This is a genomic window from Brevibacterium sp. BDJS002 (assembly GCF_028201555.1).
In the GTDB taxonomy this organism is placed as follows: Bacteria; Actinomycetota; Actinomycetes; order Actinomycetales; family Brevibacteriaceae; genus Brevibacterium; species Brevibacterium aurantiacum.
On the sequence record NZ_CP116392.1, the window covers coordinates 1,201,681 to 1,259,351 of the forward strand.

Below are 57,671 nucleotides of genomic sequence, written 5' to 3' on the forward strand. Positions count from 1 at the left end.
TGGGCTTCGACACCGATCAGTTCACACCGATCTTCGTCATGGCCCGCATCACCGGCTGGACCGCTCACATCATGGAACAGCAGGCCAACAACGCTCTGATCCGTCCGCTGAGCGCCTACGACGGTCACGAGCAGCGCGAAGTTCCCGCAGACCGGGGCTGAGAAGCTCACGCTGAAAGGCTGTGCACATGACCGTTGACGGCACATACCGTCCGGTCGATCTCGAGGGTTTCGACTTCACCGTCACCGGTGGAGTCGGAACCCTCGTCATCGATCGGCCCGAAAAACGCAATGCCATCTCCCGCCCGATGTGGCGGGCACTGCCGGACATCATCGCCGGTGTCGACGCCGATGACTCGATCGGTGCACTCGTGATCACGGGTGCCGCCGGGCACTTCTCCGCCGGCTCCGACATCGCCGATCTCAATGTTCCCCTCGATGATTTCTGGGAGCTCAATTCCACCGCCGAGGCGGCTGTGGCCAACTCGCGCACCACGACGATCGCGGCCATCACCGGCAACTGCGTCGGTGGAGGGACCGAGATCGCGGCGGCCTGCGACATCCGCATCGCCGCCCCCGGTTCGATCTTCGGGGTCACGGCTGCGAAGCTCGGGCTCGTCTACCCTCCCGGTCCGACTCGGCGTCTGGCGAGCGTTCTCGGTGACGCCTGGGCCAGGTATCTGCTGGTCACCGCATCGATCGTGAAGTTCGACCAGATGCGCGAACTCGGCTTCTTCCACGAAGTCTCCGAGGCTCCGCTGGCGTCGGCACAGACGATGGGGGAGAAGATCGTCGGTCTCTCACGACTGTCCCAGCTGGGATCCAAAGCAGTCCTGTGCGGGGAGCTGACGGAGAGCGCCACGGCCGATTCCGCCTTCAACCCACCGCAGTGGCTCGATGAGGCCTACCAGGCAGAGATCGCCCGCGGACAGGAGGCGTTCTTCGCCAAGCGCCCGCCCGAGTTCGGCTTCCGGGGCACGGACTGGGTCGAGGAATGAATTCTGAGGTTAAACTGATCGAATGCGCCTAGCAGTCCTCGATATCGGGTCCAACAGCGTCCACCTCCTCGTGGTCGACGCTCATGTCGGAGCCCCTCCCTTGCCCGCGACCTCCCACAAAGAGGTCCTGCGCCTCGCCGAGTACCTCGGCGACGACGGCATGATCGACGCGGCCGGTCAGGAGCGACTGCACAACTTCATCGCCGAGGCGGTGGAGATCGCCGAGGACCAAGGATCGGAGCAGATCCTGGCGTTCGCCACCTCGGCGGTCAGGGATGCACCGAATGGTGCCGAGCTCATCGACTCCATCAACGCTCAGCTCGGGGTCACCCTCAACGTGATGTCGGGCAAGGACGAAGCACGGGTGACGTTCCTGGCCGTCAGGCGCTGGTTCGGCTGGTCGGCGGGGAAGATCCTGCTGCTCGACATCGGCGGCGGCTCCCTCGAGATCGCGGCTGGGCAGGACGAATACCCGGAAGCCGCCGTGTCGGTGCCGTTGGGGGCCGGTCGGACCTATTCCGACTTCATCCCGGATCCGCTGCCCAGTGCCGAGGACATCCACAGCCTCCAGAAGTACGCCCGGTCTCAGATCGGCCGTATCGCCGGCAAGATCAACCGCGTGGGCACAGCCGACCAGGTGGTGGGCTCGTCGAAGACATTCCGCTCCCTGGCCCGGATCGCCGGTGCGGCACCCAGCGGTGACGGCATCTACGCCCCACGCAAACTCTTCCGCCGAGACCTCGCCGGGATCATCGAAACCCTGTCTTCGCGGACCCCCGAAGAACGCGCGACGCTGCCCGGAGTCTCCCAGGCTCGTGCCGGCCAGGTCCTCGCCGGAGCCATCGTCGCCGACGCCGCCTTCGCCATCTTCGACGTCAATGTGATGAGTATCTCCCCGTGGGCGCTGCGTGAAGGCATCATCATGCGCAAACTCGACCTTCTGGACTCGGCAGAGACCTCCTCGGCGATGCGGGTCGAGCTGGTCTGAGGCCTTTCGCAATCGGTCTGAGCCCTTTCGCAATTGTGCGGTGTGTTTCGCTTCTGCGCATTGCCTGTTAGATTTTTCCTAACTGCCGCGCACGGACCACCAGTTGGGACTGGGGCGCAATAATGGTGGGAACGCACACGCTCTGAGAAGGAAAAGAACTGTCAATGCGAAATGGCGAGCTGTCCCCATCGTTCCGCGATGAAGCCCTGCACACCCTGGAGAACACCAGCCCGGACGATCCGCTCGACGTCTTCGTCGTCGGCGGAGGCGTCACCGGAGCAGGTTCCGCCTTCGATGCGGCCACCCGCGGGCTGAAGGTCGGTGTCGTCGATGCCAAGGACTGGGCTTCCGGCACCTCGTCACGGTCCTCGAAGCTCATGCACGGCGGACTGCGCTACCTGGAGATGCTCGACTTCAAGCTTGTGGCCGAGGCGCTGAAGGAACGCGACCTGCTGCTCCAGCACACAGCGCCCCACCTCGTCGAACCTGTTGCCTTCGTCTTCCCCTTCGAACACCGGCTCATCGACAGGGCATTCATCGGTTCCGGCGTTCTGCTCTATGACACGATGGCCACCCGTCCCGGACGCAAACGTGCCGTGCCGATGCACCGCCACCTGGGAAAGAAGGCACTCACCGCCCATTTCCCCGGCCTGGCCGACGATGCAGCGGTCGGTGCACTCGAATACTATGATGCGAAGGTCGACGACGCCCGTTTCGTCATGACGCTCATCCGCTCTGCTGTGGGCTACGGCGCCGCCGCGGCCAATCACGTCTCCGTCATCGACTACCTCCACGACGGGGACCGGGTCTCCGGAGTCCGTGCCCGTGATGAGATGACCGGCCGAGAATTCGACATCCACGCCCGCCGCACCATCCTTGCCGGGGGAGTCTGGACCGAGGAGCAGCAGGACCTGGCCAAGGCCGACGCCGGCCTCCAGGTGCTCGCCTCCAAAGGTGTGCACATCACGGTCGAGCAGGACAAGATCAAGGCAGACCCGAACACGGGCATCATCTCGAAGACGGAGAAGTCCGTGCTCTTCGTGATCCCGTGGGAGGGCTACTGGGTCATCGGCACCACGGACACCCCGTGGGACCAGGATGTCGACGCACCGGTGGCGAACTCTGATGACATCGACTACCTGCTCAAGCATGCGAACGCGATCCTGACCGAGAAGCTGAGCCGCAACGACGTCATCGGCGTCTACTCCGGTCTCCGACCTCTGCTCCAGCCCGTGGTCAAGGAAGGTCAGGCCTCGACGAAGGTCTCCCGTGAACACACGGTGATGGAGATCGAGCCCGCTCTGGCAGCGATTGCCGGCGGCAAGTTCACCACGTATCGCGTCATGGCAGAAGACGCCGTCGATTTCGTCCTCGGCGATGACGCGAAGGACCGCCGCTCCCTGACCGAATCGATCCCGCTGCTGGGTGCTCAGGGCGTCGGCGCCGTGCGTCGCGGCCAGTCCGGCATTGCCGAGAAGTACGGGTGGGACGAAGACCGGGTCAAGCGACTCATCCGCCGCTACGGCACCCTGCTCGAGGACATCCTCGAGCTCATCGACGAAGACCCCGAACTCGGTCGCCCGCTGCCAGGTGCCGAACGCTATCTGCGCGCCGAGGCACACTATGCGGCGACCTCGGAAGGTGCCGTCCACCTCGGCGACATCCTCGAACGACGGATGCGGCTGAACTATGAGGTCAGGGACCGAGGCAAGTACGCCGCCGAGGCGGTTGCGGCGATCGTCGCCCCGATCCTGGGGTGGGACGACGAACGGGAAGCGAAGGAGATCGCTGACTTCAACGCTCACGTCGACGCACAGATCGCCGCTGAATCCACCCACGACGATGCCGCGGCTGCGGCACTCGTCGAGGAAACACTCAAACCGTAAATCCGCTAAGCAGGACAAACATAGGAGTTTGTGAGATATGGGTACTATTTTCCTTTATGAGATCGGCGGAACGGCGATGCTCATACTGCTTGGCGTCGGCGTCGTCGCCAACGTGGTGCTGGGCAAGACCAAGGGCAACGGGGGAGGCTGGCTCCTCATCTCGTTCGGCTGGGGCCTCGCGGTCTTCGCCGGTGTCTTCGTCGCCTTCAAGACAGGTGCGCACCTCAACCCGGCCGTGACCATCGGCATCTTGTCCAGTGGAGCCGAGGAATACGCTCCCGGCATCGCCGTGAACTTCGGCAACACCATCGCCTACCTCGCGGCCGAGATGATCGGTGCCATGATCGGTGCCTTCCTCGCCTGGGCCGTGTACAAGAAGCACTACGACGAGGAGAAGGAAGCCGGCAACATCCTCGGCACCTTCTCCACCGGTCCTGAGATCCGCAGCTACAGCTGGAACTTCGTCACCGAGGTCATCGCCACCTTCGTCCTCGTGTTCGTCATCCTCCTCTTCGGCGGAACCCCACACGAGCTCGGACCCCTGGCAGTCGGCCTCCTCGTCGTCGCCATCGGTGCCTCACTGGGCGGACCCACAGGCTATGCGATCAACCCGGCCCGTGACCTCGGGCCCCGCATCGTCCACGCCCTGCTGCCGATCCCGAACAAGGGCAGCTCGGACTGGTCGTACTCGTGGGTCCCGATCGCCGGACCTCTGGTCGGCGCCATCATCGCCGGACTGCTCTCCCGGGCCTTCATCTGAGCAGGTGGGGCGAGCCCATCAGACCCTCGTCTGAGTCACCAGCAATCCACAGCACCACCTCGACATAGGAGTCAGTATGAGTCAGGAAAAGTTCATCCTCGCCGTCGACCAGGGCACCACCTCGTCGCGGGCCATCGTCTTCAATCACTCAGGGCAGATCGTGTCCTCGGGTCAGCTCGAGCACGAGCAGATCTTCCCTCGGGCAGGCTGGGTCGAACACGACCCGATGGAGATCATCAGGAACACGAACGAGGCGATCGGTCAGGCCCTGACCCGCGCCGACATCAACCGCCACCAGCTCGAGGGCGTCGGCATCACGAATCAGCGTGAGACCACGGTGATCTGGAACAAGAACACCGGCAAGCCGGTCTACAACGCGATCGTCTGGCAGGACACCAGAACACAGAAGATCTGCGACGAACTCGCCGGAGACGAAGGTCCCGACAAGTACAAGGACCGGGTCGGTCTGCCCCTGGCCACCTACTTCGCCGGGCCGAAGGCCAAGTGGGTCTTCGACAACGTCGAGGGCGTCAAAGAGTCCGCTGAAGCCGGAGACCTGCTCTTCGGCACCATGGACACCTGGGTGCTCTGGAACCTCACCGGCGGCGTCAACGGCGGAGTCCACGTCACCGACGTCACGAATGCGTCCAGGACGATGCTGATGAACGTTAAGACCCTGGACTGGAACGAGGAGATCGCCGGTGAGATGGGCATCCCCGTCTCGATGCTCCCGGAGATCAAATCCTGCTCCGAGGTCTATGGGTACGGTGCGAAGAACGGCCTCATCATCGACACCCCGATCTGCGGCATCCTCGGTGACCAGCAGGCGGCGACCTTCGGTCAGGCATGCTTCGAGAAGGGCCAGGCCAAGAACACCTACGGCACCGGCAACTTCATGCTCATCAACACCGGCAACGAGCCTGTGGCCAGCAAGAACGGTCTGTTGACGACGGTGGCCTACAAGATCGGCGACGCCGAGGCTGTCTACGCCCTCGAAGGTTCCATCGCCGTCACGGGGTCCCTCGTGCAGTGGCTGCGTGACAACCTCGGAATCATTGCCGATGCTCCCGAGGTTGAGACGCTGGCGAAACAGGTCGAGGACAACGGCGGCTGCTACATCGTGCCGGCCTTCTCCGGCCTCTTCGCCCCACACTGGGAGTCCGATGCCCGCGGCGTGATCGTGGGTCTGACCCGCTACGTCAACAAGAACCACATCGCCCGTGCGGCTCTCGAATCGGTTGCATTCCAATCCCGCGAGGTCCTCGACGCCATGGACCTCGACTCGGGTGTCGCACTCACCGAGCTCAAGGTCGACGGCGGCATGGTCGCCAACGAAACGCTCATGCAGTTCCAGGCCGACCTCCTCGGCGTGCCCGTCATCCGCCCCGAGGTCGTCGAGACCACGGCCCTGGGCGCGGCCTATGCGGCGGGCATCGCCGTGAAGTTCTGGAACGGCGAGGACGACGTGAAGGCCAACTGGCGCGAGGGCAAGCGCTGGGAGCCGTCCATGGACAAGGACAAGGTCGATCGCGTCTACCGACTGTGGAACAAGGCTGTCGACAAGTCGAAGACCTGGGTCGACGAGGACGTCGAAGAACTCTACGGCTGACCTTCGGTCGAGGTCGATACTCGCCGAGGTGGCCCTCAGCCGAGTTCGACCGTGAACATGCGCTCTGGCACCGCTGGAGACACCCCGTCGAAGACGTGGGTGATCTCCGTGCGGTGCCAGCCGTGTTTGGCATAGAAGCGCATCGCCCGCTCATTGCCTTCGGCGACCATGAGATAGGCACGGGTGAAGCCCTGCCCACGCAGCTCGTCTTCCAACGCGTGGAGGAGGACGGCGCCGACGCCGGTGCCGAAGGCGTCGGGATGCAGATTGATCGACGCCAGCTGCCCGAGACCCGAGACATCGGGAAGTGAAGCGAGCACCTCGGCGCTATCCCTGGGCGGGCACACCCCGCCGAACCCGAGGACGCGCTCCGTCGCGGCCGAGTCTTCGACTGGCTCCAGCGCCACCAGCGTCGACATCGGATTCGACTCCTCGCCGAGGTTTCTCGCCCAGCCGGCGGTCTGGCGGTCGATGTTCAGGGAGTCGAGAATCTCATCAGCCATGATGCCGCGATAGGCGGCCGTCCACGCAGCGATGTGGACGTCGGCGATCTGGGCGGCATCAGCGACGCGGGCCCGGCGAACTCGAAAATCAGCCATTGATCCAGCTTAACGATTTCACGGCTTATGCTTTCTGAGGGAATATGGAATCTTCGGGGACTAAACTGGATGGAATGAGCAGTGTGAATCGGTCGAAGTCATCACGGAAGGTCTATACCGCGAAGAATTCAGCGCGGTCCAATTTCCGACGCCACCGTGAGTACTTCGACAAGCACGAGGTCTACGACCACGACACTCAGCACAGTTCCGAACACACGATCCGGATCGGTCTCTCCAGCTCCTCGGTCTCGCCGATGACCGTGGCCGAGACCTTCGCTCAGGCCGCCAAGCACGGCTATGACGGCGTCGAGATCATGGTCACCCACAATGCCGAGACCCGCGACGTCGACCTCATCAACGGTCTGGCCGCAGAGACGGGCCTCGAGGTCATGTCCCTGCACGCACCGACGCTGCTGTTCCTGCCCCGCGTCCTGCACAAGGACCACTGGGAGAAGCTGCGCATCACCGCGAACCTGGCCAAGGCGGTCGGTGCGAAGACCGTGGTCCTGCACCCGCCTTTCCGCTGGCAGGGGGAGTACGCACTGGGCTTCGTCGAGGGTGTTCGCCAGGTGTCGGAGGAGACCGGAGTCGTCCTCGCCGTCGAGAACATGTACCCCTGGCGCGCAGGCGTGCGCGAGATCCTCGTCTACTATCCCGACTGGAACCCTCTCGACGAGGACTATGACGCTCTCACCTTCGACTTCTCCCACGCCTCGACGGCCGGAATGAACGCGCTCGAGACCGTCTCAGAGATCTTCGACAAGCTCCGTCACGTCCACCTCACCGACGGCTCCGGATCCCTCAAGGACGAGCACCTGATCCCAGGCGCAGGCACCATGCCTGTGGCCGAGACGCTGCAGTACCTGGCCAAACACGACTGGTCCGGCGACATCGTCGTCGAAGTCAACACTCGCTTCGTGGCGAAGAAGTCCACACGAGAGCAGATGCTCGCAGACTCGCTCGCCTTCGCGCGCGAGCATCTCGGGCTCGCATCTGAGGCCAGCCACCGCAATGCCTCCAGTCATGTCCGCACGAGCGAGGTCCGCACAAATGGAAACGCCGCGCGCGAGAACCCCGCGAGCGAGATTCGTGCGAACGACGGCCAGCCGAACTCCTGAACGCACCACACGCACCACAAAAACGTGAACAACAGAAAGGCAGGTCTGATTTGACCTCCATCGCCTCCATCGGCACCGGAAACATGGGTACGGCACTGCTCAAGGGAATCCTCAGCGCCGACGAGAAGCTCGACGTTCGAGCGACGACGAATTCGGCCGCCTCGGCGAAACGACTTGCCGCGGAACTCCCCAATGCCACGGTCACCTCCGTCGAGGACGATGCCGAGGCCAACCGGAAGGCGGCCGAAGGCGCTGACTTCGTCTTTCTCGGCGTCAAGCCGTGGATGATGGCCGAGACCGTCCGCGACCTGGCCCCGAGCCTGAACGCCGACTCGGTCCTCGTCTCGATGGCCGCCGGTGTCGCCATGGCCGATCTGGCCACCCTGGCACCGCAGAACCCGATCGTGCGGATCATGCCCAACACCCCTAGTTCCATCGGGCACGGCGTCATCGCACTTGCTCCCTCCGCCGAGGTGGACGACACCATCGTGGACACACTGCGGACGCTGCTGTCGGGAGCCGGACTCGTCGTGGCCTTGGACGAATCCGAGATCCCCGCGATGACAGGGATCTCAGGCTCCGGTGTGGCCTACTTCTTCCTCCTGGCCGAGACCATGATCGCCGCTGGTGTGAAGATGGGGCTGAGCGAGGAGACCGCCAAACAGATGGTCGTGGCCACCGCGGACGGAGCAGGACGCCTCCTGACCGAGAAGCCGGACCCGAGCGCGCAGCGTCAGGCTGTCTCCAGTAAGGGCGGCACCACACTCGCAGGCCTGCAGACCTTCATCGATGCGGGACTCTTCGACACCACCGAGGCGGCAGTACAGGCTGCCGGCAACCGTTCCCTAGAGATGGAGAAGGAGAACTCCGAGGTCATCAACGGCTGAGTGTTCGAGCCAACCCGGCGGCCCAGACCATCGCCGCCGGGATCAGGGGAGCGCCCCAGCTGACCTGGCAATGGACACCGCCTCGTGCCGGGTGCCGGCAGAGAGCTTGACCATGGCCGTGTTCAGGTAGGACTTCACAGTCGACTCCCGCAGCCCCAGCCCCTCGGCGATCCTGGCATTCGACCATCCCAGCGCCACATGCGAGAGGATGTCGGTCTCCCTGGGGGAGAGGCTGATGGTCGGTGTCGGGTTCGGAAACAGCTCCGAATTGTGGCCTGAGAGGATATCGGCCAGTCGGTTCTCCACCGCAGTCAGACGCTGCCGCATTTCGTTCTCGTCGACACCCGAGCGAATCGAACGCAGCTCCGCATAGGTCCGGCGCAGCGCTTCACGGCTCGAGGACTCGAGATCGGAGTACAGGCGCTCTGGTTCGACCGGTACCTCGGCCGGTCGGGCCTGGCCGAGCCGCCCCAGGTCCACTGACAGCTGCCTGACTCGTTTGACGAGGTCACTCGTCTGCGGGGCTGCCGCATCGTAGTTCTTGCGGTGACCGCAGTAGATCATCCCCGTGACGTCACCGCCGCGCAGCGTCGGCACAGCGATGAGAACCTGGATCCCCTCGCCGAGGACCTCCTCGTCATAGTGATGAGTGATGAAGGGATCGATCCCGTAATCCTTGGTCAGCTGGGGTGTACCCTCGGTGAGCGCACGTCCACCGAGCCCCCGTCCTGTGCTGACGATGAGTGAGGACAGGCGATCTTTGCTGCCCCCGGCAACTGCTTCGACGGCGACTTCATCATCCTCGACCGCTCCGCCGAAGACCACATCACCGGTCCCGCTGCGGTGCAGAGAGTTGATGGCTTCAACGAAGAGTCGGCGAGTCTCGGCCTTCAGCGCCCGAGATTCTTTTGCTTTGACATTCATGTGAACAAGCTACCAACTTTCGGTGGTATTCCACAGTGCAGGCTGACCGCTAGTTTTGACTTGTGTGATTTAGACCACTGATGCTCGACGCACAATTCGAATGGAGAAGTAATGACCGATCCCGTCAGTACTCGGGTCGATTTCCTCGTCGAAGAGGAAAATCCCGAATTCAAAGCGCTCAAGCGCAAAAGGTTCTCGGTGGTGATACCACTGTCGATCGGATTCATGGCGTGGTACTTCCTCTACGTCATCCTGAGCACCTACGCGCACGATTTCATGTCCACGAAGGTCATCGGTGAGATCAACCTCGGGTTGATCCTCGGCCTCCTGCAGTTCGTGACCACCTTCGCGATCACGATGTTCTATGTTTCGTTCGCGAACAAGAAGCTCGATCCGCCGGCTTCGGCGATCCGTGAACGCCTCCAGCACCAGTCGGAAGGAACCACCCCATGAGCACACTTGCCATAGGAGACCTGTTCGCCTCCGGACTCGACAAAGTGTCTCAGGGCGTGACCGAGGTCGAGAACAATCCGGTTCTCAACATCACGATCTTCGCCGCCTTCGTCGCGGTGACCATGTTCATCGTTCTGCGGGCCAGCAAGAACAACAAATCAGCGTCCGACTACTACGCGGGCGGCAGGTCCTTCACCGGACCACAGAACGGCTTCGCAATCGCCGGTGACTACCTGTCCGCGGCCTCGTTCCTGGGCATCTGCGGCGCCATCGCGGTCAACGGCTACGACGGCTTTCTGTACTCGATCGGCTTCCTCGTCGCCTGGCTCGTCGCCCTGCTCATCGTGGCAGAGCTGATGCGCAACACAGGTAAGTTCACGATGGCCGACGTGCTTTCGTTCCGCCTCAAGCAGCGTCCTGTGCGCATGGCAGCAGCCCTGTCGACCCTGGCCGTGTGCTTCTTCTACCTCCTGGCGCAGATGGCCGGAGCCGGTGGCCTCGTGTCGCTGCTGATGGGCATCGACGGCAAGGTCGGCCAATCTCTGGTCGTCGCCGTGGTGGGTGCTCTTATGATCATCTACGTGCTGGTCGGCGGTATGAAGGGAACCACTTGGGTCCAGATCGTCAAGGCGGTCCTGCTCATCCTCGGTGCCTTCGCCATGACCATCTGGGTGCTCGCCCTCAACGGGTTCAACTTCTCGAGCCTGCTGGCCTCAGCAGTCAACAACTCCGGCGTCGGCGAGGCCATCCTGGAACCAGGTCAGAAATACGGTGAGAACCCGCTCGACTTCATTTCCCTGGCTCTGGCCCTGGTGCTCGGCACCGCTGGTCTGCCTCACGTCCTGATGCGCTTCTACACCGTGCCCTCGGCGAAGGAGGCTCGTCGTTCGGTCGTCTGGGCGATCTGGCTCATCGGTGGGTTCTACCTGTTCACCCTCGTCCTGGGATACGGTGCGGCAGCACTTGTGGGTGCTGACGCGATCGAGAACGCACCCGGCGGAGTGAACTCGGCGGCACCGCTGCTGGCCCTTCACCTCGGCGGGCCCATTCTCATGGGCTTCATCTCGGCCGTGGCCTTTGCCACGATCCTGGCCGTGGTTGCTGGCCTCGCGATCACCGCAGCCGCGTCCTTCGCTCACGATATCTATGCGAGCGTCATCAAGAAGGGCAAGGTCGAAGACCCCGATGCCGAGGTCAAGATCGCGCGTCGCACCGTCATCGTCATCGGTGCTGTCGCGATCATCGGCGGCATCGGAGTGCAGGGACAGAACATTGCGTTCCTCGTGGCACTCGCCTTCGCCGTTGCGGCCAGTGCGAACCTGCCGACGATCGTCTACTCGCTGTTCTGGAAGCGCTTCACCACTCGCGGCGCCGTGTGGTCGATCTACGGCGGTCTGGGATCCGCGATTCTGCTGATCGCCTTCTCCCCGGTCGTCTCCGGTTCCGAAACCGCGATGATCCCGGGAGCAGACTTCGTGCTCTTCCCACTGTCGAACCCCGGAATCATCTCGATTCCCCTCGGCTTCATCCTCGGCTGGATCGCGTCGATCACCGATAAGACCGTTGAGAGCCCCGAGCTGGCAGCGGAGATGGACGTTCGTGCCCACACCGGATTCGGCGCCGAGGAGGCTGTCGAACACTGAGTGTGAGAAATGTTGCTCGTACGACGTGATGTTCGTGCGACATGATGCTGAGGGGGTGGCTGCGGCCGCCCCCTCAGTCGTGCGCGAGGGTTGGGCAAGTCTGTGGGGAATCACAGCCGAGCATATACACTGGGGGAGTTGTCGCGATCACCGCATCACCGTGGTTTTCAGTTCGCCGTACGACGGTGCTCGGTTTCCCTCAGCAGGGCATCTGCGCTGGTGATAACGGGTGATGTGAGGATATGCGGGCGTAGCTTAATGGTAGAGCCTCGGCTTCCCAAGCCGATGACGCGGGTTCGATTCCCGTCGCCCGCTCACATTGTGTCGTGGCTTTCGTCGTCGCTCTAGTCGTGGCTTTCGTCGTGGCTCTACGGATGTCTGGCGAAGCGACCGAGAAACTTCTGACCACGCTGTCCTATGCTGTCCTGTGGCCATGTCAGTGCTGCCACATACTCTGTCATCAACGTCGTCGCCGGCCTCGCACAGATGCGATCGGACGCAGCCGCGACGAGTCGACGGAGAGAGTCTCAGTGAACAACAACGAACAGTTCTTTCGCGTGGCACGGCTGCATGCCGACCTCATGGCGGTCGATCGGGAGCTGCAGAAGATCGGGCGTGTTTCCAACGAGCAGGCAGCGATACGTGCGATCGCCCTCCACCTGCCGATTGACGACGCTGATGCGAAGGCCCTTGACGCTGCGGACGAGAAACTGGCCGAAGACAGAGCGGAACTGCTCAGGCGTCGCAGGGGACTGGTTGATCGATTGTGGCCGGACTTCCTCGATTTGGCCGACAGCGAGGTGGAACGGTTGGATGCGGAATGTGGGGCAGGCGGCTGGAACGACCTGCCCGCACGCTGCTTCGACACGCTGGAGACCGTGACGTTGTCCTTTGCTCAGCGGTTGGAGGACATGGTTGCTACCTGGAATCACGTGGGTTCGGTCCTGACCGAGTTTTCGCAGGGCCTGCCGGTCAACGACAGCACGCAGACGACTCCGCTCGGTGACTCACCAATCACACGGCTGGGACCGCGCGAGCAGGGCAGCTACGCCGGGGTCGTTATCAGAGGACGATCGATCGCGTTGGTCAGCAGACATGAGACTCTCGAATGGTTTCTGTCCGAACTGGAGTCCGAACTGTCTGTGATGATGCAGAAAGCTCGTACTCGACTGCTTGCGGGTGATGACGATCCGACAGAAGTCGAAATGGAGGCTGCATGGTAGAAGCCGATCACGACACGCTGCAGTGACCCTCTACGTTGCAGAGTCCCCCTACGGGCAGTGTCCCTCTACGGTCGACCGGCGAAGCGTCCCAGCAGCTCCACATGGCCGGCGACGATGAGCAGATCCTGCTTGCCCACTCGAGTGGTGGGCTCGGCGTAGGTGAAGTCACGGCCGGGGCTCTTGATGCCCACGATCGTGACACCGTACTTGTCGCGCACGCCCGATTCGCTGAGCGTGAAGCCCTGGATCTCCCGCGGAGGCCGCATCTTCACCACGGCGAAGTGGCCTTCATCGAACTCGATGTACTCCATCATCCGTGAGCTCACCAGGTGCGCCACCCGTCGGCCTGCATCGGATTCGGGGTAGAGGACGTGGTGGGCGCCGATGCGGTGGAGGATCTTGCCGTGGGCGGGTGAGATGGCCTTCGCCCACACCTGACCCACGCCCAGATCCACGAGGTTGGCCGTCGTCAGCACGCTGTCCTCGATCGAGGTTCCGATCCCGACGACGGCGGTGGAGAAGTCACCGGCACCCACCTGGCGCAGGGCATCGATGTTCGTGGCATCGGCCTCGACGACGTGAGTGAGCTTTCCGCTCCAGTCCTTGACCAGTTCGGCGCTGTGTTCGATCGCCATGACCTCACGACCCAGCTTGGCCAGCGTGGCAGCGGTCGATGACCCGAAGCGTCCGAGTCCGATGACCAGGATTGAGGTGTGTTCGTTAGCCAACGACCGGCCTTTCTTCGGGATAGCGGTACAGGCGCACCGAGTCCTGCATGGACAGGGCTGCCGCCAGTGTAATCGTACCGAGACGGCCGATGAGCATGATCACGGACAGGCAGTACAGGCCTGCCTCATTGACGGTGGCCGAGACCCCGGAGCTCAGGCCCACGGTGCCGAACGCGGAGATCACCTCGAACAGCACCTTGTCCAAGGGTTCGGCGGAGATCTGAAGCATCGTCAGCGTGCCGATGAAGACGATGATGGCGCCCGTGAGCAGAACCGAGATCGCGAGTTTGATCGTCGAGGAAGTCAGGCGCCGTCCGAAGACATGCACGTCCTGCAGACCGCGAGCTTCGGTGTAGGCGGCCAGCACGAGCACGGCCACGGTCGTGACCTTGATGCCGCCGGCCGTCGATGAGGACCCGCCGCCGATGAACATCATGAGGTCCATGAGCAGGTGCGAGGACTGGCTCATGTCCGCGATCTCCATCGTCGAGAACCCTCCCGAACGCGGCATCACCGCCATGAACAGGACCTCGACGAAGGTGTGTCCGGCGTTCTTGTCACCCAGCGTGTCCGGGTTAGCCGACTCGAAGATGAGGAGGAACAGGAGACCGACGGCCAGAACCACGGTCGTCGTCGTCAGGGTCAGCTTCGTGTGCAGGTCCCACTTCTTAGGATGATTCCACTGCATCGCGATCATGAGCACGACAGGGAAGCCCAGAGCGCCGACGAAGACGCCGAGCATGAGCAACGAGAGGATCCACGGATCAGAGGCGAAATAGGCTCCACCGCCCGGGTGGATCGTGAAGCCCGCATTGTTGAACGCCGAGATCGAGTAGAACACCGAGTACCAGAGGGCATCGCCGATGCTCTCACCGCGGATGAGGAACCGGGGGAACATCAGCACCGCGAGAATCGCCTCGGCGGTGACGATGGTGATGACGACGGTCTTGAGCAAGGTGCCGACCTGACCCAGATTGAGCGCCGAGGTGGCCTGCTGGGCGATGAGGCGCTGCCGGACTCCCAGCCGGCGGGAGACCGCCATGCCCAGCACCGAGGCGAGGGTGAGGATCCCCAAGCCACCGACCTGGATGCCGGCGGTGATGACCGAGATCCCGAAATCTGACCAATAGTTCTCCGTGACCACCGGGGTCAGCCCCGTCACGCAGACTGAGGACACGGCCACGAAGATCGCATTGGCGATGTGCTGGGCCTCGGAGACTGAACCGGGGTCGCGCATGCTCGCCGGCAGCATCAGAAGGATCGCGAAGAACGCCACCACTGCGACGAACGAGCCGATCGCCAGTCGAGCCGGCGAGGCAACGGCGAGGTCGTCGACGAAGTCGCGGACCCACCGACCCGGGCGCAGGAGCCGGTCGAAGCGCTGTGGGGAATTCTTGGACACAGACTCTATGGTAGATCCCGCAGCCTGCGAATCTCCGTAGGTGAGCTGTGCCATATAGCATGGTGCTCATGGCCGATAGCGATGTGTATGTCGTCTGGGACGATGCGGTGACCGGATACAACTTCGGACCCAGCCATCCCATGCATCCCCTCAGACTCGATCTGACTGCGAAGCTGGCCATGGACTTCGGCCTCTTCGACGCCGACAATGTCCACGTTCACGGCGTCAGCGACGTCGAAGAGGACACCCTGGCGAAGCTCCACGACGCCGACTTCATCGCCGCGGTGAAGCAGATCGGGGACGGAGCCGTGCTCAGCGACGAGGACGCGCGGAAATACGGGATCGGCACCGAGGACGTTCCCGGCTTCGAGAACATGCACGCCGCCTCGGCGATGCTGTTCCAGGGTTCGGTCGACTCCGCGCGGGCCATCATCTCCGGCGACTACTCCCACGCCGTGAACTTCACCGGCGGGATGCACCACGCGATGCCCGACCACGCCAGCGGGTTCTGCGTGTACAACGACATCGCCGGAGCCATCACCGAATTCCTGGGTGCGGGCTACGAGCGCATCGCCTACATCGACCTCGACGCCCACCACGGCGACGGTGTGGAGAAGTTCTTCTGGGACGATCCGCGGGTGCTGACGATCTCCATGCACGAATCGGGGAAGTTCTTGTTCCCCGGCTCCGGCTTCCCCGCCGACATCGGCGGACTGCGCGCGGCCGCCTCGGCGGCGAACATCGCACTGCCCCCGCGCACCCTCGACGCGGACTGGCTGCGGGCCTTCGACGCCACAATCCCCGCGATCATCGACGGATTTCAGCCGCAGGTCATCGTCTCCCAGCACGGCTGCGACGGACACCGCAGCGACCCGCTCACGCATATGCGCCTGAGCGTGGACGCGATGCGGGTGGCCACCGAATGGGTGCGTGACCTGGCTGCTGAACACACCGACGGAAAGTGGCTGGCCACCGGGGGAGGGGGCTACGCGATCATCGACGTGGTGCCCCGCGCCTGGACCAATGTGCTCGCGATCTCCGCGGGACTCGACATCGACCCCGGCACCCGCATTCCGGGCCGGTGGGCGCACTATGCGCAGACGAAGACCGGACGTGAGGCACCCCTGTCGATGACCGACGGCTACGACGGCTCATACAATCGCTGGTCGAACGGATTCGACCCCGAATCCGAGGTCGACCGCGCCGTGATGGGGACCCGGAAGAACCTGTTCCCATTCTTCGGACTCGACCCCTACTTCGACTGAGGCCCGCCTCCGCGCGGATCGTGCTATCGAGTGCTGTGGAACTGGACACAGTTTTGGGAAAGCAGAGGCCCAGGCGATAGAATCGTACGGTTAGTTCAATGGGTGGGCACCTGATGTTCACCTCCACCGACGATCACAAGGGGTACCCGCGTGGGCTCAGTCATCAAGAAGCGCCGCAAGCGTATGTCGAAGAAGAAGCACCGTAAGCAGCTTCGTAAGACACGTCACCAGCGTCGCAACAAGAAGTAAGACCGCGCAGGTCCTACGCCCCGTTCGAATCTGATTTCGGCGGGGTTTGTTGTCGCCCGAAGAGGAGTGTGCAGTGGTCACTTTGACCTTCCTGACACGCGCCGACTGCCACCTGTGCGAGACCGCCAGGAAGGCCATCGCCGAGGCGGTGGCTGGCAGAGACGTGAATGTGGACGAGATCGACATCGACTCCGATGACGATCTCTCCGGTCAATACGGTTGGGATGTCCCAGTCGTGTTGCTCAACGGTCGCCAGCACAGCTTCCATCGGGTCGATACGGACCGGCTGTCGAAGGCCCTTGCGGCCTTGGGCGCATGAGATCGATTGAAGGAGTGACGCGTTTACGTGGGCGAGATTCTGTCCGCCAACAGCATTGAGGGTGTCGTCCGCAAGGACGTGCCCGAACGCGTCATCTCCCGACTCCCGATCTACCTGCAGACGGTTGAGACGATCGCCGCAACGGGCCAGTCAACGGTGTCCTCGGAGACCTTGGCGGCCCGCAGCGGCGTTTCGTCGTCGATTCTGCGCAAGGACCTGTCCCAGCTGGGACGCTCGGGCCGGCGCGGAGTCGGCTACTCCTGCGAAGACCTCGCCTCGACTCTGCGCACATTCCTCGGTCTCGACCGAGCGCGCACCATCGCCATCATCGGCGCCGGTCGCCTGGGCTCGGCCCTGGCAGACTACGCAGGATTCAAACGCCGCGGACTTTCACTCACCGCAATCTTCGACACCGATGAGGCCAAGATCGGAACCGTGATCGGCACTCTGCCGGTCTCCGACCTCAACGAACTTGCCACCTGGCCCGAGAGCATCGACCTCGTCGTCATGGCAGTACCCGCAACCGCGGCACCGGCGGCGGCACACATCGCCGCCGAAGCCGGCGTGCGCGGCATCCTGAACTTCGCACCCACCGTGCTCGACGCCCCGGACTCCGTCCGTGTGCATCAGGTCGATCTGGCCAGTGAGCTGCAAGTACTCGCATACTATTCGGCGCTTGAATCGGCACCGCTCAACCCAGGTTTTGAGGAGCACAGGAATTGACTCTCTTGGTTCTCGGCATTTCCCATCAGTCGGCCCCGATCGACATGTTGGACGCTCTGGCATTCGGCACCGGCGAGGTCGGAGCACTGCGCGACGACGCACTGGCCGGTGACAATGTGGAGGGACTGGCAGTCCTGTCCACGTGCAACCGCCTCGAGCTCATCGCCGATGTCACGGCCTTCCACGGCGGACTCGCCGACCTCGGCAACGCACTCGTGTCCTCCATCGATAAGGAATGGCAGGACATCGCCGGGCACTTCTACGCCCACTACGACACTCAGGCCCAGGAGCACCTGCTCAAGGTCTCCTGCGGTCTCGACTCGATGGCGATCGGTGAGGCTCAGATCCTGGGACAGCTGCGTTCGACCTTCACCGAATCACTGTCGGCCGGAGCACTGACCTCCGACCTCTCCCATGCCCTGCAACAGAGTCTGCGGGTGGGCAAGAGAGCCCATTCGGAGACCGGCCTCGACGAGGTTGCCCGCTCACTCTTCAGCGCGGCGCTCGAAGCCGCCCAGGCTCACATCGGCTCCCTGCGAGCTGCGAATGCCCTGGTCATCGGTGCCGGAGCCATGTCGGGTCTCGTCGTCTCGGGACTGCACAAAGAGGGCGTGGCTCAGACCACGGTGCTCAACCGGACCGTGGACAAGGCAGAACGCCTCGTCGCCGAGGTGGGTGGTCGTGCCCGCGAACTGACCTCCCGGATCCTGGCAGAGGAGATCGCCGACGCCGACCTCATCATCTCCTGCACCGGCGCCCGGGAAGTCGTCGTCACCCGCGAAGACATCCAGGCTGGTCTGTCCCAGAACCCCAAGGGTGCAGCGAACAAGGCCTTCGTCGACCTCGCCCTGCCCCACGACATCGACCCCACGGTGCGCGAGTTCGAGCACGTCGCACTGTTCGGCCTCGGTGAGATCAGAACCATGCTCACCAGCTCAGAAAACCAGCGCGATGCCGCGGTCGTCGAAACCGTCGAAGCCGTGCGCGCAATCATCACCGAGGAGCTGGCCAAGCTCGAGTCCGGAGCCAAGGAACGTGCCGTTGCGCCCACCGTCACCGCCCTGCGCAGCCACGCCAAGGACGTTCTCGCCGCGGAGACGAAGCGCCTGGAGAAGAAGATCGGCGCCGACGTTGACGACAAGGCCTTCGCCGAGATCCGCAAGTCTCTGCACCGGGTCGCGGAGAAGCTGATCCACACGCCGACGGTCAAGGTCAAGGAATTGGCTGTGACTGACTCGGACGTCGACTACGCGCAGGCGCTCATGCAGCTCTTCGACCTGCCGACGAACAAGGTCGCCCATTCGATCGCGAAGCCGGAGACCAAGGTCGCCACGGCCTCGAGCGCAAATCACGTCGAGGCCGACGGTGTGCGTCCCGTCGCCGACCACACCCTCGACGTGGTCGAACCCGAGCATTTCTCCGGGCGCTCGATCCGGCTGGGCACCCGCCGCTCGAAGCTCGCACGCTCCCAGTCCACCGCGATCGCCCACCAGCTGGCGGCACTGACCGGGTGGCGTGTGGAGATCGTCGAGGTCGTGACCGAAGGTGACGTCAACATGTCGCCCCTCACCGGCTTCGGCGGCACCGGAGTCTTCGTCTCCGCCGTCAGGCAGGCCCTGCACCAGGGCAAGATCGACATCGCCGTGCACTCGCTCAAGGACCTGCCCACCACCCCCGAGGCGGGCATCCAGATGGCTGCGATCCCACCCCGTGTCGATCCTGCCGATGTCCTCATCGGCCGGGACGGTCTGAGCTTCGCCGAACTTCCCGCGGGCAGCGTCGTGGGCACCGGTTCGCCGCGCCGTGCCGTGCAGCTGCGTGCCGCCCGCCCCGACATCGAGGTTCGCGGAGTGCGCGGAAACGTCGACACCCGCATCGCCCACGTCCGCGACGGTCGACTCGACGCAGTCGTGCTCGCCGCGGCTGGAGTCCGTCGCATCGGACGTCTGGCCGAAGCCACCGACTCCCTCGATTTCGACACCATGCTTCCCGCCCCCGGTCAGGGAGCCCTGGCGGTTGAGACACGTGGAGCCGACAGCCCATTCGCCCTCGACAACGAGGTGATGGAGGCAGATGCCGAGGTCCGCACTCAGCTCAAGCGCCTCCACGATGAGACCACCGACCTGGCCGTGACCTGCGAGAGGGCGATCCTCTCCCGTGCAGAGGCCGGATGTTCGGCCCCCATCGGCGCCCTGGCCACAATTCAGGGCTCGGACTTCGTCGTCGACGCCGTCATGGCCGATGATGACGGCAAACTCGCCCGTACCCGACAGGTCGCTCCGCTGCCCACGACTCCGGATGTGGATCTGGATTCCGGCAGCGCGAAACAGCTGTCCATCACAGGCAAGGAACTCGCTCGGCTCGCCGATGAACTCGGCACCGCCGCTGCCGAGGACCTGCTGGGTCAGCTCGGCATCGATCCCGCCCAGTCCGCGGATCACCTCACCCCTGTCAAAGTCCAGGAGCAGGTATGACAACTGGTCAGGTCCAGCCCCGCCGCCTTCTGCCCGTCTCACCCCGCGTCGTCTTCATCGGCAGCGGCCCAGGTGAGTCGGGTCTGATGACGATCCGCGGCGCCGACATCCTCGCCAACGCTGAGATCGTCGTCTACGACACCCATGTGCACTCGGAGATCGTCACCGCCTACGTATCGCAGGCCACGGAGATCATCGAAGCCGCTCAGCTGGGCGCAACCGCGTCCACCCGGGGCCGTAAGCTCGCGGAGCTGGCTCGACCCGATAAGACCGTGGTGCGACTGAGCTCCGATGACGGCATCCTCTTCACGACGACGACGGCCGAGGCCGCCGTGTGCCGCAAGGCCGACGTCGATGTCGAGATCGTGCCCGGAGTCGGACTGTCCGCGGCCACCTCCGCCTACACCGGCACCGCCCTGACGACGAACCGCGTCCGCTCGGTCCGCTTCATCGAGGCCGGACCCCAGACTCACGTCGACGTCTCCCGCCACCGCAACACCACACACGTGTTCACCGGCACCGCAGCAGACCACGAGCAGGCGATTCGCGCCCTGCTCGATGACGGCTGGGACGTCGACACGAAGGTCCTCCTGGGCTGGGGCATCTCCACGACCGACCAGACGAGCGTGGAGACCTCTCTGGGCCAGGCCCTGACGATGGCTCAGAGCGGTGGAGATCGTATGGTGGTGATCATGGGACAGGGCGTGGAATCGCGAGGCGAACTCAGCTGGTTCGAGACCAAACCGCTCTTCGGCTGGCAGGTCCTCATTCCCCGCACGAAGGAACAGGGAACCTCCACCGCCGAGGCGCTCGGAGAGTTGGGTGCCGTCGGCACCGTTGTCCCCACGATCGCCGTTCAGCCCCCGCGCACGCCGACTCAGATGGAGAAGGCCATCCGGGGTCTCGTCGACGGCTCCTATGAATGGGTGGGCTTCACCTCGGTCAACGCTGTCCGTGCCGTGCGCATGTGGTTCGAAGACTTCGGCCTCGACTCCCGTTCGCTCTCGGGCGTCAAGGTCGCCGCCGTCGGCGGACGCACCGCCGCCTCCCTCATCGACTGGGGCATCACCCCCGACCTCGTGCCCGACGGCGAGCATTCGGCCCGCGGTCTGGCCGCAGCCTGGCCCGACTACGTCGATGACATCGACCCCATGAACACGGTGCTGCTGCCGCGTGCGGATATTGCCACCGAGGTCCTCGTGGCCGGCCTCCTTGAGAAGGGCTGGGACCCTGACGACGTCACGGCCTACCGGACCGTGCGCGCCTCGCCGCCACCGGCGCCCATTCGCGAAGCCATCAAGGCAGGCGACTTCGACGCCTTCCTCTTCACATCATCGTCGACGTGCGCAACCTCGTCGGGATCGCCGGGAAACCGGCATCCACCTCGGTGATCTGCTGCATCGGACCGGCCACGGCCAACACCGCGGCAGAGCACGGCCTGCGCGTCGACGTCCTCGCAGAAGAAGCCAACCTCACCTCCCTCATCGACGGATTGGTCGAATTCGCGATGTCCGCACGTGAAGACGACCTGGCGGCGGGAACCACCCCGACGCGCCCCAGCCAGAAGCGCCGCAGAAAGAAGGCCTGACATGACAATGGTCCCCGGAACCGTTCGGCCCCGCCGCCTGCGGACGACACCGGCCCTGCGCCGGCTCGTCACCGAGACGCGCCTGCACCCGGCCGATCTCATCCTGCCCATGTTCGTCAAGGAGACACTGAGCGAACCGGCGCCGCTGACGAGCATGCCCGGGGTCGTCCAGCACACCTTGGACTCCCTGCTCGAAGCCGCCAACGAGGCTGTGGACGCCGGAGTCGGCGGGCTCATGCTCTTCGGGATCCCGGAGCACAAGGACAACGACGGCTCCCAGGCCGATGACCCCGAGGGCATCCTCAACCGCGCATTGACGCTGCTGCGGGACAACCTCGGCGATACGACGGTCATCATGGCCGATCTCTGCCTCGACGAGTTCACCTCCCACGGGCACTGCGGAGTCCTCGACTCCGCCGGCGGAGTCGACAACGACGCAACACTGACGCGCTACGCCTCCATGGCCGTGGCCCAGGCACGCGCCGGAGCCCACGTGGTGGGACTGTCGGGCATGATGGATGGCCAGGTCGGGGTCTGCCGAGAGGCGCTCGACCTCGAAGGCTTCACCGACGTCGTCGTGATGGCCTACTCGGCGAAGTATGCTTCGGCGTTCTTCGGTCCCTTCCGCGAGGCTGTGGACTCGGAACTTCAGGGCGACCGCAAAACGTACCAGCAGGATCCCGCGAACGGCCGCGAGGCGATGCGCGAACTCGACCTCGACCTGGCCGAAGGCGCCGATGTCGTCATGGTCAAACCCGGCATGCCCTACCTCGACGTCCTCGCCGAGGCGGCCTGCGAATCGCCAGTGCCCGTGTGGGCCTATCAGGTGTCCGGGGAATACGCGATGATCGAATTCGCGGCCTCCGCCGGAGCCATCGAACGTGAACGCGCCATCGAGGAATCACTCATCGCCTTCAAGCGGGCCGGAGCCGACGCGATCCTCACCTACTGGGCCACAGAGGTCGCGCAGCGACTGACCTCACAGACGCAGGACGGGGCACTCTGATGAGCGAACCACGATGGCTCAGCGGCCCCGATCAGAGGGCCTGGAGAAGCTATCTCACCGGGTCACAGCTGCTGACTACGCAGCTGGACAAGGAACTGCGGGAGCACCACAGCATCGGCATGCCCGAATACGAGATCCTGGTCCGGCTGAGCGAACATGAGAACCGAACGATGCGCATGGCTCTGCTCGCGATGGACACGACGATGTCGCGTTCGCGTCTGACGCACAGTGTGGCTCGGATGGAGAAGAAGGGCCTCCTCGAGCGCTTCTCGATTCCCGAAGACGGACGCGGAGTCAACTGCCAGATGACCGATGCCGGCTGGGAGCTGCTCGTGACCATGGCTCCCACACATGTGGGAGGCGTCCGCGACCACCTCGTCGACCTGCTCGAGCCAGAGGAGATGGCGACCCTGGGGCGTGTGTTCGGCAAGGTCACCGCCCACATGCGTGAGATCGGCCAGGGGCCCGTCGATTCACCACCGACCGATGCCGAACCTTCGACGTCTGCGAACTGAGCTCACCGACTCGACTAACATCTGAACCGACCACCGATCCGGCGACCTCTTCAGGAGAACCCATGAAACACGAGATTGCGAAGTCGGCCGCGCTGTTCGAGCGCGCCGAACATGTCATCCCCGGTGGAGTGAACTCACCGGTGCGCGCCTTCAAAGCCGTCGGAGGCACCCCGCGCTTCATCACCTCGGCGACCGGAGCATGGCTGCGCGACGCCGACGGCAATGACTACATCGACCTCATCGGTTCGTGGGGTCCCATGATCATGGGCCACTCCCGCCCCGAGGTGGTCGCGGCTGTGCAGGAAGCCGCCGTCAAGGGCTTCTCCTTCGGCACTCCGTCGACCGGCGAGGTCGAACTCGCCGAGGAGATCGTGGCCCGAGTCGAGCCCGTGGACCAGGTCCGGCTCGTGTCCTCGGGCACCGAGGCGACCATGAGCGCCATCCGATTGGCGCGCGGATACACGGGTCGGGCGAAGATCGTGAAGTTCGCCGGGTGCTACCACGGACACGTCGACGCGCTTCTGGCCCAGGCCGGATCCGGTCTGGCGACCTTCTCCCTGCCCGACACCCCGGGTGTGACCGGTGCACAGGCCTCGGACACGATCGTCGTCGACTACAACGACGCAGCCGGCCTGGAGGCCGTCTTCGCCGAACACGGTGATGAGATCGCCTGCGTCATCACAGAAGCGAGCCCGGGCAACATGGGCGTCGTGCCTCCTCGCGACGGCTTCACCAACACCATCCGCTGCCTGACGAAGGCCCACGGTGCTTTGATGATCAGCGACGAAGTGATGACAGGCTTCCGCGTCTCGGCCGCAGGCTGGTACGGCTATGAGGCCGAATCACTCGGTTACCCGGAGGGGCCTGCCGACCTGTTCACCTTCGGCAAGGTCATGGGCGGCGGCTTCCCAGCCGCTGCCTTCGGCGGACGTGCCGACGTGATGGAGCATCTGGCTCCGACAGGCCCGGTCTACCAGGCGGGAACCCTGTCCGGAAACCCTGTGGCCACTGCCGCCGGCCTGACCACGCTGAAGCTGACGACCGAATTCGATGTGTACTCACACATCTCCCGCGCTGCGGACATTCTGCGGCCCGCAGTCGCCTCTGCGCTGGAGGCTGAAGGCGTGGCGCACACCATTCAGTCGGCGAATTCGATGTTCTCCGTCTTCTTCACCGACCATGAGGTCATCAACTACGACGACGCCCGGAGACAGAACGTCGAGCGCTACTCCGCGTTCTTCAACGCCATGCTGGAGGCGGGCATCCACATGCCGCCGAGCGCCTTCGAAGCCTGGTTCCTCTCCTACGCTCACACCGATGAGATCCTCGATCGGATCATCACGGCACTGCCAGCCGCAGCCAAGGCGGCAGCGGGTGTACCGAACATGCAGGGGAACTGATGACGACGATCCACCTGGTCAGGCACGGGGAGGTCGACAATCCGGAGGGCATCCTCTACGGACGGCTGCCGAACTTCGGCCTGACCGAACGCGGCCACGAGATGTCCCGACGGGTCGGCGAGCACTTCGCCGCAGCCTCGGCGCCCCCGGTCGAGCTCGTGTGCTCCCCGCTGCTGCGAGCGCAGCAGACGATCACCCCGCTGCGCCAGCGACTCGAGCTGCCGGTCTTCACCGATGACCGCGTGATCGAAGCCGCGAACTCCTTCGAAGGCCAGAAGGTCAACGGTCGAAGGTTGGCCGAACCGCGCAATCTGCTGCGGCTGTACAACCCGCTGACACCGTCCTGGGGTGAGCCCTACAGGCAGATCGTTCTGCGGATGCAGGCGGCCATGGCCAGCCTGCGCACTAAGCTCGCCAAGCACGGCCCCGAGGCCGAGGGAGTCATCGTCTCCCATCAGCTCCCGATCTGGATGACACGCCTGGCGGGGGAGGAGCGCTCGCTCGTCCACGACCCTCGGAAACGAGAGTGTGACCTGGCATCTATCACCAGTTTCACATTCGAATCGTCCATACTTGTATCTGTGAGTTACGAGAGCATCTGTGCAGATCTGCAGCCCGGGCAAGCGGTGGCGGGAGCATGAGTGCCCGCCCCAATCCGATGAATCGTCGCACTCTCCTGACCGGACTGCTCGCCGGCACCGCTGTGGTCCTCAGCGCGTGCAGTGAGAATGACGAACTGGCCGATCAGGCGGGATCCGATCAGGGATATGTCTCCGGCTCCGGAGTCGTGTCCCAGGTGGCCAAGGACAAACGCGGGGAGCCTCTGGAGCTGAACTTCGAGACACTCGACGGGAAGCCGATGTCGCTGGCCGACCTCCGGCCCACCCCGGTCGTCATCAACCTCTGGTACGCGGCCTGCCCACCGTGCCGGAAGGAAGCCCCGACGCTGAAGTCCCTGGCCGAGGAATTCGGCGACGAGGTCCAGTTCCTCGGAGTCAATGTCCGCGACCAGGAAGCCGCAGCCAACGCCTTCGTCTCGAACTACCAGATTCCCTATGCGAACATGCTCGACACCAACGGCGACATGGTGGCGCTGCTCTCCGATGTCCTTCCGCCGCAGGCCACGCCCTCCACCGTCGTCCTCGACGCGAAGGGTCGCGCCGCAGCTCGAGTCGTCGGAGAGGTCGATGAGTCGACGCTCAAAGGACTCATCGAGGACGTGCAGGCGGAGTGAGTGGAATCGGGGCGGACTTCGCCCAGACGGTTCTCGACGGGCCGCTGCTTCTGGCCGCTGGCGCGGCCGCACTGGCCGGACTCGTCTCCTTCGCCTCACCCTGCGTGCTGCCGCTGGTCCCCGGCTATGTCGGCTATGTCACCGGACTGAGCGGATCCTCCCTCAAGGACAAAGAGACCTGGCGAGTCGTCGTCGGGATCGCAATGTTCGTTCTCGGGTTCACCATCGTCTTCGTCCTGCTGGGGACAGGTTTCTCGGCCCTGGGCGCTCTGTTCTCACAGTGGCAGGGACTGGTCATCCGGATCCTCGGCGTCGTCGTCATCATCGCCGGCTTCGTGTTCATGGGCGGCTTCGGCCTACTCCAGACCGAGCACCGGATCCGGACTCGTCCTCAGGCAGGGCTCTGGGGTGCGCCCGTGCTCGGCGCCACCTTCGCCCTCGGCTGGGCCCCGTGCGTGGGCCCGACGCTGTCGGCAGTTCTGTCGATGTCGGTCAGCTTCGGCGGCGAGGGAACGATCTGGCGCGGCGCACTGTTGGCGTTCGTCTACTGCCTGGGACTGGGCATTCCCTTCATCCTCCTGGCGGTGGCGATCCACAAGGGTGCAGGCCGCCTGACTTGGGTGCGCAGGCACCAGACGGCGATCGTCCGTGCCGGCGGCATCATGCTCATCGTGTTGGGCGTTCTCATGGCCTCTGGGCTGTGGAACGCGTGGATGACCTCTCTGCAGGGTCTCATCTATGATTTCGAAGTGGTGATCTAGTGGCGAATAAGACCGCCGACAAGAAAGCTGACAACAGCAAGCAGGTTGGCAGCCACAAGTCCGGTGTGACCCAGCCGCAGCTGGGGTTCATAGGCATGTGCCGGTGGGCGTGGCGTCAGTTGACGACGATGCGGGTGGCGCTGATCCTCCTCCTCGTTTTGGCTTTGGCCGCGATCCCGGGCTCCCTGCTGCCGCAGCGCATCCAGGACCCGGGCCGGGTCACTACGTTCCTCGAGGAGAACGGTGCGTGGGGCCAGTTCCTCGACACGATCCAGATGTTCGACGTGTACTCCTCGATCTGGTTCTCCGCGATCTACCTCCTCCTCATGATCTCGCTGATCGGCTGCGTAATTCCGCGCTCGGCCCAGCATTGGAAGGCCATGCGTTCGGCCCCTCCCAAGGCACCGAGGCGGTTGGGTCGGATGCCCGGATACGAAGCCTTCACCTCGGCGACCGGATCAGCCGAATCCCGCGAAGCCGCAGACCAGGACTTCCTCGACGCCGCCCAAGCCCGGCTGAAGAAGCTCGGCTACCGCACCGTGCGCCACGACGATCACGTGGCTGCCGAACGCGGCTACCTGCGCGAGACCGGCAACCTGGTCTTCCATATCGCCCTCCTCGTCGCGACGCTGACGATGGCGATCGGATCCCTGTTCGGCTATCAGGGCCAGCGGATTCTCGTCGAGGGGGACACCTTCACGAACTCGCTGGTCGCCTACGACTCGTTCGAGCCGGGCTCCTATTACGACGCAGACAATCTGCCGGACTTCCGGCTCAAGCTCGACGACTTCGACGCCACCTTCGACGACCAGGCCCCAGGCGGCCAGTTCGGCCAGCCTCGTACCTTTGAAGCGAAGGTCACGACCACCGCCGATGGGGTGAGCGAGAAGCACACGCTGCGGGTGAACGAGCCCGTGCGTGTTGCTGAGACGGGCGTCTACCTGACCGGAAACGGATACGCCCCGGAGGTCACGGTCAAGGACGCTAAAGGGCAGGTCGTGCAGTCCGGTCCGCAGGTGTTCATCCCCGACGGCGGCGACCCGGGCTACACCTCCGAAGGCGTCATCAAGGTTCCTGACTCTGCCGGGACTCAGATGGGTTTCGTCGGGGTCTTCCTGCCGACCGCGACTCAGAACGAGCAGGACGAACTGGTCTCGAGCTTCGCTGGGCTGCGCAATCCCTACCTCGTGATGAGCGGATATACCGGTGACCTCGGCCTCGACGATGGAACCCCGCAGTCCGTGTACACGATCGAAGCCGAGAACATGACAGAGATGACCGACGCCTCTGGCAACCCTCTGCTCATCCAACTCGCCGAGGGAGAGACCCAGAAGCTGCCCGACGGCGGATCGGTGACCTTCGACGGGGTCAAACGCTTCATCGCCGTCGACATCTCCCAGGACCCGACACAGGGTCTGATGCTCGTCAGCGCGATCGCCGTGCTGCTGGGTCTGGGTCTTTCCCTGTTCATCCCACGCCGACGCATGTGGGTGCGCATCAAGGACGGCCAGGCCGAAGTTGCGGCTCTGGCCCGCGGCGAGGACCAGTTGGTCGAACGGGCTGCGAAGGACCTCGCGAAGGACCTCGGCAACGAACCGGACGATGATCCTGACGATGATTCCGGCCAACGGTTCCGACGATGATTCCGACCAACGGATGTGAGGCTCCTGACGAACGGAAGGCCCCGGACCGGAGTGCCCATGATCGGAGCGTTCGGGGTCGGAGAGCCCGAGATCGGAATGCCCGGGGAGACGAATGATTCGCTTTAAGTACTACGGGGAGTAGAATTGTCGCGGGTCGGCCCCGACGAGGACTGTCCTGGCACAGGAAAGCACAGCAACACCCACGACGCAATGGAAGAGCACCGCTGGTGCGGAGGATGTATGGACGTCAACACTGACCTCGCAATGTGGTCGAACCAGCTCATCATCTCGGCGATGATCGTCTACGCCGTCGCCATGATCTTCTACGCCTTCGACCTCTTCGGTGGGCGCGAGCTCAAGCAGACGGAAGCCAGCGCCAGCAGCGCCGCCAAGCCCTCGAACGTGCGACGCACGAACAGGAGGGCCACCACCGCACTCCTCGACCCGCCGCAGACCGCTGTTTCGGCTGAGATCTCGGCCGGAACAGGCAAGGAGAAGCCTCGGCGCGGGGCAAGGATCGGCACCTCGCTCCTCGTCCTTGCTGCCATTCTCCACGTGGCCGCTGTGCTCACTCGCGCACTGTCGGTGATGCGTGTGCCGTGGGGCAACATGATGGAATACGTCCTCACTGCCACCGTGATCACCGTCATCGTCTTCCTCATCGTCAATGTGAAGAAGGACATCCGCTACCTGGGAACGATCGTGGCCGGAGGAGTGCTCCTGTGCTTGGGCCTGGCCATTACGGTCTTCTACACGCCGGCCGCGCAGCTCATGCCGGCGCTCGACTCGTACTGGATCGCCATCCACGTACCCATCGCAATCCTGTCGACGTCGCTGCTCTACATCTCCGCGATCCTGGCCGTGTTCCAGATCCTGAAGAACGCACAGGAGACCAAGGACCCGAAGTGGCTGCGGTTCATGCGTCGGATGCCCGCGAGCATCGACCTGGAACGGTTCTCCTACACGATCGCTGCGGTCGGATTCATCACGTGGACGTTCACTCTCATCGCCGGCGCCATCTGGGCCGAGGTGGCTTGGAGCCGTTACTGGGGCTGGGACTCGAAGGAGATCTGGACGTTCGTCGTCTGGGTCATCTACGCCGCGTACCTGCATGCCCGCGCCACACGCGGTTGGGGCCCGACAAAGGTCGCAGTGCTCAACCTCGTCGGGATCGCCACGGTGATCTTCAACTTCACCGTCGTCAACATGTACTTCAACGGACTGCACTCGTACTCGGGACTCAGCTGATCCATCGCCGAGGCTGAACTGCGGTAGGCGTGCACCGCGCGGTGGTGCCGGGGTGGCCCGTACGATCATGCCGCGCATGCCGCGGTGGCTGTATTGATGTTCGGTGGGTCTAGATTGGCCTGAACCGCGCCACTGGGTAGAACCGGGTGACAGTGCTGGAGCGGGCTGCACAGCGCCGCGGGGCTGAACTACGGCACGGGCTCTGTACTGCCCACAGACGTAGCGCTACCAATCTCGATGCTTATCTAAGGGGCCGTGCTCGACCGCCCACGAGGGCCCGTGCGCAACCGGCCGCGAGCACCGGACTACAGGACTACCGGACTACCGGACAAAAGTCTGCGTAGAAGCTCTTCTATCCAGAAGTAGAAAGCTGCCTACAAGGTCTATCCGGATGCCCCAGCGCAACTAATGAAGCACTAGGGACAGATGACTTCCGACTGCTTCAGTTCGAGTGGCCGCGTCCGTCGCCGGTGGATCCGCCGGAACCGTGGTCATCGGTATCGGCGGAACGAGGATCGGAGTCGGGGGAGGAGCTGTCTCCGGAGTCATCAGCGTCGGGAGTCTTGTCCTCGGGCTTCTGCGCCTCGGGAGCGTGCTTGCCGAGCTTGACGTCGCGATCAACCTTGCGCAGGTAATCCTCGTCATCATCAGGGGCGCTGGGCCCCTGACGGCGCGGTGCTGCAGTGGGCTTGTCCTCAGACCCGCGGCCGAACGCGTACCAGAGCACGAAGCCGATGACGGGGATGAGAAGAATGATGATCGCCCAGACGGGTTTGGGCAGGACTCGGATCAGACCACGATCGCGCAGAAGGCAATCGAAGAGTCCGTACAACGTAACCGCTGCCGCAAGGACAATCGCGGCAATGAGTATTCGAGCCATGCACCCAGGATAGTCCACTAACCTGAACAACCGCCCACATGGGCAGTGATGAATCACTGATGTGGACGGACTAAAATAGGTGCAATGCGCAACTTCTGGATCTACACATTGGCTCGCCTGGGCATCATCGTCGCCGTAGGGCTGATTCTGCAGCCATTCCTCGGACTCAACCTCGTGATGGCCATGGCCGCGATCATCATCGGAACCATCCTCAGCTACATCTTCTTGGGCGGCATGCGAGCCAAGGTGGCGGAGGACATTGAGACCCGCGTGGCCAAACGTGCCACGACCCCTAAGCGCAAGAACGTCGACGAAGAAGCGGAAGACCGCATCGTCGACGACGAAAACTGATCCTGGCTACAGGGCCCAGCTCACCGCTACAGCGCCAGGCCGAGTCCCATCAGCGCGGCGAAGGCCAGCGCGGTGAGACCGGTTGATTTGATCGGGGGAATGAGCCCGGGACCGGTGGTTCCCCGCAGCACCGTCTTCAGCGGATTGAGGGCAGGCACCAGCGCGAGGATGGCCAGCGCCACCGCCGGATGCCCGTCGAGGATCGCCAAGACCAGCAGGGCGAAGGGCACGAGGACAAGGCTGGCGTACGCGATGCGTGCCCGATGCTCGCCGAGGCGGACGGCCAGAGTGATCTTGTCCGCCTCGATGTCGGTCGGGATGTCGCGCAGGTTGTTGACCATGAGCACCGCCGAGGCGAGCGAGCCGATGGCCACAGCACCGGCCCAGCCGCTGAGGCTGAGTCCGCCGACCTGCATCCACATCGTGCCCAGGGTGGCGACGAGGCCGAAGAAGACGAAGACGAAGACTTCGCCCAGACCCATGTAGCCGTAGGGCTTCTTGCCGCCTGTGTAGAACCAGGCTGCCGCCACGGCGGCGGCGCCGACGATGAGGAACCACCACGCCTGAGCGATGATGACGAGGACGACTCCCGCAACTCCGGCGATGCCGAAGAACAGGAAGGCCGCACGTTTGACTGCGCTCGGCTCGGCCAGACCCGTCGCGGTGAGACGCACGGGACCAACGCGGACGTCATCTGTGCCGCGAACCCCGTCGGAATAGTCATTGGCGAAGTTCGACCCGATCTGCAGGCAGAGCGAGACGAGGAGGGCCAGCACCGCACGCAAGAAGATCTGCGGCAGCGAAAAGTCGTGGCCGTTGCGCGTGTAGTCCCCGATGATGAAGGAAGTGAATCCGCCGACGGAGCCGATGGCAGCACCGGTCCCGATCAGGACAGGGGCAACTGCCAGCGGCAATGTTCGTAATCGGGCTCCGGAGATCCACTGCGCAGCAGTTGCCATTGGGCGGGATACCTTCCTCACAAAAATTAGGATCGTCTCATATTACCGAGTGTTCACTTATTAAGGTATTCGGGATCTTCGTCTCTCGGCTGCAACCAATTCGGCCGCTAGCCGGGACGCAACCATCCGGTCGGGTTTGCCTATCGAACGGTTGGGGATCTCGGTGACGGGAAAGGCCAACCGCGGAAGCGGCCGCCCACCCATCCCATGATCGAGTCCGCCCAGATGCCGCGCCAACTCACGCGATGATCCCAACGCTGCTCTCATGGCGGGCGACACCTGGTCCTCGAGGCGAACGAGTGCGACGAGCAGCTTTCCCCACTCATCATCGGGCACCCAGGTCACGAGCACCTCGGCGATTCCATGGTGCTGCCAGGTGGGCAGCAGCCCGGTCTCGAGCTCGTGAGGAGAGACGTTCGTGCCGCCGGAGACGATGATGTCATCGGAACGACCGAGCACCGAGAGCACCCCATCGTCGAGCCGACCTAGGTCGCTGGTGCGCATCGTGCGTGAACCGTCATCGTCGGTGGTCAGTCCGGGATTGTCTACAGGACTGATCTGACCGTCGGCGTTGAATTCGACGTAGGAATCGGCGACGACGGGACCGCGCAGGTCGATCGTCGAAGTATCGGTGATCGTGATCTCGACACCGTCGAAGGGAACGCCGTCGTAGACGCAGCCGCCTGCGGTTTCGCTCATGCCGTAGGTGCGTACGATGCTCAGCCCGTGTTCATCAGCGCGCTCGAGTAGGGCCGGTGAGATCGCGGACCCGCCGAGGAGGATCGTGTCGAACTTCGCCGCCGCAAGCGTGGCCCGGTCATCGGCCAGGACCCGGTGCAGCTGGGTGGGCACCAGTGAGGTGTAGCTCGGCCGGCTGCCGCCGCGTGCGAACAGACTCTCGACCTCCTCGGCGAAGGATTCGGCCGTGAAGGACGCCGAGGTGGTCCTCACCGGCTCCCGTCCCGCGAGCCGGGCCCGCAGCTCCACCTGGAACCCTGCGATGTGGTTGGTCGGCAGGGTGAGGTGCCAATCTCCGGGGCCGGCGAGGAATCGTTCGGTTGCCCGCGCCGAGGTGGTCAGGGCGTCTGCGGACAAGGCGACGGCCTTGGCCGTGCCCGTCGAACCCGAGGTGAAGAGGATCAGCGCCGGAGCCCGGCCAGCACCTCTCCACTGGCTGGGGGCCACCTCGGTGATGGAATCGTCACGATTGCGGGGCAGGACAAGGATCGACCGGCCGGCCAAGGCTCGATCGATGGCTGCCGGCAGATCCTCAACGGTCTGAGCGGTCATGCGGACTGTGCGTTCATGCGGACTGTGCGTTCATGCGGACTGAACATTCATGGAGTGGAGGTGCTCAGTAGTACCAGGGGAACGCCTGGATGGGCGTTGACTGGTGTTGGCAGTGTTTGAACGCTAGAGCTGACCAGGGGTTATAGCGTTGGTTGTGTTGACTGAATTTGGTCATTTGCGACTCTCTTGCGGACTCTATGCGGACTGCGACGGCGCTGATGGACTATTGATTCCATTGTCGCACCCTCTGAGCCAGATGTGCCCATGCGACGGTGTCTATCGAGCCTGACGCGTTTTCGCGTCGTGGGCGGCGACTTGTTATGAGATCGTGGTTTTCACTGACGAAAAGGCCTATCAAAGCAGGCATAATCGTGCATATGACGGCTATGGCTTTTGACGAGGTGTTTGATCGCCTCTACTTCTCCGCAACGAGCGAGCACGACAAGGGATCAAAGTTCGAAGAACTCCTCGAGTCTTACCTCCAAACGGAACCGAAGTATGCCGACCAGTTTTCAAAGGTCTGGCGATGGCAGCACTGGCCAGGCCGTGCAGGGCGGGTCGACACTGGTATCGACCTCGTGGCCGAAGACCGCTACACAGGTGAACTCGTTGCGATCCAGGCGAAATTCTACGACCCTGAACGAAAGCTTGAGAAACACCACATTGATTCGTTCTTCACCGAACTCGGCAAGGAACCATTCGCTCGGGGCATGATCGTGTCTTCGACCGATCAGTGGTCAACACACGCGGAAGCGGCCCTGGCCGGGCAGACGAAAGAAGTCCAGCGAATCCGGTTACGCGACTTCGCTGAATCCACCATCGACTGGTCCGTTTTCGACCTCGACCGTCCCCACGAACTGACAGCCAAGCCGGGCAAACAACCGCGGAAGTATCAGCGCGAAGCCATTGACGACGTCATCAACGGGTTCACCACGCATGATCGCGGAAAACTGATCATGGCATGCGGTACAGGGAAAACTTTCACCGCTTTGTCATTGGTTGAGCGGTATGTCCCAGCAGGTGGCAGTGTTCTCTTTCTCGTACCGTCCATCGCGTTGTTGCAGCAAACGTTGAATGAGTGGACCGCGCAGGCGAATGTGAATCTGCGTCCTTTCGCAGTGTGTTCCGATACTTCTGTGGGTCGGAAGCAGTCTGAAGATGTGTCAGTCCACGATCTTGGATTCCCCGCTACGACCGACCCCAATAAGTTGGCGGCACGTTTCAATATCTCGACCGGCGACGAGTCAATCAGCGTGGTGTTCTCCACCTACCAGTCAATTGACGTCATTCACCAGGCTCAGCAGCAGGGTACCCAGAGAGGCGAGGCCGGGCTCCCCGGAATGGGAGCCTTTGAAAAGGGATTGCCCGACTTCGACCTGATCATCTGCGACGAAGCCCACCGCACCACCGGCATCTCGCAGCCAGGAGCCGACGACTCCGCTTTTGTGCGTGTACACAATGACGTATTCATTCGCGCGAAGAAGCGCCTTTACATGACTGCAACTCCACGGATCTACGTGGAGGACTCGAAGGCGAAGGCTGCCCAGGATGGTGTGGCGGTGTATTCGATGGACGACGAATCCACATATGGGCCTGAGCTCCATCACCTCGGATTCGGTCGCGCGGTCGAGCTCGGACATCTGTCCGACTACAAAGTCCTGATTTTGGCCGTTGACGAAGCCTCGGTTGCGACGTCGTTCCAGCGGTTGCTTTCCGAAGACGGCGACCTCAACCTCGACGATGTGGCTAGGATCGTCGGGTGCTGGAACGGGCTCTCTAAACGCGGCGTCCATGGGCAACGACTAGCGATCAATGATGATTCTCCAATGAACCGGGCCGTGGCATTCGCTCGGAATATTAAGGAATCAAAGGCTCTGGCGGACCAGTTCGAGAAAATCGGACGGGAACTCCTTGTCAACCGTACTGATGACCAGTCGAAGCTACGTATGGAAGCCGAACACGTTGACGGTACTTTCAACGTCCTCGAACGTTCCAAGCGTTTGGATTGGCTCCAGGATGAAGCTGGCTCAAATACGTGCCGGATTCTTACGAACGCAAAGTGTCTGACCGAAGGAGTCGACGTCCCCAGCCTTGACGGGGTTCTATTCCTGAACCCGCGCAACTCTCAAGTGGACGTTGTTCAGGCTGTTGGACGGGTCATGCGTAAGGCACCGGGTAAAGAGTATGGGTACATCGTGCTGCCCATCGCGGTGCCGGCGGATCAGGACCCTGAGACGGCGTTGAATGACAACAAGAAGTACAAAGTCGTGTGGGATGTGCTGCAGGCACTGCGTGCTCATGATGACCGTTTCGAAGCGATGATCAACAAGATCGTCATGGATAAAGGTGCAAACAAGACGGTTGATGTTATCGGCATCGGAACTGGTGACGAGGACACTGATTCTGACAGGTCGTCGGGACAGGACAGTGCTGAGGCTCTGTTTTCGATGGCTAACGCCGCTGCGTGGGAGAACGCGATTTTTGCTCGCATGGTCAAGAAGGTCGGTGATCGCAAATATTGGGAAAACTGGGCAGACGATGTCAAAGAGATTGCTGACCGGCAAACGGCTCGTCTGCTCGCTATCATCAACGACCCAGAGAACCTGATTGTTGAGGAGCGGTTCTCCGAATTTGCCTCAGCACTTCGAGCGAACCTCAACGACGGGATTACCAATACCGATGCCGTTGACATGCTTGTCCAGCACATGATTACCAAGCCGGTTTTCGATGCGTTGTTCGATGATTATGACTTCACTGCCCATAACCCAGTTTCGAAGGTCATGGACTCCATGCTCGCGGTGCTGGGAGAGTACAACCTGGATACGGAAACTGGGAAGCTCGACGAGTTCTACCGGTCCGTTCGGATCCGCGCTGAAGGGATCGAATCCGCGCAGGGTAAGCAGCAGATCATTACCGAACTGTATGAACGCTTCTTCAAGCTCGCTTTCCCCAAGACCGCTGAGTCACTCGGCATTGTCTACACCCCTGTCGAGGTCGTGGACTTCATCCTCCGGTCAGTCAATGACGTACTGAAGGAGCACTTTGGGACCACGATTTCGGGCGAGGGCGTCCACGTGCTCGATCCGTTCACGGGGACAGGCACGTTTATCACGCGACTCCTCCAATCAGGATTGATCGAACCGGCTGACCTTGCACGCAAGTACGCCGAAGAGTTACATGCCAACGAAATCTTGCTCATGGCCTACTACATCGCGGCGATCAATATCGAAGCCACTTTCCATGGCCTCCAACGAGAAACGGCTACCGAAAGCGGAACAGACCCAGACCAAGTTGGGTACAGACCGTTCGAAGGAATCGTGCTGACCGATACGTTCCAGATGACGGAAGACGGGGACTCGCTCGACGAGGCAATATTTACCAGTAACAACGACCGTGTCATCGCCCAGAACGGCCTCGACATCCGAGTAATCCTCGGCAACCCTCCCTACTCTGTGGGACAAACCAGTGGCAACGACAACAATGCTAACCAGAAGTATCCGACCCTAGACGAGTCAATCCGGTCAACATACGCGGCACGGTCATCTGCGACGAACAAGAACTCCTTGTATGACTCATACGTCCGCGCAATTCGGTGGGCGTCCAACCGAGTTCTTGACTCGGCCAAGGGTGGCGTCGTCTGCTATGTCTCGAACGGCGGCTATATCGATGGCAATACCGCTGACGGTCTGAGGCAGACCCTCACACGCGAGTTTCATGACGTCTATATCTACAATTTGCGTGGAAATACTCGCACTTCGGGTGAGCATGCTCGTCGCGAGGGTGGACAGGTATTCGGGCCTGGATCACGGGCTACGGTTGCGGTGATGGTTTTGGTAAAGCGCCCAGGACGAGTGAGCGAATGTGTGCTGCACTATAAGGACATTGGCGACTACCTCGATAGGGCTACGAAACTCGCCACTCTGGAAGGGAACTCACTAGCCTCCCTCGACTGGGACATGATCGAACCAAACCAGTATGGCGACTGGATCAACCAGCGCGATCCCAACTACGAAAACTACCCGCTCATCGCTGACAAAAAGGATAATACAGGGAGAACTATTTTCTCCTTAGTCTCAGGTGGCCTCAAGTCCAACCGGGACGCATGGGTGTATAACTTATCGCAGAAGAAGGTCGCCAAAAACGTCGAGGCGATGATTGATTTCTACAACAGTGAGGTCGATCGTTGGGAAGCATCTAGTCGGCCTGAACCAGTGGAAAATTTCGTTGACTATGATCCATCAAGAATCAGTTGGTCATCGACCTTGAGGACTCGCCTAGCTGCGGGACGAAAATTCTGCAAGACTGATTCGTCGATGCGGGAAGCGATGTATCGCCCGTATCAGAAGGCGCACCTCTACTTCTCTTCCGACCTTAATGAGCGTCGCTACAGGTTGAACGAGCTATTTCCGGTGCCAGACTCCACCAATACTGGCTTCTACGTGGTGGGCCCCGGCAATGACAAACTGTTCTCGCTCCTGGCCACTGATCTCATTCCTGATCTTTCTTTCTGGGGTTCCGGTCAAGGCCAGTTTTTTGCCCGGTATTCTTATTCGTCCCCAGCCGAAGACGCTCTTTTGGAAACTCCCACGCAACGGGACAATATAACGGATTGGGCGTTGAGCGAATACAGAAATGCATATGGTGAAGACGTTTCTAAGGACGACATCTTCTTCTACGTCTATGGACTTCTGCATTCGACGGACTATCGATCCACATATGAAGCCGAGCTGAAGAAAACCCTGCCTCGCATTCCTCAAGTCAAGGGTCGTGAGAGCTTCGATGCATTCGTGAGAGCGGGGCGTCAGCTCTCCGCGCTACACATAGGGTACGAAGACATCGATCCTTATCCTCTGACAGAGACGTTCGCTACCGTGGCTCCAGAAAATGAGTTCGAAAGATTTGCCGTTACTAAGATGAAGTACGGGGGCAAGTCGGGGGCATGGGATAAAACGGTGCTCAAATACAACCCTTACATCACCATCGAGGGGATTCCTGAGGAAGCACAGCAGTACATGCTGGGTTCTAGGTCGGGCATCGATTGGATTCTCGAGCGTTACCAGGTCAAGACGGACAAAGCATCCGGCATCGTCAATGATCCCAATGATTGGTCACGCGAACACAATTATCCTCGCTACATCATTGACCTAGTTGGAAAGATAGTGGCCGTCAGTATCGAGACTGTTCGTATTATCGATGGCCTTCCGACGTTGGAAACTCAGTGACATTTGGCTATAAGGACCATGCGAGTAGATCGTGACTTGTCAATGGTTTTATCGGCCGGGCCGATACTGGGCTACCAACGTGCCGGTACCGACAAGTGCGTAGGAACTTCCACTGTCGGTTACTGAATTTCTCCGCCTGGCGGAACGCAAATAGACTCGGCGGTTGCCGCGTGGCTCTACGGAATCGACATTCGGAATCTATACGATAGCGTCGAGCACAGAACCGAGAGACGACCCTGTCAGCCTTGCATTAAAACGCAGGATCTCGTCCTCGGTCATTGCGCAAATCGCATCAGCGACGATTCTTGCACGCATGCTTGGAGAATCTTCGCCCAGCTGCTTTGCAGACTCTAGCGATTCAGCGGCCCGGATGGGCAGTATGTTTGAGTTGGTTTGAAGATTTTCATCGGCCGCGTCGAACATAATGGTGAAGACATTCTCTATGACAGTTATTTGGCCGTGCTGTTGAGCAGCTAGTGATGGACCTTCTATGAGGTACCGCCACGTGAGCTCTTTGAGTATGTCAACTTCTAACCGGGCTTGAGAGTCGACGTGTAACCGCCAAACCCCATTGTCATTTTGTTCGAGCTGACTATTGTGTCGTAGGTACGTGGAAATGAGGTGCGAAGAGTACTTCCTTAGACGTCCCTCGTCGTCGGTGGAGTCGGTATACGAACGGGAAAACGGAAGCAACGCTGTAATTTGATCCAGTGCGTTCGAAATGTCGGCCTCGCTAGCGACAGGATCCGCCGTCGACTGACGTCGTTTCAGCCAACGCTGGTGCACCCAGCTCGCGAATTCTTGGCGATAGCTTGTATCTGTTCTCAGGTGGTTTGGAGAAACTAGGCCTGCGCGAATTAGGTCCTCTGTGTCGTGGACGGCGTAGGTAATGTCGTCTGCCCAGTCCATGATTTCAGCTTCCAAGCTCTGCTCGGAATCATCGTGCGCAGCACGTGCGAACTGGAAATCGACGGAGTCCGCAGCGTAGGCGCCCCACTTATTCCTAGCTTCACCGTCAATTTGCCATGGATACTTCAGAATCGCATCTAGCGTCCTTCGAGTAAGGTCCAGTCCCTTGTATCCGGTGCTGTTTCTTGCGAGCTTAGTGACTGCGCGGAACGATTGCGCGTTCCCTTCGAAGTGATCGTGTCCGCAGTACTTGCGCATTAGGCTTTGCAGCTTGATCTCGCCGATATGTCCAAACGGTGGGTGGCCAAGATCGTGGGCGTGCGCCGCGGCTTCGGCAACGTCTGGGTCGAGCACTTGATTTCCAACTTGATGCTGGTCCTTGAGATGCTCCGATAGTCGACGAGCGATTTGTGCGACTTTGAGGGTATGCGTGAGCCGATTATGGAAGACATGACCTTCCAAAGCTGAAACGACCTGAGTTACACCAGCTAGGCGACGATAGAGACTGGAATAGATAATCCGATCGCGGTCACGTTGATACGGTGATCTGTTATCACCTTTGATAGAAGTGTGTCGCCTATCGTCCGGATTCACACGCCCTGGAGCGTAAGGCGGTAGTTGTTGTTATCGACAGCCAAGCTACCGTCGCTCAAGGCTTCTATGAGAGCTTCCGAAGCTTTCTCCGGGGTCTGTCCTCCGTCTTCAAGCTTCTGGACCGCTGCTCTCATTGTGAGGTCGGCGTTATGCCGGACAAGATCTATTAGCTGTTCCATCGAGCGCCTCCTAGACTTGTGCGGGAAGAAGCTGGGCTACGCTTTACATTCGTGAAGCGCCTGATCCACCAAGAGCCTGTGGAAGCATCCCGCTGATAGCCACATTGTATAGCAGGTAGCGCGTTCCATGTAGATTCTTCTGAATCAAGTCGGCCTTCGTGGTTTTTCGCGCTTGGAAGGATGGCGATGAGTTGAAAGTAGATCCCCGCGCTTATCGGATCCACGAGAAGCGATACCGAGCCTTGCGATGATTAAGCCAACCCTGCGACTGGCTCTTTTGCGCCTGTTGTCGGCTGAGATCCGTCGATCGCCGGGCCGAGTTCGGTGGTGGTTACAGGGCCTGCCCCGTCCGTCTGTCCGACAGGGGGAACCCTGATACTGAAGGATGGCTACTGGGGTTGCTGATGATTCGGGAGTTCGAAGCCAGAGCGGGCCGCCTGGGTAGAGGTGCCTAGGGCATCGGCGATGTTCTCCCATGAATCGCCGGCAGCGCGCGCTTCGCGGATGATGGCGCTTCGAGCCTGTTGAGCGGCTAGCTCGGTTAAACGAAGTGCCCCCAGCATGTCACCAAAATCATCAGCGTTGCTTATGTTTCTCGCGAACGTCACCAGTACGTTGAGCGCATGGGCCCGTGCGGCTACCAGATCTTCGAATTCAGTATCGATCACTCTGTCGCTCCATTCGACTTGGCGCGCTCCATGGCCCTGTAAACCGTTGCGCGGCTGACTCCCATTAGTCCTGCGACCTCAGAAGTGGTGTGCTCGCCGGATTCGACCAATTGAACTAGGTGGCGTTCTTGTGCGCGGGACAGTTTCGGTTGCTTGCCGCGAAGGCGGCCGCGAGTTCTGGCGACTGCCATTCCCTCACGTGTTCTAGCTCGGATGAGATCGGATTCGAACTCAGCGAATACAGCCATGATCGAGAAAAACATTCGGCCCATTGGATCAGCTGGGTCATGGATAGAGCCGCCTAGAGACAGTGCGGCACCTGTCGCCTCAATTTCTTCGGCGATGTCACTTGCGTCTCGGACAGATCGTGCAAGACGATCCAGCTTGGTAACCACAAGCGTGTCGTGCGCGCGGAGCGCTGCAAGCGCTTCTCGCAGGCCGGGCCGGTCGCGGTTGGTTCCAGACAGTCCGACGTCTATGTAAATTCGATTATCGTCGACGCCCATTCGTGACAGAGCGGAGCGTTGGGCGGTTAAGTCTGCGTCCTGATGGTGGGTCGAACATCTGGCATATCCGATCAACATGGATTGAGCCTCTTCATGTCTCAGTTACGGTTCCCTGACCGGGCTTTTTGACGGGCGGGTCATACGAACACTGTTTTCACGTGATTCGCTGCTTGCCTGCGAGCGTGCGGTCACCGGACGTCTTACGCACACCGAGGCAGTGCTGGAGCCGTTCCTGCTGGCTCTTTGATAACTCATTCGGAAAACAGGGACGAGTTGCCCACAGTCACGCAAAGCCGAGCATGGTCGGATGCATATCCGAGGTCAACTCCCATGTGATTGATTTTTGGAGGAGGTACCGCTGTCAAAGCAGCTGATACACCTTGGGCGTGACGGTAGAACACCTGGTCGATGTATCGACCAGATCGATCTCTGTCGCGCGTGTATGGAAAGGTCGGATGGACGGGGTCGCGCCCAGATTGAAGTAATTGGACCCATCCGCGTCCAGATTCATCACATCCTGCTCTGGCGATATCTGGACGACGATCCTGATTGACACGTGAAGGGTCGGACATCAAGTTCCAGTCGCCACCGACGAGCAAATAGGCGCCCTCGCCTGCGAATTCGTTCGTCCACCACACAGCCAGATCGGATGCCGTCTCTCGCTTAAGTTTCGACGATTGCTGAGGGGTGTAGATGCGTCGCTTTCCGCTACGGCCCGACGGCTTCTGACTCATGGCACCCGGGGATTGGTAGTCGATGCGCTCGTGTTGGGGCGTGTAGATGGCGACAATTGCGAGAGGTTCTGGATCGACGTCAAGAATCACTCCGGCTGCACTGAGAGCGAGCCCATCGCGGATCTCCGCAACACCATTCTGACGTTTCCGCACGTCTGCGAACCGGAGGGTGGAACTATGCTTCAGTACCCGCAATCCTTTACGCACCAGCATCACTGTATGGCGGGTTCTCGCATTAGTCCTATCTGGCGAAATATCGACGGTGGATACCGCAAGGTCGAAGCCATGTCCGTTTGCTTCCTTCTCGATGAGACTAAGGGCTGCACGATGAACAGAGATAAGCCCAATGACATCCCAATCGCCCGACAGCACTTCATCGAGAACATACCGGGGGCGGATCCGGTTGCGCCGATCTACACCACCGATTTCTTTGACATTCCAAAAGGTTATCTTCAATTTCGTCACTTGTGTCATCAGTTGCTTCTTTCCACGTTCGGTTTTTCGAGGTAGGGACGTCTAACGGACGCCCCGTATGCGCCTCACTTCTAGTCGGAGGTCAGTTGTCATAGGTGGGACCGGAATTGGATGACAGCCGCTAGTGCTCCTGACGGCCATGCGCCGATGTTACGAAGTGAGCTTCTGACGGAGAGAAGCCAGCAGTTGATCATGTCGACCTCTGATTTTTCAGTGCTGCATTAAACCATCTGAAAGATTCACATCGGTCCGGAGCCCAAACAGAGGAGTACCAATTGTCGGGATCGATGCCGACTGTTTTAGTTGCTCGCAGCTTCCATGCCTCGTGCAGCCTCGATGTCCGGGTAGCAGTCGAGCATGAACCTCGCTACTTCGTCCCGGTCCGCGTACTCGACCGCCGACAGCACATTAGCGAAGACCCATGCGATGACCTTTCGCTCAGTCATGCCTGACGGAGCCGACGAGCAGAAGTCACCATGCTCGGCATATAAGACGCTCCTGGTTGAATCCTCGATTGTGTCAAGGGTTTCGATCATGCCGTACAGATCTTCGTGGCTGAGGCCGTAGACCCGAGATCGTGATTGGCCGTCTTCTGCGTCACCGTAGGCCCTGGCGCGCGGAGCGAGAGCCTCGTGCGCCTGCTTGAGTCCTTCGCCGGATAGCGTCTTGAGTCCCGGCTCAGTGAGGGGAATCGTTCCCGGCTCTGGCTCGCCGCCATGTGCAATGAGAGCATACGAGCCGTCAAGGTGGAACTTCGCGGAGAGACCGAGGAAGTGGTCAACTGTGTGGAGTCGGTCGAGGCGGTCTTCCTGGGACTCGGCGGGCCATGCTCCGATCGGGGCGACTATTTGTCTGCTGTGCATGTAGTACATGGCTATTCCTTTCAGACTTTGTGTCAAAGATTTCCGAGATGTTGGCGTAGTCGAGATAGTGCTTCAGGGGCATTGACACGTGCACGGATCGTGGAGGGGGAGAGGCCGCAAGCACCGGAGAGGAATCGCAGTGATAGCGGTGGGTACATGACTCGGTGCGCGTAGGTAAGTGCGAGCGTGAGTTCCATGTCTGCATCCCGTGCCGTCTCCGCCACCTGGGTGATGCCGGAAACGAACTGTTCGACCGGTAGGTTGCGGATGTCCTCGACTATCGTGGACCTCCGAGTATGCACTCGACGCTTCACCTTCAGTTCGTCCGTGCGATGTTTGTTCCCGAATCTCATGACCTTGCAGTTGTTCTGAGTGGTTCTAAGCCGACTGCCTCGTCCAGGACGTCTGGCACAGCGGCCAGCCCCGCCTCGACTCGCTCTGCCATAGCTTCTGAACCGTCGAGGATGGCGTCCGAACCAACTTCGAGTAGATTGAGTCCCCTCTTGATGGCACTGGCTCGGATGGCGGCCTTTGGGACATGGCCGAATCGCTGACGGGCGCGAGCTGCACCGCGCACACGCGGATTCTCGTCTCCTGCTAGTGCTTCACGTGCCCAGTGCGTGATCCTCGGGTTTTGAGCGAGAGCCAGCCGGACCTTCGGGGACAGATCTGCTGCGAGTGAATTCTGTTCGTCCGTGCTGAGGTGTCCATGTCTCGCTCGCTCAGCGCGGACAGCCGGAGCAGGGTCGTATGTCGCCTCCGGTCGGCTCCTTGCACTAGCTTCGCGATGGCTGATGGTGCCGCTGGCCCAAACCTCGTCGATTGCAACGTCCTCCGGCAGCCCGCGATCTAGCATCTGTCGCGAGTGCCGCTGTTGTCGCCGGTGGGCTGGATCGCAGCAGCGGCACCTAATCTGATGATCGTGTGTATCTTCACCGCGACACATTATTGGTGACCCTTTCTGTTTCGGTGCTAGTTCTTGTAGCAACAGTAAGGGCGGATTATCTTAAAGTATGGTTTTATGCACGATAGCAGGGACGAAAGACAACCGGGGTTTCTCCGTTTATTCATTGACGTCTTGGGGATTTAAAATTCGTGGTTTAAAACCCTTGACAGGATTTGAGGATGTCGGTCTTTTGGGCTTTGAGTGTTCAAAACTCTGAGTGGAGGTGAATACGACGAAGGCCCCGTGGGATCGGTCCGCCCGGATCGCCGGGGGAACCGAATCCTCCAAGAGGCCTTCGCGCTGTCAAGTATTCAATGCTTCGCTGCGAAATGTCAAGGGAGGGGGATGAACGAACAGAAAATGGTCTTAGGCCAAGCCAAAGATGCTTAATACCCCTAATAGGGGTAATGCCTTTATTGGAGGTGTGTGGTCTGGACGAAAGTGTTTACCGGGTGTCAACACGTTCGCATGACAGGAAACCAGGAACCTGTGGCGGTTGACAAATGTTTGGCGGTGGTAGAGAGCGCGGAGCCTGGGAGGTCGGATCAGTGGGGAGGGTCAGAAGGCGTCGCACGCCATTGCGCCAAACTCTTTGATGAAATGCGGCTTACGCAGATTCGGATCGCTGACGTATGTGCCGCGGCTGCTAAGTAGAAGCTCAGAACACGATCCGCGGTTGACGTGGCTGCCGCGCTGGGATTGTCGTCGTCAGCCATATCTAAACTGCTTAGGCGAGATCTCATTGAGTTCGTATGGTGAGTCACTCGGATGCAGGGGCACCAAAAATGTTGCTCGTAACTCCAATGGTGGTATTGCCAGCAATAGATGCTGATGCAGCATAGTAGCGGCAGTCTCGAATATCGTGACCATAAGGCGCACGAGCCTGTAGACCTTCGACCAGGTGCAGGTTACTTCCAGCCAGTTGCTGTGGCGCGGCGGGAACGGCGTCGGGTTCCTTTCAGGATATGGTCTCGAAAGTCGTGACCTTCTCTTGTACATGGGGTCCTGAAGGTACCGCATGTCAGATACGAATTTGGAGCCAGCGATAGAGCTGATCATCGAATAGTTACAGTACGAAGTGTGGTCACCAGCTTCGCTTACCCTGTCCCGGGTTCCAACAGATGTTCATACTTTCAGCTTCGAGCACGACTGCGTCAGACAGTTCCTTCTGTCGTTTCAAACCGCGAAGGCGTGCGATCCAGCGCCCAGCACCAGGCCAACTTTCGGTGCCTTGGAGCTGCGGAACATTTACATTGCCATGCTGGTGAAAGTAGTCTTCGAGCCAGCCGAGGCGTTTGAGATAGTCGCTCTCTTTTCGTTCAGCTCTAGATCGAGGCTTCGGTGTCGGCTTCGGGTTACGATATGGCGGTCTAAACCTCACACCGATATCTTCGGCTACCGCAATTTGGTCTTCTGTGAGCCTGCCAGCACGGAACTTGACTCGCAGATTCGAGACCCAAAGTCCGACGCTCCATTCGAGCCATACCTCGTCGGCTTTGGGGTTTGCATGCCCGTGATATCGGGCATACGAAGTCAACCGTGCAATGCCGCGGCCGAAGTCGACTCGTCCTCTACCCATCTTCGGATGATAGCGAATAGAAGTACTGTTGCGAAGGGCAAAACATACTGAATGCTCGCGCCTGTTGTCGTGGTTCGGATCTGCGTTGTGTGTGCGCAAGAGCTCGCAGACGATTGATCATTCCCAAAACAATATTGAGGGTGAGAAGCTATCCCGGCGCTCAAGAATGGAACTCGAACTCACACTTGATCGATTTGAAGTCATTGATTCCGTGAGTTTCCGTGGGGTGCCGTCTGCCCTGAGAATTCGGGGAAGCGGAGGTCTCTTAGGGATAGAATGATTCTGTTAATTTCCGTGGGGTTTCGTTGAAAAAGATGGGTAAACGGTGGGCGAGTCGAGTGTCGATCTACTTGGTCAAAAGCAAGAGCAACTGGCTCGATTCGTCGTCAGGCTTCGCAGAGTGGCAGCCCATTCTTTGGCGCAGGACAAGGATGCCATAAGGTCCTATGCGAATGGAACGCTGAAGTTTCAGGTAGTCGGCGAAGAAGCTACGATGATCCACCCAATACCTCCTCAGGAGAGCCTCGAATCTCTGGGAGCACGAGTACGTCCGATACTGCTGGAGGGGGAAGTTGTGAGCTTCCGAAACGGCATCGACTCGCTTGGCTACCTTCTCCACCAGAGTGATGCCGATTTCGATAAGGACCAGGCGAAGCGCATTTGTAAAGACTTCAAGAAGTCCTGGCGGTCCCTTCTTGAGCGGCACCGCGACGTGAACGATCCGATAGTTCGCATGGTCGACCCTGACGATCAAGTGCTCCACGAGCACTCCTGGCGGGAGCTAGCGTGGGCGTGGGTCTACATTGATCTGGTTCATGAGGACTCAGATCGTCTTGCCCGCTCTGGACGATTCGGCATCTCGGAGAGGTACTGGTGAGGAACCATTCTCGTAGCTCGTGCCACGGTTCGGGCAGTGGGGCAGCTGAACTTCATACAGGAATGCGTTCAGAACGGAATCATCGAGATCCCCGAGTATGCGCTAGAGGAAAAAGTGGAAGTTTCTCAAGCCGACCTGACTCGAAAAGTGAAGGCATATATGGCACCTGTCGGGACTCCGAAGCCAGACGCTATGGAACCACCTGGAGACGACTGGCTGTTGCTAAACGGAGGTGCCCCCACAGTCGATAGACCGTGAAGGCATCGCGCATGTCAGTAAGCCGTGCACTCACAACTCGGTAATTCGTACGTCGTTGCGATCAGGCTCCGGCCCGCCCAAGACCTCGAAGTCGTGATCGCGCAGCACTTGCGCAGCCACATGCAAATTGTCAGCTACCGCTGCTCGAAGCTGGCGATCACGCCACCGGATTCGTCCGTCACTTAGAGTTCGGTGCCATTGTTCTTTCGGGTCGACTCCCAACTCGTAAATCATGAACTGGATGATGTCTTCGAGGCACGGACGGAACCGAGGGCCGCCGAGAGGATAGTGAAGCTCTGAGTCCCTGAGCGTGCCGCTCCGGTTCCTGGCTTTGGCTTTGTATCGGTCCCCACCCTTGGCCAAAGCTTGTCGGACGTCATCTCGGTCGTGGTGGATATTAAGATGAGCGCCAGGGTTCTTGCCCTGAGGCTCGAGCAGGTAGTCGTAGTGGAAAAGTGGTTCGTTCGATCCTTCTATCAGAAGCGCGAACGTCGACGAGAAGACTGCCACGAACTTTCGAGTGCGATTCCAGACAAGTACATAATCAGCTTCTACTCGATATGTCGGGGCACCGTAGACCATCGCGGATATAGTCATCTGCACGCCGATTCTGAATCCTCCCTGAGGATTGGATGCAGTCACCTTCCTCGGAGTCACGACCGGATCACTCAACACCAGGTCGCAGACAATCGAGTTGTCGATAGTAGCGACGATCTCTTTGACGAAGTCCTCTACCGCAATACCAAGATTTTGAGCATCTCCGTCTGGGTAGTTGAGGTCAGTCCTCACTCAGGCTCACCAGAATGTGATATTCCCGGTAGAGATCTCTTTGGCCAGCATCGAGCATATAGTTGCCTGCGTTCTTCTCGAGCTCTTCGAGTGTCATGTGCAACTCGTCAAGGATCTCGGATTTCCGGGACGCGAGCTCGTGCTCGTCCATGTACATAACAGTCATGGCTACATCTCCCTCCAGGCGTGCACTCATGCTACCAATTTTTGCCTCGATTTACTTGCAAAAGTCTGTCGTACGGCACTGACACGACACTGCTCTCAGCAGTCCTGAGACCGCCGAGGGCATCGTGCGTTTCAGATGTGGGCTAAGTCAGTTCTTCTCGGGCTTGAGACTCTTGAAGTCGGTGACGAGCTCGGTGAGGTTCTGCACGTCGTGCTCGTCGACGTCGCCGGCCTTCTCGATCTTCGCCACGATGGTGTCGAGCTGGGTGATCAAGGCGTACAGCAGCGCCCAGTACGTCCAGTCTGTAATGTCAGGCTTGCTCATAGCGCACCAGCGTCGAGTGCAACCTGAGTGATCGGCGGGGTCGTGAGGTAGCCGAGGCTGGGCTGTCCGGGGAAGGACGATGCCGAGCCCGTCTCGAGTACCCACCGGGCAAGTGCAGCCTGCGACTCTGCACCCTCGGCACGATCCTCGAGATCCTAAGACTTCGTTTCACGCGGGGCACCATCATCGGGTCGGTACACATTGCCGGCAGCGACGTGCGTGGCCTGACCGATCTTCGGCACGTACCGGACCCCCTGCAGCGCCTTGAGCTTGCTTCTCCTTAACAGCTGCCAGGCGGCTACTCGTCGTCGGCTCAGGGAATAGGCTCTTGCCGCGTGCGTATATTGCATAGATTCGATCTGTCAGGACACCCAATCTCCACAGCGCGAGCGTCTCGTCATCATCCGTGCTCATGACAGCAACATAGGCGAAAAGAGCCGGCTGCAGGTGATCCTATAGCCAGCTCTTTCAACAGGCGCTGAGTAGATGCCCTTGATCCACCCAGTGCTCCTGTGGCCAAATCTTCATGCCCCTTGAACTGGGGCATCGTCTCTTTCCTCTTTCTGCCGCTTCCCAACATATCTGGGAAGCGGGACGGTGGGCTGTAGACACCAAATCTTGGGGGAGGGGGAGGAAATCGACTCCGCTACTTCGACATCATCACCACCCCTGCGCGGGGATGTATGTTCCATGGACGTACCTCCGGAAGGTACTTCCCTGTGATGGTGTAGATCCCGGGGTCGCGTGTACTCGGGGACCCATTGTGGTCACAAGGAATCTAGGTACTCGATGGATGCAGTGCGTCCATGGGACCCGGGGGATTCGAGTGTGCTTCTTCCGGGATGCGCATACCCGGAAAATTGCGGGTACTTGACAGGAACGTTAGCCTAAGAAGCAACAGCGAGGCCTGCCGAGGTGGAAGCTTCTTAGGCTAACGACCTCATTCTGAAAAGTACTCCCACATGGAATCTGGGGTATGCAATCCCTGCATGAACATACTTCCCGCAAGTACCCAATGGGTCCGATGGATGCACTGTTCCCATTGCACGCATTGAATTCTTCGTGCGCACCTCTGAAGCACTCCATCGAAGGAACACACGTCCCTGAAATTGTGCAATCCATCACACAGAAAGTCCCTCCAGGAGGTAATCCGCAGGGGGTATATCCTCCCGTGAAAGGAGGGGGTGGGGCAACCCACAACCATCCATTTACAGGTACTTCATGGGGTCAATGGGCGGGGTATCGGGCGGTACATCATCGGCGGGGGTGGGGTTCGGGGAGTCATGCCCTACGGGTTGGGGAATGGGTGTCTCTAGGGTTGGAGGTGCATTCGACGAAGGAAAGGCACGGGTGGGACCCTGCACAGGGTAAGGCTCCGACGCTTCCTGACCAGCATCAGCACACCAAAACATCTCATCTGACTCCTCCATACGCTTGTCGATCTCAGTCGCAACACGGTCATAATCCGGGTGTTTCAGCGCCTCAACGCTCATCTCTTCCGTACTCGTTCCGGCTCTGAGAAGTGACTTCCACTCCGGCTCCTCTACGTACCGCACCGGTGTCAGTTCATCAGGTTCAAGAACCCCTCTCAGCGCCTTGACACTACTAGGCGAGATGAATCCGCCCTGAAACTCCAGCGCGGTACCTTCGGCCACGACTGCGCGCCCTCGGCCACGACACGTATCCGTCAACTTCGACAGCTCCTTCAACGACATTTCCAGCACCATGTTAGTCAGCGTCGGGCCACCCGATCCGTACATCACTCGCGTACCCAGATTCGCTTTCGTCTCACCGCTCAAAAACTTCACGTCAGGCCGCTGAGTTGCGAACGCACAAATCATCCCCACGAACCGCGACAACCGCGCCAGCGATGACTGATTAGCCTGCGTTTCCTTCTGTTGCTCACCATCACCAAGGCCCGACAGCTCAGCGGCTTCGTCCACAATCACGAGACACGGCGCGTACGGCTGTCCCTGGACCTTCAGCAGGTCGCCCTCCTCGTCGGCGCCTTCCTTTCCAGACCACAGCTGGCGCGCCAGCCAGTCCTGCCGGGCGTGCATCTCTGCGACTGCTTCAACCACACCATTGATGCAATCTTTGCCGGGGAAATACCTGACTCCAGGGAGGCGTCCAGCCCACACGAAATCCACGCCCTTCGGGTCCGCGATAATCACGTCCCAGCCGCGCACAACGGCTTGCGCCACCAAAAGACGGAGGCCCACAGTCTTGCCCGACTTCGTCTTTCCGCCGATCAGGGCGTGAGGGTCCGTCGCGTCAGGGTCCCACCACAGCGGGAAAGTCTCGCCCAAGTCGGCGTCCTGAGCCTCCCCCAGATACAGTGCGAGAGGGCTAGGTTTGTTCTCGTCGATCCACTTCCAGGATCGCGTCTGTGGGAGTCTCACTGAGGTGGGGAGGGGCTCGCACAAGATTGCGCGCACGGTTCGACCCGACGAGTCTGTCTCTACCGTCCACGGCGACCCCCAACGCGTCAGCCGCCCCCGAATCTCCGCGCGGTCCCTCTCCATCGACGTCTCCCGCCATCCCGGAGGCAATGGACCGACAACCTTGGCCGGGGTCACGTCTCCACGGAACGTGACCTTGATGGGTGCACCACGCATGGACGCAGTGTGGCCGTCCCACTCTTCACCGCCGGTGATAACCCCGGCCAGGGCTTTCTCTACGCCTGTGCGGGCCTTCTCTCGCTCGTACCCTGCCCGAATCCACCATCGGGCTGGTGCGAGGATAACCAATCCGCCCAGGAGGCCCGAGAGGGGCCAGCTCCCTTGCGCGAGCCACACGGCCACGCCGATGCCCAACAAGAGCGCACCGAGGCTCCAGAGGACCCTCCGGGGCGTCCTCCAACAAAGTATCACCGCCGACGTAACGATTTCCCCGGTGGAGGTCCACCCCACAGCATTCCGACCCGCACGCCGCACCAGGACGATGCCGACGACGAGAAACAGAACGAGGGCGGCGGCGTAGCGGCGCGCGCCAAGGGCGGGTGGGATCGACAGTAGGCCCAGGAGGAAGCCAGCCATCGCCATCCACTGCCCTAGGCCGACGAGGGCGCGGCGAGGCTGCTGGTGTTCGTCTCTGGACCCGGCGACGAGCCAGCCTCCGATCATTAGGGCTAAAGCCAGGATCGGCCCGATCATTGCGCTTCCAGTCATCATTCAGCAACTCCCTCGTGGAGTTCTTCCGGGTTCTTGTGCTTCATTTTTGGTGCCCCTCTTCCTCGGCTGGCTCCGGCTCCGGCGCCGGGTCTAGCGATTCACTCGTTTGGTGATCTTCTTGATCGTCACCTGCCTTGCCTGTGCGACTCCTGGCTACCTTGCCTATGAGGCGCACCAAGATAGGCCCGCATGCCCACCACAGGGCCACGGGAGCACCGGTCCCGACGATTGGGGAGTTCCACTTGACTGCCGGATTCTCCGGGGCGTCTATCGCGTCCTCAGCTTTCTGAGCGTCCTTGATCTCGCGCGCCTGGCCAGCATCCTTGCATGGCGTGAGCTTCGACTTGAGCGTGGACTTCACCTCTTGCGCGCTGGAGCGCTTCTCCAGGCGCAGGGTCTTCCCAGAGAGATTCGGTGCGGCTCCCTCGCTCGTGGTCCATACCACAACCATGAGATCGCGCCTCTCCCCGGTCTCCGTGATGGTGCGCGGCTTCCTGCCCGAGTCCTCCAGAGCGGCCTCCACGGCCTCATGCGCCCATTTGGGCGCGTCACCGGGGCTATACCGAACATTGACCTCCTCGGGAGCGCAGGGGAACGGCTCTGAGCCGCTGGACCCGGCTTTCCTCGCGATCATTACCAGAGCGACAACGGCGAGGATGGCGAGGAGGCCAACCACGGCGACGATCCCGAGGAAACGACGTAGACCGCTGGGTCCAGCCGCGATGGCAGCTCCCGTTGCCACCACACGTCCTAGACCTTTGCCACGGCGTCTCATATCCGTCGTCTCGGGAGCCGACGGTCTTCCCACCCAGGCGGGGCTACGAACGGGGTATAAATTTCAATTACGACGGGATCGTAGGGGCGCAGGAGAAGATGGCCAGCGAACGGTCCGAGCCTGTCGTCCGCGATCACCTGGAGGGGCTCAGCCCACTCGATTTGCTCGCCCCGAGTAATGATGAGGAGGTGGACGTTCTTTGCGACGGACAGCCGCTGGAGCAATTCACGGAGACGCTCAACGTCCTCCGTGGAAGCGTCCTTCACCGCCTGCCTGTCAAGTCCGTCCACCACCAGCAGCGTTGGCTCCGTGGCCCCGTCGCCCATGGCCGCGAGAACCGGGAGCGAGCGATCAAGGCAAGGCTCGACTCTGTGTTCATCGACATCCCACTCGTATGTTTGCCCCAGAACGAAAGCGTTCCCCGGCCACTGCCGCGCGAGTCCGCGTGCCAGGTTGGTTTTGCCGATCCCGTGTCCGTGCACGGCGATGTGAGGCTCCGCGCCCCAGTCCCAGTACATCTCGCTACGGGTCGCGACGGTCCGACCGATGACCGGACGGGCGCGCTGCTTGTCCTTCGTGGTCATGCTGCATCCTTCGTGTCGAGAAGCGCTTCCACGTCCTGTTTGGCGTCCTCCCCGGAGCGCGGGTCCCTCGTGGCCGTGGCCACCACGGCGTACGCCACGCCCGGGAGCCGGTTGAGGAGGTCCCAGCCCCCTGTCTGTTGGATTCCTTCGCGCAGGAGGGCCACGAGGCCTTCCGCGTCGCGGGCTGGTGATTGTTTGACGGACCACGCGACGACCGCATCCACCTGTGTCTTAAGTTCCGGCATGGACTCGGCATGGGCCGCTCCCGCGATAGCCCACGCAGAGCGCTGGTGCTCCCGGTGTTGGCCCCCCGTCATCCAGGCCTTTGGAGTCTTGTGTTTGAGCACGCTGGGTGCGTGCTCCGCACCCACCGCATCCCATCCGGGCTTACCCAATGGGGCGACAGCCACGGTGTTTGGCCATCTCCCTACAACTGAGCCGAGGACAGTTCCGGCACCCGGCAGGTCAGCCAACACGGAGGGCGAAATGGCCTTCTGTCTCCCCTTCGCCGAGCGTGCCGTGGGTGGCACGAGGGTTTCGACTGAGCGCCGAATGGCCGTGGGGTGGACTCCGCGCAGTTCCGCTTCCTCATTGAGCCGATCCCGATTCCGGTCCAGAAGCTCGCCCACAGTCATTAGCACGGTTCGTGTGTAGTCCGTTTGGAGCGTGTGAGTCCCGGTGTCCTCGCCGCGCTCGACGGTGACGGCCTCGATTGCGTCCGTCCCTACTCGGAGGCACAAGCCAGTGTTCGTCGCTCCGGGATCTACTGCGAGCATTGGAGGCCATACGTGAGCCTCTACGGCGGCCTGTGCGCGTTTCTCACGGGCGGTCATGGTTGACAACCTTGCCCGAGACTTGTTTTCCTCCACGTCTCTCTCTAAACGCGGTGATTGCCCCTCGTATCAGGCTGGGGGACGCTATCACCGCAGCACCCGCCAGACCGATGGCCAAAGCGATCCAGGGGCTCGCAATCACTTGCAGGGCTCCGCTGACGACTGCTCGGATGACCATGAATGCGACGGTCATGGCCAGTGCCATGAGCGCTTTCGCTAGTGTGCCTCGCGTGCTGATCCAATCATTCCAGTCTGCGCGGAGTTGTGAGATCAGTCCTGCGGACTTGGCGAATTCCTTGGGCGCCCACGACGACGTCGCCCACATACTCCTAGCGAACGAGGTGGCAAAGAAGGCCAGGCCCGTAGCTGCAATCTCCAGGAGCCCGGACTGGGACAACGCCCAGCCCAGTGCGAAAAGAGCGCCGCCCAGCAGAATGACTGCTGCGACCTGCCACTTGTGCCCACCAGATTCCTCATGAAAGAGGCCGATTCTCATGACTTCATCTCCTTGAGCTTGCGAATTCTCTTTTCCAGCCAAACCATGTCGGACTCGGAGGGCCGGGCCGGAATGCGGTCGATTTCGTCTACTACTCCGCTGACTCGTAGAGCCACCTGACGGTCATGCACTTCGTTCGGGCGGTAACGTGCCGCCGCCGCGAGCTTCGCTTGGCGAAGCCGCGTCTCCTTCGATCGCTTGTCTGGCACATGTACTCCTGTTTCTGTTTAAACGTGACCATCAAAGATTATGCTAGTGCCAGAAATAGCAGCAAAAAGATGCAATGTACTATAACAGTCTGAATCACAAGCGGACAGAACACTCTGCTTAGCCGGTTGAAACTTGGAGAAAGGGGGCACCAAAAACTTGTAGTGTGTTCTTCGAGCATGGACTTGACAAGGTCTTGGCATAGGAGGCGCTGAGAGGCCGACCCGAAGAGCGCGTGGGCCGGGCCGGCCTCATTGCCAACAATAGCTGGCAGCTGTGTAGGATCACACTCCGATTGTTACGATCACACGGCTCTTACCAAGGACACGACAGCAAGGCGAGACCACTTCTGTGTCACCACGTTCTGCCGACTCGACGAGCTCGGACTCGAAGTTGTCGGACAGGATCTGTCTGCGGATCGTGCCGTGATCGAGTGTCGAGTCGGATCGATGGTGCCGGAAGTGCGGCTGCGAGGGCGTGCCCCGGGACACCGTGGCACGCCGGCTCGCGCATGAACCGTTCGGGCACCGACCCACGACGTTGCTGATACGGGTGCGCCGTTACAAGTGCTCCGGGTGCGGACGGGTGTGGCGACAGGACACCACGAAGGCCGCGCCGGAACGGGCGAGGATCTCCCGCGGCGGGCTGGCGTGGAGGCTGGAGAGCCTCGTCCTCGATCATCTCTCCGTCTCCCGCGTCGCCGCCGGCCTCGGAGTGTCGTGGTCTGCTGCGAACAGCGCGATCCTCGCCGAGGGCACCCGGCGTCTTATTGACGACCCTGCACGGTTCGACGGCGTCACCACGATCGGCGTCGACGAGCATGTCTGGCGACACACCCGTCACGGAGACAAGTACGTCACGGTGATCATCGACCTCACCCCGAACCGGAACAAGACCGGCCCGGCGCGGCTTCTGGACAGGGTCGAGGGCCGCTCGAAGGCCGTGTTCAAGGAGTGGCTCGCTGGGCGGCCGAAGGCGTGGCAGGACGGGCTCGAGGTCGTCGCGATGGACGGGTTCACCGGGTTCAAGACCGCCGCTGCGGAAGAGCTCCCCGCCGCGGTCCCGGTGATGGATGCCTTCCACGTCGTCCGCCTCGCCGGTGACGGACTGGACCGGTGTCGGCAGCGCGTCCAGCAGCAGACGCTCGGGCATCGAGGCCGCGCCGGTGACCCGCTCTACAGGGCCCGCCGCACCCTGCACACCGGTGACAGTCTCCTCACCGACAAGCAACGTGATCGGCTCGGGGCGCTGTTCGCGGCTGAAGAGCATGTCGAGGTCGAAGCGACCTGGGGCATCTACCAGCGTGTCGTCGCCGCCTACCGGGAACCCGATAAGACCAAGGGCAAGGCGATGATGCAAGCCGTGATCGATGCCGTCACCACCGGTGTCCCGGCGGCGCTGATCGAGATCCGCAAGCTCGGTCGCACACTGAAGCAGAGGGCTGCGGACATCCTCGTGTTCTTCGACCTACCCGGCACCAGCAACGGACCGGCATAAGCCATAAACGGCCGCCTCGAGCACCTCCGCGGGACAGCGCTCGGCTTCCGAAACCTCAGCCACTACATCGCGAGATCGCTGCTCGAAGCCGGAGGATTCAGACCCCACCTACACTCTCGTTCGTGAAGAGCCCCAAAAGGGCTGAAAGGCTCAAGCGACCACGCTGAGGGCCTGAAGCCCGAGCTAGCGACGATGAAAGGTGCCCAACGTACTCACACTGACGGCCTGCATCCCCGCGATTTTCAACTTCATAGCGCACTTCCAATAACACGAAGTGGAATCGGGTGCGCGCCTGGTCAAATGGTTGAGTCGGCGCGACGAGCCGAGCTCTCTCGCCTGCTCGATGGCTCTCGCGTGCATTCGCCTCTGGCCCCAACGCCGCGACGGACAAGGTTGACGCAGTCCCGGGGCCACTGCGTACCGATCTCTCCCCCAGCGACGCGAGCAGCGTAGTAGTAGCCGATCAGAAGTCGGACGACATCGTCGGGGTCGATCTCCAGGTCCATTTCGCCATTTTTTCTGGCCTCTTCGAGTACTGCCAGCAGCCGGGCACGCCGCACGAGGACTACTTTCTGTCGGTACTGCTCGATGAGATGCGGTTCCCTCTGTTCGAGGGCCAGGGCATTTCCGAGGAGCCCGATGCCCTCGGGCCTGCTAATTGCCGCATCAAACATCTCGAGCTCGGCGATGAGATTGTCCCAGACGTCGTCAAAGGTGGACGCAGGGCCTGTCGCTGCAATTGAGGACACTGCGGATGTGACCAGGTCATCCTTATTGCTCCAGCGTCGATACAGAGTTGGCTTGGTGATGCCGGCTTCATCGGCAATCGCAGCCATGGTCGTACCGTCGTAACCCTGCCTTCCGAGCAGGATGAGAGTGGCCGCAAAGACACGCTCTTCAACCCCGGGCGCACGAGGGCGACCAAGCTTCTTTTCTCTGACGGACTTCTTTTCGTTCATTCCTTGACATCCTCTCACGATTCACTCTATCTTTACTTTACCGACACGTAAAGCAATGAACGCACTGGTACGGCTAAGACAAGACAGCGAAATCAGAAACACCCTCAACGAGAATCGAGACACTTCATGAGTCAAGCTTCGAGCGTGTATTCGCTCGGCGTCGCCGAGTTCGCAGATGGACGGCGCACCATTCTTGTTCGACGAGATGACAGAACCGTTGATCTCGGAGATTACATCGCCAATTCGTTGCAATCCGTTCCAGAAGAAGTACAGGACAGCCTCCGTGCGAAGAGTTTGGATACGCTCCTTGCGGCTGGACCTGAAGCCTGGGCGCGAGCCGAGAAAGTCGCGCTGGCCGCTCTCACCGATGCGGCGACAGTCAAAGAACCGGAGTCCTTCAGACTAGTGCGTCCATTCACTGTTGCCGACTATGTCGACTTCTACGCCTCACGGGAGCACGCACAGAATGTGGGTCGGATCTTCCGTCCAACAAGCCCGGATCTCCCGGCAGCATGGTTCGCGCTGCCAATCGGCTACCACGGACGGTCCAGCAGCGTCGTCGTCTCCGGTACGCCCGTCCGACGTCCTGCTGGCCTCACCCGTCACGGACAGAACATCAGCTTCGGACCATCGCTGAAGCTCGACCTCGAAGCCGAAGTGGGCTTTGTCGTCGGCACGCCGAGCCAGTTGAGCGAGCCTGTCAATATCGACGACTTCGAGTCACACGTGTTCGGCGTCTGCTTAGTGAACGATTGGTCGGCTCGCGACATTCAGGCATTCGAATATGTACCGCTGGGCCCATTCCTCGGGAAGTCTTTCGCCACCACGATATCCCCGTGGATCACTCCCCTGAGTCAATTGCAGGGCACGAGAATCGAGGCCCAAAGCGCTGGTGATCCCAACCTCGACAAGTATCTGCGGAGCTCCGAACCGTGGG

At 61.2% G+C, this 57,671-nt stretch carries 52 protein-coding genes, 1 tRNA gene and 2 pseudogenes (2 of these 55 only partly in view); 31 read left to right on the top strand and 24 right to left on the bottom strand.

Annotated features, from left to right (window positions below; translation table 11 throughout):
- The 6 genes from PGC08_RS05565 to glpK form a co-directional block, all read left to right on the top strand.
- A protein-coding gene (locus PGC08_RS05565; RefSeq protein ID WP_271709707.1) for a bifunctional 2-methylcitrate synthase/citrate synthase crosses the window boundary here: on the top strand, positions 1-161 show its end. Its footprint begins 961 nt before the window's first position; only the last 161 of its 1,122 coding nucleotides appear in the window; the start codon falls outside the window, past its left edge; the stop codon is at positions 159-161.
- A 26-nt stretch (positions 162-187) separates the two neighbouring features.
- Positions 188-997 carry an enoyl-CoA hydratase/isomerase family protein gene (locus PGC08_RS05570; RefSeq protein WP_009882943.1) on the top strand — a complete coding sequence of 270 codons (810 nt, stop codon included), beginning with the start codon at positions 188-190 and terminating at the stop codon, positions 995-997.
- Positions 998-1,019: 22 nt separating this feature from the next.
- Entirely contained in the window at positions 1,020-1,985 is a 966-nt protein-coding gene (locus PGC08_RS05575; protein WP_009882942.1) for a Ppx/GppA phosphatase family protein, read from the top strand.
- 164 nt (positions 1,986-2,149) lie between these two features.
- Positions 2,150-3,871 (top strand): glycerol-3-phosphate dehydrogenase/oxidase, encoded by a 1,722-nt coding sequence (locus tag PGC08_RS05580; protein ID WP_101639208.1) that lies wholly within the window; start codon positions 2,150-2,152, stop codon positions 3,869-3,871.
- A gap of 37 nt (positions 3,872-3,908) precedes the next feature.
- Complete coding sequence (locus PGC08_RS05585) at positions 3,909-4,631, top strand: MIP/aquaporin family protein (protein WP_271709708.1); 723 nt, start codon at positions 3,909-3,911, stop codon at positions 4,629-4,631.
- 76 nt (positions 4,632-4,707) lie between these two features.
- Positions 4,708-6,240, top strand: coding sequence for a glycerol kinase GlpK (glpK, locus tag PGC08_RS05590; RefSeq protein WP_009882939.1), 1,533 nt, complete (start codon positions 4,708-4,710; stop codon positions 6,238-6,240).
- Between the two features lie 35 nt (positions 6,241-6,275).
- Here glpK and PGC08_RS05595 read toward each other — a convergent pair whose 3' ends face one another.
- Positions 6,276-6,839: a GNAT family N-acetyltransferase gene (locus PGC08_RS05595; RefSeq protein ID WP_271709709.1), complete on the bottom strand. Its 564-nt coding sequence runs from the start codon at positions 6,837-6,839 to the stop codon at positions 6,276-6,278.
- 74 nt (positions 6,840-6,913) lie between these two features.
- Here PGC08_RS05595 and PGC08_RS05600 point away from each other — a divergent pair, with 74 nt between their 5' ends.
- Both PGC08_RS05600 and proC read left to right on the top strand, forming a co-directional pair.
- A complete protein-coding gene (locus PGC08_RS05600; RefSeq protein ID WP_035278627.1) occupies positions 6,914-7,957 on the top strand; it encodes a sugar phosphate isomerase/epimerase family protein in 1,044 nt (347 codons plus the stop codon).
- Positions 7,958-8,007: 50 nt separating this feature from the next.
- Complete coding sequence (gene proC, locus PGC08_RS05605) at positions 8,008-8,844, top strand: pyrroline-5-carboxylate reductase (RefSeq protein ID WP_009882936.1); 837 nt, start codon at positions 8,008-8,010, stop codon at positions 8,842-8,844.
- Positions 8,845-8,886: 42 nt separating this feature from the next.
- On the opposite strand, the gene PGC08_RS05610 is transcribed toward proC, so the two are convergent.
- Positions 8,887-9,768, bottom strand: coding sequence for a helix-turn-helix transcriptional regulator (locus PGC08_RS05610; RefSeq protein WP_009882935.1), 882 nt, complete (start codon positions 9,766-9,768; stop codon positions 8,887-8,889).
- A 111-nt stretch (positions 9,769-9,879) separates the two neighbouring features.
- Here PGC08_RS05610 and PGC08_RS05615 point away from each other — a divergent pair, with 111 nt between their 5' ends.
- The 4 genes from PGC08_RS05615 to PGC08_RS05630 all read left to right on the top strand — a co-directional run bounded on the left by PGC08_RS05615 (position 9,880) and on the right by PGC08_RS05630 (position 13,087).
- Positions 9,880-10,221 carry a DUF485 domain-containing protein gene (locus PGC08_RS05615; RefSeq protein ID WP_009882933.1) on the top strand — a complete coding sequence of 114 codons (342 nt, stop codon included), beginning with the start codon at positions 9,880-9,882 and terminating at the stop codon, positions 10,219-10,221.
- Entirely contained in the window at positions 10,218-11,864 is a 1,647-nt protein-coding gene (locus PGC08_RS05620; RefSeq protein WP_009882932.1) for a solute symporter family protein, read from the top strand. Before PGC08_RS05615 ends, PGC08_RS05620 begins: the two co-directional genes overlap by 4 nt.
- Before the next feature lie 244 nt (positions 11,865-12,108).
- Positions 12,109-12,179: transfer RNA gene (locus tag PGC08_RS05625), tRNA-Gly, on the top strand.
- Positions 12,180-12,394: 215 nt separating this feature from the next.
- Positions 12,395-13,087 carry a hypothetical protein gene (locus tag PGC08_RS05630; RefSeq protein ID WP_271709710.1) on the top strand — a complete coding sequence of 231 codons (693 nt, stop codon included), beginning with the start codon at positions 12,395-12,397 and terminating at the stop codon, positions 13,085-13,087.
- Between the two features lie 65 nt (positions 13,088-13,152).
- Here PGC08_RS05630 and PGC08_RS05635 read toward each other — a convergent pair whose 3' ends face one another.
- Positions 13,153-13,815 (bottom strand): potassium channel family protein, encoded by a 663-nt coding sequence (locus tag PGC08_RS05635; RefSeq protein ID WP_009882930.1) that lies wholly within the window; start codon positions 13,813-13,815, stop codon positions 13,153-13,155.
- Positions 13,808-15,217 carry a TrkH family potassium uptake protein gene (locus PGC08_RS05640; RefSeq protein ID WP_029416952.1) on the bottom strand — a complete coding sequence of 470 codons (1,410 nt, stop codon included), beginning with the start codon at positions 15,215-15,217 and terminating at the stop codon, positions 13,808-13,810. Before PGC08_RS05640 ends, PGC08_RS05635 begins: the two co-directional genes overlap by 8 nt.
- A 59-nt stretch (positions 15,218-15,276) precedes the next feature.
- Here PGC08_RS05640 and PGC08_RS05645 point away from each other — a divergent pair, with 59 nt between their 5' ends.
- From PGC08_RS05645 to ccsB, 14 genes and pseudogenes are all read left to right on the top strand, one after another.
- The gene (locus PGC08_RS05645) at positions 15,277-16,482 is read left to right on the top strand and encodes an acetoin utilization protein AcuC (protein ID WP_271710042.1); all 1,206 of its coding nucleotides are present in this window, start codon (positions 15,277-15,279) and stop codon (positions 16,480-16,482) included.
- 150 nt (positions 16,483-16,632) lie between these two features.
- Entirely contained in the window at positions 16,633-16,731 is a 99-nt protein-coding gene (locus PGC08_RS05650) for a 30S ribosomal protein bS22 (RefSeq protein ID WP_009882927.1), read from the top strand.
- Positions 16,732-16,804: 73 nt separating this feature from the next.
- Positions 16,805-17,050 carry a glutaredoxin family protein gene (locus PGC08_RS05655; protein WP_009882925.1) on the top strand — a complete coding sequence of 82 codons (246 nt, stop codon included), beginning with the start codon at positions 16,805-16,807 and terminating at the stop codon, positions 17,048-17,050.
- Positions 17,051-17,077: 27 nt separating this feature from the next.
- Entirely contained in the window at positions 17,078-17,773 is a 696-nt protein-coding gene (locus PGC08_RS05660; RefSeq protein ID WP_009882923.1) for a redox-sensing transcriptional repressor Rex, read from the top strand.
- On the top strand, positions 17,770-20,247 hold the full coding sequence (gene hemA / locus PGC08_RS05665; protein WP_271709711.1) for a glutamyl-tRNA reductase: 2,478 nt from the start codon (positions 17,770-17,772) through the stop codon (positions 20,245-20,247). Before PGC08_RS05660 ends, hemA begins: the two co-directional genes overlap by 4 nt.
- 86 nt (positions 20,248-20,333) lie before the next feature.
- Positions 20,334-21,835, top strand: a pseudogene (locus PGC08_RS05670) (uroporphyrinogen-III synthase).
- A 1-nt stretch (position 21,836) separates the two neighbouring features.
- The gene (gene hemB, locus PGC08_RS05675; protein ID WP_271709712.1) at positions 21,837-22,841 is read left to right on the top strand and encodes a porphobilinogen synthase; all 1,005 of its coding nucleotides are present in this window, start codon (positions 21,837-21,839) and stop codon (positions 22,839-22,841) included.
- Entirely contained in the window at positions 22,841-23,356 is a 516-nt protein-coding gene (locus tag PGC08_RS05680) for a MarR family winged helix-turn-helix transcriptional regulator (RefSeq protein ID WP_271709713.1), read from the top strand. The genes hemB and PGC08_RS05680 overlap by 1 nt, the downstream gene beginning before the upstream one ends.
- A 62-nt stretch (positions 23,357-23,418) precedes the next feature.
- The gene (gene hemL, locus PGC08_RS05685; RefSeq protein WP_271709714.1) at positions 23,419-24,756 is read left to right on the top strand and encodes a glutamate-1-semialdehyde 2,1-aminomutase; all 1,338 of its coding nucleotides are present in this window, start codon (positions 23,419-23,421) and stop codon (positions 24,754-24,756) included.
- The gene (locus PGC08_RS05690; RefSeq protein WP_271709715.1) at positions 24,756-25,397 is read left to right on the top strand and encodes a histidine phosphatase family protein; all 642 of its coding nucleotides are present in this window, start codon (positions 24,756-24,758) and stop codon (positions 25,395-25,397) included. The genes hemL and PGC08_RS05690 overlap by 1 nt, the downstream gene beginning before the upstream one ends.
- On the top strand, positions 25,394-25,990 hold the full coding sequence (locus PGC08_RS05695; protein ID WP_271709716.1) for a TlpA family protein disulfide reductase: 597 nt from the start codon (positions 25,394-25,396) through the stop codon (positions 25,988-25,990). The genes PGC08_RS05690 and PGC08_RS05695 overlap by 4 nt, the downstream gene beginning before the upstream one ends.
- Before the next feature lie 5 nt (positions 25,991-25,995).
- The gene (locus tag PGC08_RS05700; protein WP_271710043.1) at positions 25,996-26,751 is read left to right on the top strand and encodes a cytochrome c biogenesis CcdA family protein; all 756 of its coding nucleotides are present in this window, start codon (positions 25,996-25,998) and stop codon (positions 26,749-26,751) included.
- Positions 26,751-28,394 (top strand): cytochrome c biogenesis protein ResB, encoded by a 1,644-nt coding sequence (gene resB / locus PGC08_RS05705; protein ID WP_271709717.1) that lies wholly within the window; start codon positions 26,751-26,753, stop codon positions 28,392-28,394. Before PGC08_RS05700 ends, resB begins: the two co-directional genes overlap by 1 nt.
- 240 nt (positions 28,395-28,634) lie before the next feature.
- Complete coding sequence (ccsB, locus tag PGC08_RS05710; protein WP_271709718.1) at positions 28,635-29,642, top strand: c-type cytochrome biogenesis protein CcsB; 1,008 nt, start codon at positions 28,635-28,637, stop codon at positions 29,640-29,642.
- Positions 29,643-30,084: 442 nt separating this feature from the next.
- Here the strand turns inward: ccsB and PGC08_RS05715 are convergent, their stop codons facing one another.
- Positions 30,085-30,522: a PLD nuclease N-terminal domain-containing protein gene (locus PGC08_RS05715; RefSeq protein ID WP_009882908.1), complete on the bottom strand. Its 438-nt coding sequence runs from the start codon at positions 30,520-30,522 to the stop codon at positions 30,085-30,087.
- 84 nt (positions 30,523-30,606) lie between these two features.
- On the opposite strand from PGC08_RS05715, the gene PGC08_RS05720 reads away from it, so the two are divergent.
- Positions 30,607-30,873 (top strand): DUF4229 domain-containing protein, encoded by a 267-nt coding sequence (locus PGC08_RS05720; protein ID WP_271709719.1) that lies wholly within the window; start codon positions 30,607-30,609, stop codon positions 30,871-30,873.
- 26 nt (positions 30,874-30,899) lie between these two features.
- Here the strand turns inward: PGC08_RS05720 and PGC08_RS05725 are convergent, their stop codons facing one another.
- Both PGC08_RS05725 and PGC08_RS05730 read right to left on the bottom strand, forming a co-directional pair.
- Positions 30,900-31,832 (bottom strand): 1,4-dihydroxy-2-naphthoate polyprenyltransferase, encoded by a 933-nt coding sequence (locus PGC08_RS05725; RefSeq protein ID WP_009882905.1) that lies wholly within the window; start codon positions 31,830-31,832, stop codon positions 30,900-30,902.
- Positions 31,833-31,892: 60 nt separating this feature from the next.
- Entirely contained in the window at positions 31,893-33,122 is a 1,230-nt protein-coding gene (locus PGC08_RS05730; RefSeq protein ID WP_271709720.1) for an AMP-binding protein, read from the bottom strand.
- A 377-nt stretch (positions 33,123-33,499) separates the two neighbouring features.
- Between PGC08_RS05730 and PGC08_RS05735 the strand changes: the two genes are divergently transcribed.
- Complete coding sequence (locus PGC08_RS05735) at positions 33,500-38,344, top strand: DEAD/DEAH box helicase (RefSeq protein WP_271709721.1); 4,845 nt, start codon at positions 33,500-33,502, stop codon at positions 38,342-38,344.
- A 198-nt stretch (positions 38,345-38,542) separates the two neighbouring features.
- Here the strand turns inward: PGC08_RS05735 and PGC08_RS05740 are convergent, their stop codons facing one another.
- From PGC08_RS05740 to PGC08_RS19540, 7 genes are all read right to left on the bottom strand, one after another.
- Complete coding sequence (locus tag PGC08_RS05740; RefSeq protein WP_271709722.1) at positions 38,543-39,847, bottom strand: deoxyguanosinetriphosphate triphosphohydrolase family protein; 1,305 nt, start codon at positions 39,845-39,847, stop codon at positions 38,543-38,545.
- Positions 39,844-40,026 carry a hypothetical protein gene (locus PGC08_RS05745; RefSeq protein WP_271709723.1) on the bottom strand — a complete coding sequence of 61 codons (183 nt, stop codon included), beginning with the start codon at positions 40,024-40,026 and terminating at the stop codon, positions 39,844-39,846. Before PGC08_RS05745 ends, PGC08_RS05740 begins: the two co-directional genes overlap by 4 nt.
- A gap of 389 nt (positions 40,027-40,415) precedes the next feature.
- A complete protein-coding gene (locus PGC08_RS05750; protein WP_271709724.1) occupies positions 40,416-40,694 on the bottom strand; it encodes a hypothetical protein in 279 nt (92 codons plus the stop codon).
- Complete coding sequence (locus PGC08_RS05755) at positions 40,691-41,278, bottom strand: recombinase family protein (protein WP_271709725.1); 588 nt, start codon at positions 41,276-41,278, stop codon at positions 40,691-40,693. Before PGC08_RS05755 ends, PGC08_RS05750 begins: the two co-directional genes overlap by 4 nt.
- Before the next feature lie 173 nt (positions 41,279-41,451).
- On the bottom strand, positions 41,452-42,408 hold the full coding sequence (locus PGC08_RS05760) for an endonuclease/exonuclease/phosphatase family protein (RefSeq protein WP_271709726.1): 957 nt from the start codon (positions 42,406-42,408) through the stop codon (positions 41,452-41,454).
- A gap of 299 nt (positions 42,409-42,707) precedes the next feature.
- Complete coding sequence (locus PGC08_RS05765) at positions 42,708-43,280, bottom strand: hypothetical protein (protein ID WP_271709727.1); 573 nt, start codon at positions 43,278-43,280, stop codon at positions 42,708-42,710.
- Positions 43,281-45,301: 2,021 nt separating this feature from the next.
- Positions 45,302-45,796 carry a helicase associated domain-containing protein gene (locus PGC08_RS19540; RefSeq protein WP_442868169.1) on the bottom strand — a complete coding sequence of 165 codons (495 nt, stop codon included), beginning with the start codon at positions 45,794-45,796 and terminating at the stop codon, positions 45,302-45,304.
- A 400-nt stretch (positions 45,797-46,196) separates the two neighbouring features.
- Here PGC08_RS19540 and PGC08_RS05770 point away from each other — a divergent pair, with 400 nt between their 5' ends.
- Positions 46,197-46,673, top strand: a complete 477-nt coding sequence (locus PGC08_RS05770) for a hypothetical protein (protein ID WP_271709728.1) — start codon at positions 46,197-46,199, stop codon at positions 46,671-46,673.
- Positions 46,674-46,961: 288 nt separating this feature from the next.
- Here PGC08_RS05770 and PGC08_RS05775 read toward each other — a convergent pair whose 3' ends face one another.
- From PGC08_RS05775 to PGC08_RS05815, 9 genes are all read right to left on the bottom strand, one after another.
- A complete protein-coding gene (locus tag PGC08_RS05775; protein ID WP_271709729.1) occupies positions 46,962-47,720 on the bottom strand; it encodes a hypothetical protein in 759 nt (252 codons plus the stop codon).
- Positions 47,710-47,916 (bottom strand): hypothetical protein, encoded by a 207-nt coding sequence (locus PGC08_RS05780; RefSeq protein WP_271709730.1) that lies wholly within the window; start codon positions 47,914-47,916, stop codon positions 47,710-47,712. Before PGC08_RS05780 ends, PGC08_RS05775 begins: the two co-directional genes overlap by 11 nt.
- Positions 47,917-48,033: 117 nt before the next feature.
- A complete protein-coding gene (locus tag PGC08_RS05785; RefSeq protein ID WP_271709731.1) occupies positions 48,034-48,210 on the bottom strand; it encodes a hypothetical protein in 177 nt (58 codons plus the stop codon).
- Positions 48,211-49,418: 1,208 nt separating this feature from the next.
- On the bottom strand, positions 49,419-51,383 hold the full coding sequence (locus tag PGC08_RS05790) for an FtsK/SpoIIIE domain-containing protein (protein WP_271709732.1): 1,965 nt from the start codon (positions 51,381-51,383) through the stop codon (positions 49,419-49,421).
- Between the two features lie 40 nt (positions 51,384-51,423).
- Positions 51,424-52,125, bottom strand: a complete 702-nt coding sequence (locus PGC08_RS05795) for a hypothetical protein (RefSeq protein WP_271709733.1) — start codon at positions 52,123-52,125, stop codon at positions 51,424-51,426.
- 29 nt (positions 52,126-52,154) lie between these two features.
- A complete protein-coding gene (locus PGC08_RS05800; protein ID WP_271709734.1) occupies positions 52,155-52,742 on the bottom strand; it encodes a hypothetical protein in 588 nt (195 codons plus the stop codon).
- Positions 52,739-53,383 (bottom strand): hypothetical protein, encoded by a 645-nt coding sequence (locus tag PGC08_RS05805; RefSeq protein WP_271709735.1) that lies wholly within the window; start codon positions 53,381-53,383, stop codon positions 52,739-52,741. The genes PGC08_RS05800 and PGC08_RS05805 overlap by 4 nt, the downstream gene beginning before the upstream one ends.
- Before the next feature lie 178 nt (positions 53,384-53,561).
- On the bottom strand, positions 53,562-54,071 hold the full coding sequence (locus PGC08_RS05810; protein WP_271709736.1) for a hypothetical protein: 510 nt from the start codon (positions 54,069-54,071) through the stop codon (positions 53,562-53,564).
- A complete protein-coding gene (locus PGC08_RS05815; protein WP_271709737.1) occupies positions 54,068-54,280 on the bottom strand; it encodes a hypothetical protein in 213 nt (70 codons plus the stop codon). Before PGC08_RS05815 ends, PGC08_RS05810 begins: the two co-directional genes overlap by 4 nt.
- Before the next feature lie 261 nt (positions 54,281-54,541).
- Here PGC08_RS05815 and PGC08_RS05820 point away from each other — a divergent pair.
- Positions 54,542-55,901: pseudogene (locus PGC08_RS05820) on the top strand (ISL3 family transposase).
- Between the two features lie 170 nt (positions 55,902-56,071).
- On the opposite strand, the gene PGC08_RS05825 reads toward PGC08_RS05820, so the two are convergent.
- Positions 56,072-56,734: a TetR/AcrR family transcriptional regulator gene (locus PGC08_RS05825; RefSeq protein ID WP_271709738.1), complete on the bottom strand. Its 663-nt coding sequence runs from the start codon at positions 56,732-56,734 to the stop codon at positions 56,072-56,074.
- A gap of 126 nt (positions 56,735-56,860) precedes the next feature.
- Between PGC08_RS05825 and PGC08_RS05830 the strand changes: the two genes are divergently transcribed.
- A protein-coding gene (locus PGC08_RS05830; protein ID WP_271709739.1) for a fumarylacetoacetate hydrolase family protein crosses the window boundary here: on the top strand, positions 56,861-57,671 show its 5' portion. The gene runs 362 nt beyond the window's last position; 811 of the gene's 1,173 nt are visible here — the first part of the coding sequence; the start codon lies at positions 56,861-56,863; the stop codon falls past the right edge of the window.

Excerpts from the sequence above, each read along its gene's own strand:
- PGC08_RS05570 (WP_009882943.1), top strand. The coding sequence starts at position 188 with ATGACCGTTGACGGCACATACCGTCCGGTCGATCTCGAGGGTTTCGAC.
- PGC08_RS05575 (WP_009882942.1), top strand. The coding sequence starts at position 1,020 with ATGCGCCTAGCAGTCCTCGATATCGGGTCCAACAGCGTCCACCTCCTC.
- PGC08_RS05580 (WP_101639208.1), top strand. The coding sequence starts at position 2,150 with ATGCGAAATGGCGAGCTGTCCCCATCGTTCCGCGATGAAGCCCTGCAC.
- PGC08_RS05585 (WP_271709708.1), top strand. The coding sequence starts at position 3,909 with ATGGGTACTATTTTCCTTTATGAGATCGGCGGAACGGCGATGCTCATA.
- glpK (WP_009882939.1), top strand. The coding sequence starts at position 4,708 with ATGAGTCAGGAAAAGTTCATCCTCGCCGTCGACCAGGGCACCACCTCG.
- PGC08_RS05595 (WP_271709709.1), bottom strand. The coding sequence starts at position 6,839 with ATGGCTGATTTTCGAGTTCGCCGGGCCCGCGTCGCTGATGCCGCCCAG.
- PGC08_RS05600 (WP_035278627.1), top strand. The coding sequence starts at position 6,914 with ATGAGCAGTGTGAATCGGTCGAAGTCATCACGGAAGGTCTATACCGCG.
- PGC08_RS05610 (WP_009882935.1), bottom strand. The coding sequence starts at position 9,768 with ATGAATGTCAAAGCAAAAGAATCTCGGGCGCTGAAGGCCGAGACTCGC.
- PGC08_RS05615 (WP_009882933.1), top strand. The coding sequence starts at position 9,880 with ATGACCGATCCCGTCAGTACTCGGGTCGATTTCCTCGTCGAAGAGGAA.
- PGC08_RS05620 (WP_009882932.1), top strand. The coding sequence starts at position 10,218 with ATGAGCACACTTGCCATAGGAGACCTGTTCGCCTCCGGACTCGACAAA.
- PGC08_RS05645 (WP_271710042.1), top strand. The coding sequence starts at position 15,277 with ATGGTGCTCATGGCCGATAGCGATGTGTATGTCGTCTGGGACGATGCG.
- hemB (WP_271709712.1), top strand. The coding sequence starts at position 21,837 with ATGACAATGGTCCCCGGAACCGTTCGGCCCCGCCGCCTGCGGACGACA.
- PGC08_RS05680 (WP_271709713.1), top strand. The coding sequence starts at position 22,841 with ATGAGCGAACCACGATGGCTCAGCGGCCCCGATCAGAGGGCCTGGAGA.
- hemL (WP_271709714.1), top strand. The coding sequence starts at position 23,419 with ATGAAACACGAGATTGCGAAGTCGGCCGCGCTGTTCGAGCGCGCCGAA.
- PGC08_RS05690 (WP_271709715.1), top strand. The coding sequence starts at position 24,756 with ATGACGACGATCCACCTGGTCAGGCACGGGGAGGTCGACAATCCGGAG.
- PGC08_RS05695 (WP_271709716.1), top strand. The coding sequence starts at position 25,394 with ATGAGTGCCCGCCCCAATCCGATGAATCGTCGCACTCTCCTGACCGGA.
- ccsB (WP_271709718.1), top strand. The coding sequence starts at position 28,635 with ATGGACGTCAACACTGACCTCGCAATGTGGTCGAACCAGCTCATCATC.
- PGC08_RS05715 (WP_009882908.1), bottom strand. The coding sequence starts at position 30,522 with ATGGCTCGAATACTCATTGCCGCGATTGTCCTTGCGGCAGCGGTTACG.
- PGC08_RS05720 (WP_271709719.1), top strand. The coding sequence starts at position 30,607 with ATGCGCAACTTCTGGATCTACACATTGGCTCGCCTGGGCATCATCGTC.
- PGC08_RS05725 (WP_009882905.1), bottom strand. The coding sequence starts at position 31,832 with ATGGCAACTGCTGCGCAGTGGATCTCCGGAGCCCGATTACGAACATTG.
- PGC08_RS05730 (WP_271709720.1), bottom strand. The coding sequence starts at position 33,122 with ATGACCGCTCAGACCGTTGAGGATCTGCCGGCAGCCATCGATCGAGCC.
- PGC08_RS05735 (WP_271709721.1), top strand. The coding sequence starts at position 33,500 with ATGACGGCTATGGCTTTTGACGAGGTGTTTGATCGCCTCTACTTCTCC.
- PGC08_RS05745 (WP_271709723.1), bottom strand. The coding sequence starts at position 40,026 with ATGGAACAGCTAATAGATCTTGTCCGGCATAACGCCGACCTCACAATG.
- PGC08_RS05755 (WP_271709725.1), bottom strand. The coding sequence starts at position 41,278 with ATGTTGATCGGATATGCCAGATGTTCGACCCACCATCAGGACGCAGAC.
- PGC08_RS05760 (WP_271709726.1), bottom strand. The coding sequence starts at position 42,408 with ATGACACAAGTGACGAAATTGAAGATAACCTTTTGGAATGTCAAAGAA.
- PGC08_RS05765 (WP_271709727.1), bottom strand. The coding sequence starts at position 43,280 with ATGTACTACATGCACAGCAGACAAATAGTCGCCCCGATCGGAGCATGG.
- PGC08_RS19540 (WP_442868169.1), bottom strand. The coding sequence starts at position 45,796 with ATGGGTAGAGGACGAGTCGACTTCGGCCGCGGCATTGCACGGTTGACT.
- PGC08_RS05780 (WP_271709730.1), bottom strand. The coding sequence starts at position 47,916 with ATGAGTGCACGCCTGGAGGGAGATGTAGCCATGACTGTTATGTACATG.
- PGC08_RS05785 (WP_271709731.1), bottom strand. The coding sequence starts at position 48,210 with ATGAGCAAGCCTGACATTACAGACTGGACGTACTGGGCGCTGCTGTAC.
- PGC08_RS05790 (WP_271709732.1), bottom strand. The coding sequence starts at position 51,383 with ATGATGACTGGAAGCGCAATGATCGGGCCGATCCTGGCTTTAGCCCTA.
- PGC08_RS05800 (WP_271709734.1), bottom strand. The coding sequence starts at position 52,742 with ATGACCACGAAGGACAAGCAGCGCGCCCGTCCGGTCATCGGTCGGACC.
- PGC08_RS05810 (WP_271709736.1), bottom strand. The coding sequence starts at position 54,071 with ATGAGAATCGGCCTCTTTCATGAGGAATCTGGTGGGCACAAGTGGCAG.
- PGC08_RS05825 (WP_271709738.1), bottom strand. The coding sequence starts at position 56,734 with ATGAACGAAAAGAAGTCCGTCAGAGAAAAGAAGCTTGGTCGCCCTCGT.